Annotated in this window: 58 protein-coding genes and 5 tRNA genes (1 of these 63 cut by a window edge); 11 read left to right on the top strand and 52 right to left on the bottom strand. The window is 67.8% G+C overall.

Annotated features, from left to right (window positions below; all coding sequences use genetic code 11):
* Positions 1–110 precede the first annotated feature (110 nt).
* The 11 genes from lexA to rlmE all read right to left on the bottom strand — a co-directional run bounded on the left by lexA (position 111) and on the right by rlmE (position 10,627).
* On the bottom strand, positions 111–761 hold the full coding sequence (gene lexA / locus AC06E7_RS14750) for a transcriptional repressor LexA (RefSeq protein WP_093534120.1): 651 nt from the start codon (positions 759–761) through the stop codon (positions 111–113).
* A 291-nt stretch (positions 762–1,052) separates the two neighbouring features.
* Positions 1,053–2,732, bottom strand: a complete 1,680-nt coding sequence (gene ubiB, locus AC06E7_RS14745; RefSeq protein ID WP_307107153.1) for a 2-polyprenylphenol 6-hydroxylase — start codon at positions 2,730–2,732, stop codon at positions 1,053–1,055.
* Between the two features lie 35 nt (positions 2,733–2,767).
* Complete coding sequence (locus AC06E7_RS14740) at positions 2,768–3,262, bottom strand: CinA family protein (protein ID WP_217535972.1); 495 nt, start codon at positions 3,260–3,262, stop codon at positions 2,768–2,770.
* A gap of 208 nt (positions 3,263–3,470) precedes the next feature.
* Positions 3,471–4,781, bottom strand: coding sequence for a ribosome rescue GTPase HflX (gene hflX, locus AC06E7_RS14735; protein WP_426805440.1), 1,311 nt, complete (start codon positions 4,779–4,781; stop codon positions 3,471–3,473).
* Positions 4,782–4,804: 23 nt separating this feature from the next.
* A complete protein-coding gene (gene hfq / locus AC06E7_RS14730) occupies positions 4,805–5,089 on the bottom strand; it encodes an RNA chaperone Hfq (RefSeq protein ID WP_068850887.1) in 285 nt (94 codons plus the stop codon).
* A 102-nt stretch (positions 5,090–5,191) separates the two neighbouring features.
* Positions 5,192–6,145, bottom strand: coding sequence for a tRNA (adenosine(37)-N6)-dimethylallyltransferase MiaA (gene miaA, locus AC06E7_RS14725; protein WP_478065159.1), 954 nt, complete (start codon positions 6,143–6,145; stop codon positions 5,192–5,194).
* Entirely contained in the window at positions 6,145–7,044 is a 900-nt protein-coding gene (gene folP, locus AC06E7_RS14720; protein WP_068850881.1) for a dihydropteroate synthase, read from the bottom strand. The genes miaA and folP overlap by 1 nt, the downstream gene beginning before the upstream one ends.
* Positions 7,045–7,122: 78 nt before the next feature.
* Complete coding sequence (locus AC06E7_RS14715) at positions 7,123–7,563, bottom strand: hypothetical protein (RefSeq protein ID WP_478065158.1); 441 nt, start codon at positions 7,561–7,563, stop codon at positions 7,123–7,125.
* A 143-nt stretch (positions 7,564–7,706) separates the two neighbouring features.
* Positions 7,707–7,889, bottom strand: coding sequence for a hypothetical protein (locus AC06E7_RS14710; RefSeq protein ID WP_068850876.1), 183 nt, complete (start codon positions 7,887–7,889; stop codon positions 7,707–7,709).
* 108 nt (positions 7,890–7,997) lie between these two features.
* Positions 7,998–9,941, bottom strand: coding sequence for an ATP-dependent zinc metalloprotease FtsH (gene ftsH / locus AC06E7_RS14705; RefSeq protein ID WP_068850873.1), 1,944 nt, complete (start codon positions 9,939–9,941; stop codon positions 7,998–8,000).
* A gap of 53 nt (positions 9,942–9,994) precedes the next feature.
* The gene (gene rlmE / locus AC06E7_RS14700) at positions 9,995–10,627 is read right to left on the bottom strand and encodes a 23S rRNA (uridine(2552)-2'-O)-methyltransferase RlmE (protein WP_068850870.1); all 633 of its coding nucleotides are present in this window, start codon (positions 10,625–10,627) and stop codon (positions 9,995–9,997) included.
* Positions 10,628–10,692: 65 nt separating this feature from the next.
* Between rlmE and yhbY the strand changes: the two genes are divergently transcribed.
* Together yhbY and AC06E7_RS14690 are read left to right on the top strand one after the other, a co-directional pair.
* Complete coding sequence (gene yhbY / locus AC06E7_RS14695; protein WP_068850867.1) at positions 10,693–10,998, top strand: ribosome assembly RNA-binding protein YhbY; 306 nt, start codon at positions 10,693–10,695, stop codon at positions 10,996–10,998.
* A gap of 5 nt (positions 10,999–11,003) precedes the next feature.
* Positions 11,004–11,399, top strand: a complete 396-nt coding sequence (locus AC06E7_RS14690; protein WP_068850864.1) for an Mth938-like domain-containing protein — start codon at positions 11,004–11,006, stop codon at positions 11,397–11,399.
* A gap of 91 nt (positions 11,400–11,490) precedes the next feature.
* Here AC06E7_RS14690 and AC06E7_RS14685 read toward each other — a convergent pair whose 3' ends face one another.
* The 4 genes from AC06E7_RS14685 to surE are packed head-to-tail and all read right to left on the bottom strand — an operon-like array spanning position 11,491 to position 14,351.
* Positions 11,491–12,267, bottom strand: coding sequence for a peptidoglycan DD-metalloendopeptidase family protein (locus AC06E7_RS14685; protein ID WP_068850861.1), 777 nt, complete (start codon positions 12,265–12,267; stop codon positions 11,491–11,493).
* A complete protein-coding gene (locus AC06E7_RS14680; protein WP_068850859.1) occupies positions 12,264–12,878 on the bottom strand; it encodes a YqaA family protein in 615 nt (204 codons plus the stop codon). The genes AC06E7_RS14685 and AC06E7_RS14680 overlap by 4 nt, the downstream gene beginning before the upstream one ends.
* 19 nt (positions 12,879–12,897) lie before the next feature.
* The gene (locus tag AC06E7_RS14675; RefSeq protein ID WP_068850856.1) at positions 12,898–13,575 is read right to left on the bottom strand and encodes a protein-L-isoaspartate(D-aspartate) O-methyltransferase; all 678 of its coding nucleotides are present in this window, start codon (positions 13,573–13,575) and stop codon (positions 12,898–12,900) included.
* A complete protein-coding gene (gene surE / locus AC06E7_RS14670) occupies positions 13,572–14,351 on the bottom strand; it encodes a 5'/3'-nucleotidase SurE (RefSeq protein WP_184124344.1) in 780 nt (259 codons plus the stop codon). The genes AC06E7_RS14675 and surE overlap by 4 nt, the downstream gene beginning before the upstream one ends.
* Before the next feature lie 187 nt (positions 14,352–14,538).
* On the opposite strand from surE, the gene AC06E7_RS14665 reads away from it, so the two are divergent.
* Complete coding sequence (locus AC06E7_RS14665) at positions 14,539–15,078, top strand: Smr/MutS family protein (RefSeq protein WP_478065157.1); 540 nt, start codon at positions 14,539–14,541, stop codon at positions 15,076–15,078.
* A 162-nt stretch (positions 15,079–15,240) separates the two neighbouring features.
* Here AC06E7_RS14665 and truD read toward each other — a convergent pair whose 3' ends face one another.
* From truD to AC06E7_RS14625, 8 genes are all read right to left on the bottom strand, one after another.
* Entirely contained in the window at positions 15,241–16,284 is a 1,044-nt protein-coding gene (gene truD / locus AC06E7_RS14660) for a tRNA pseudouridine(13) synthase TruD (protein WP_478065156.1), read from the bottom strand.
* A complete protein-coding gene (gene ispF, locus AC06E7_RS14655; RefSeq protein WP_095364046.1) occupies positions 16,281–16,775 on the bottom strand; it encodes a 2-C-methyl-D-erythritol 2,4-cyclodiphosphate synthase in 495 nt (164 codons plus the stop codon). Before ispF ends, truD begins: the two co-directional genes overlap by 4 nt.
* 37 nt (positions 16,776–16,812) lie before the next feature.
* Positions 16,813–17,508 (bottom strand): 2-C-methyl-D-erythritol 4-phosphate cytidylyltransferase, encoded by a 696-nt coding sequence (gene ispD, locus AC06E7_RS14650; RefSeq protein ID WP_419403729.1) that lies wholly within the window; start codon positions 17,506–17,508, stop codon positions 16,813–16,815.
* Positions 17,508–17,858 carry a cell division protein FtsB gene (gene ftsB, locus AC06E7_RS14645; protein WP_068850838.1) on the bottom strand — a complete coding sequence of 117 codons (351 nt, stop codon included), beginning with the start codon at positions 17,856–17,858 and terminating at the stop codon, positions 17,508–17,510. The genes ispD and ftsB overlap by 1 nt, the downstream gene beginning before the upstream one ends.
* Before the next feature lie 5 nt (positions 17,859–17,863).
* The gene (eno, locus tag AC06E7_RS14640; protein ID WP_478065155.1) at positions 17,864–19,153 is read right to left on the bottom strand and encodes a phosphopyruvate hydratase; all 1,290 of its coding nucleotides are present in this window, start codon (positions 19,151–19,153) and stop codon (positions 17,864–17,866) included.
* Between the two features lie 119 nt (positions 19,154–19,272).
* Positions 19,273–19,545 carry a hypothetical protein gene (locus tag AC06E7_RS14635; protein WP_426805433.1) on the bottom strand — a complete coding sequence of 91 codons (273 nt, stop codon included), beginning with the start codon at positions 19,543–19,545 and terminating at the stop codon, positions 19,273–19,275.
* Positions 19,546–19,622: 77 nt separating this feature from the next.
* Positions 19,623–21,287, bottom strand: coding sequence for a CTP synthase (locus AC06E7_RS14630; RefSeq protein ID WP_426805432.1), 1,665 nt, complete (start codon positions 21,285–21,287; stop codon positions 19,623–19,625).
* A gap of 368 nt (positions 21,288–21,655) precedes the next feature.
* A complete protein-coding gene (locus tag AC06E7_RS14625) occupies positions 21,656–21,898 on the bottom strand; it encodes a hypothetical protein (protein WP_068850822.1) in 243 nt (80 codons plus the stop codon).
* Positions 21,899–22,060: 162 nt separating this feature from the next.
* Between AC06E7_RS14625 and parE the strand changes: the two genes are divergently transcribed.
* Entirely contained in the window at positions 22,061–23,950 is a 1,890-nt protein-coding gene (gene parE / locus AC06E7_RS14620) for a DNA topoisomerase IV subunit B (RefSeq protein ID WP_068850819.1), read from the top strand.
* 558 nt (positions 23,951–24,508) lie between these two features.
* On the opposite strand, the gene AC06E7_RS14615 is transcribed toward parE, so the two are convergent.
* Both AC06E7_RS14615 and AC06E7_RS14610 read right to left on the bottom strand, forming a co-directional pair.
* Positions 24,509–25,630, bottom strand: a complete 1,122-nt coding sequence (locus AC06E7_RS14615; protein WP_068850816.1) for an inorganic phosphate transporter — start codon at positions 25,628–25,630, stop codon at positions 24,509–24,511.
* A 13-nt stretch (positions 25,631–25,643) separates the two neighbouring features.
* Positions 25,644–26,270 (bottom strand): DUF47 domain-containing protein, encoded by a 627-nt coding sequence (locus tag AC06E7_RS14610; protein WP_068850813.1) that lies wholly within the window; start codon positions 26,268–26,270, stop codon positions 25,644–25,646.
* 281 nt (positions 26,271–26,551) lie between these two features.
* On the opposite strand from AC06E7_RS14610, the gene AC06E7_RS14605 reads away from it, so the two are divergent.
* The gene (locus tag AC06E7_RS14605; RefSeq protein WP_093534092.1) at positions 26,552–27,895 is read left to right on the top strand and encodes a hemolysin family protein; all 1,344 of its coding nucleotides are present in this window, start codon (positions 26,552–26,554) and stop codon (positions 27,893–27,895) included.
* A complete protein-coding gene (locus AC06E7_RS14600; protein ID WP_093534090.1) occupies positions 27,879–28,538 on the top strand; it encodes an exopolysaccharide biosynthesis protein in 660 nt (219 codons plus the stop codon). Before AC06E7_RS14605 ends, AC06E7_RS14600 begins: the two co-directional genes overlap by 17 nt.
* Here the strand turns inward: AC06E7_RS14600 and AC06E7_RS14595 are convergent.
* From AC06E7_RS14595 to AC06E7_RS14580, 4 genes are all read right to left on the bottom strand, one after another.
* Positions 28,535–29,035, bottom strand: a complete 501-nt coding sequence (locus tag AC06E7_RS14595) for a pyridoxamine 5'-phosphate oxidase family protein (protein ID WP_068850805.1) — start codon at positions 29,033–29,035, stop codon at positions 28,535–28,537. The two genes, AC06E7_RS14600 and AC06E7_RS14595, sit on opposite strands and share 4 nt — an antisense overlap.
* 150 nt (positions 29,036–29,185) lie before the next feature.
* The gene (locus tag AC06E7_RS14590; protein WP_095364041.1) at positions 29,186–30,181 is read right to left on the bottom strand and encodes an LLM class flavin-dependent oxidoreductase; all 996 of its coding nucleotides are present in this window, start codon (positions 30,179–30,181) and stop codon (positions 29,186–29,188) included.
* 91 nt (positions 30,182–30,272) lie between these two features.
* Positions 30,273–31,019, bottom strand: a complete 747-nt coding sequence (locus AC06E7_RS14585) for a sulfurtransferase (RefSeq protein WP_478065154.1) — start codon at positions 31,017–31,019, stop codon at positions 30,273–30,275.
* A gap of 45 nt (positions 31,020–31,064) precedes the next feature.
* Positions 31,065–31,430 carry a DUF6164 family protein gene (locus AC06E7_RS14580; RefSeq protein ID WP_068850799.1) on the bottom strand — a complete coding sequence of 122 codons (366 nt, stop codon included), beginning with the start codon at positions 31,428–31,430 and terminating at the stop codon, positions 31,065–31,067.
* A gap of 63 nt (positions 31,431–31,493) precedes the next feature.
* Here AC06E7_RS14580 and AC06E7_RS14575 point away from each other — a divergent pair, with 63 nt between their 5' ends.
* Both AC06E7_RS14575 and AC06E7_RS14570 read left to right on the top strand, forming a co-directional pair.
* Entirely contained in the window at positions 31,494–31,934 is a 441-nt protein-coding gene (locus AC06E7_RS14575; protein WP_068850796.1) for an FKBP-type peptidyl-prolyl cis-trans isomerase, read from the top strand.
* A 5-nt stretch (positions 31,935–31,939) separates the two neighbouring features.
* The gene (locus tag AC06E7_RS14570; RefSeq protein ID WP_478065153.1) at positions 31,940–33,184 is read left to right on the top strand and encodes a TIGR03862 family flavoprotein; all 1,245 of its coding nucleotides are present in this window, start codon (positions 31,940–31,942) and stop codon (positions 33,182–33,184) included.
* Positions 33,185–33,293: 109 nt separating this feature from the next.
* On the opposite strand, the gene AC06E7_RS14565 is transcribed toward AC06E7_RS14570, so the two are convergent.
* The 5 genes from AC06E7_RS14565 to AC06E7_RS14545 all read right to left on the bottom strand — a co-directional run bounded on the left by AC06E7_RS14565 (position 33,294) and on the right by AC06E7_RS14545 (position 38,826).
* The gene (locus AC06E7_RS14565) at positions 33,294–34,916 is read right to left on the bottom strand and encodes an FMN-binding glutamate synthase family protein (RefSeq protein ID WP_478065152.1); all 1,623 of its coding nucleotides are present in this window, start codon (positions 34,914–34,916) and stop codon (positions 33,294–33,296) included.
* Between the two features lie 31 nt (positions 34,917–34,947).
* Complete coding sequence (locus AC06E7_RS14560; RefSeq protein ID WP_068850786.1) at positions 34,948–36,231, bottom strand: nucleotide sugar dehydrogenase; 1,284 nt, start codon at positions 36,229–36,231, stop codon at positions 34,948–34,950.
* A 286-nt stretch (positions 36,232–36,517) separates the two neighbouring features.
* Positions 36,518–36,973, bottom strand: coding sequence for a BLUF domain-containing protein (locus tag AC06E7_RS14555; RefSeq protein ID WP_249834047.1), 456 nt, complete (start codon positions 36,971–36,973; stop codon positions 36,518–36,520).
* Positions 36,974–37,043: 70 nt separating this feature from the next.
* On the bottom strand, positions 37,044–38,048 hold the full coding sequence (locus AC06E7_RS14550; protein ID WP_093534076.1) for a TraB/GumN family protein: 1,005 nt from the start codon (positions 38,046–38,048) through the stop codon (positions 37,044–37,046).
* Positions 38,049–38,133: 85 nt separating this feature from the next.
* Positions 38,134–38,826 (bottom strand): glutathione S-transferase family protein, encoded by a 693-nt coding sequence (locus AC06E7_RS14545; protein ID WP_478065151.1) that lies wholly within the window; start codon positions 38,824–38,826, stop codon positions 38,134–38,136.
* A 75-nt stretch (positions 38,827–38,901) separates the two neighbouring features.
* Here AC06E7_RS14545 and AC06E7_RS14540 point away from each other — a divergent pair.
* Positions 38,902–38,988: transfer RNA gene (locus AC06E7_RS14540), tRNA-Leu, on the top strand.
* 2 nt (positions 38,989–38,990) lie between these two features.
* Here the strand turns inward: AC06E7_RS14540 and hemN are convergent.
* Positions 38,991–40,400 carry an oxygen-independent coproporphyrinogen III oxidase gene (gene hemN, locus AC06E7_RS14535; protein WP_478065150.1) on the bottom strand — a complete coding sequence of 470 codons (1,410 nt, stop codon included), beginning with the start codon at positions 40,398–40,400 and terminating at the stop codon, positions 38,991–38,993.
* A 44-nt stretch (positions 40,401–40,444) separates the two neighbouring features.
* A complete protein-coding gene (locus AC06E7_RS14530; RefSeq protein ID WP_184124137.1) occupies positions 40,445–40,882 on the bottom strand; it encodes a group III truncated hemoglobin in 438 nt (145 codons plus the stop codon).
* 71 nt (positions 40,883–40,953) lie between these two features.
* Between AC06E7_RS14530 and AC06E7_RS14525 the strand changes: the two genes are divergently transcribed.
* Both AC06E7_RS14525 and AC06E7_RS14520 read left to right on the top strand, forming a co-directional pair.
* Entirely contained in the window at positions 40,954–41,247 is a 294-nt protein-coding gene (locus AC06E7_RS14525; protein WP_414715901.1) for a hypothetical protein, read from the top strand.
* Entirely contained in the window at positions 41,244–42,284 is a 1,041-nt protein-coding gene (locus tag AC06E7_RS14520; protein ID WP_478065149.1) for a 4Fe-4S dicluster domain-containing protein, read from the top strand. Before AC06E7_RS14525 ends, AC06E7_RS14520 begins: the two co-directional genes overlap by 4 nt.
* 23 nt (positions 42,285–42,307) lie before the next feature.
* Here the strand turns inward: AC06E7_RS14520 and AC06E7_RS14515 are convergent, their stop codons facing one another.
* The 16 genes from AC06E7_RS14515 to AC06E7_RS14440 all read right to left on the bottom strand — a co-directional run.
* The gene (locus AC06E7_RS14515; RefSeq protein WP_068850770.1) at positions 42,308–42,544 is read right to left on the bottom strand and encodes a hypothetical protein; all 237 of its coding nucleotides are present in this window, start codon (positions 42,542–42,544) and stop codon (positions 42,308–42,310) included.
* A 261-nt stretch (positions 42,545–42,805) separates the two neighbouring features.
* Entirely contained in the window at positions 42,806–43,027 is a 222-nt protein-coding gene (locus AC06E7_RS14510) for a hypothetical protein (protein ID WP_093534068.1), read from the bottom strand.
* 107 nt (positions 43,028–43,134) lie between these two features.
* Positions 43,135–43,208 (bottom strand) — tRNA-Cys (locus tag AC06E7_RS14505).
* Positions 43,209–43,255: 47 nt separating this feature from the next.
* A tRNA-Gly gene (locus AC06E7_RS14500) sits at positions 43,256–43,331 on the bottom strand.
* A 114-nt stretch (positions 43,332–43,445) separates the two neighbouring features.
* A tRNA-Gly gene (locus AC06E7_RS14495) sits at positions 43,446–43,521 on the bottom strand.
* Between the two features lie 93 nt (positions 43,522–43,614).
* Positions 43,615–44,727: an NAD(P)/FAD-dependent oxidoreductase gene (locus AC06E7_RS14490; RefSeq protein ID WP_478065148.1), complete on the bottom strand. Its 1,113-nt coding sequence runs from the start codon at positions 44,725–44,727 to the stop codon at positions 43,615–43,617.
* A 135-nt stretch (positions 44,728–44,862) separates the two neighbouring features.
* Positions 44,863–44,938 (bottom strand) — tRNA-Gly (locus AC06E7_RS14485).
* A 46-nt stretch (positions 44,939–44,984) separates the two neighbouring features.
* The gene (pgsA, locus tag AC06E7_RS14480) at positions 44,985–45,608 is read right to left on the bottom strand and encodes a CDP-diacylglycerol--glycerol-3-phosphate 3-phosphatidyltransferase (RefSeq protein WP_068850761.1); all 624 of its coding nucleotides are present in this window, start codon (positions 45,606–45,608) and stop codon (positions 44,985–44,987) included.
* A 9-nt stretch (positions 45,609–45,617) separates the two neighbouring features.
* Complete coding sequence (gene uvrC / locus AC06E7_RS14475) at positions 45,618–47,465, bottom strand: excinuclease ABC subunit UvrC (RefSeq protein ID WP_478065147.1); 1,848 nt, start codon at positions 47,463–47,465, stop codon at positions 45,618–45,620.
* A complete protein-coding gene (locus AC06E7_RS14470) occupies positions 47,462–48,877 on the bottom strand; it encodes a hypothetical protein (protein ID WP_478065146.1) in 1,416 nt (471 codons plus the stop codon). Before AC06E7_RS14470 ends, uvrC begins: the two co-directional genes overlap by 4 nt.
* Before the next feature lie 24 nt (positions 48,878–48,901).
* Positions 48,902–49,699 (bottom strand): 3-deoxy-manno-octulosonate cytidylyltransferase, encoded by a 798-nt coding sequence (gene kdsB, locus AC06E7_RS14465; protein ID WP_478065145.1) that lies wholly within the window; start codon positions 49,697–49,699, stop codon positions 48,902–48,904.
* Positions 49,700–49,757: 58 nt separating this feature from the next.
* Positions 49,758–50,780, bottom strand: a complete 1,023-nt coding sequence (lpxK, locus tag AC06E7_RS14460) for a tetraacyldisaccharide 4'-kinase (protein WP_478065144.1) — start codon at positions 50,778–50,780, stop codon at positions 49,758–49,760.
* The gene (msbA, locus tag AC06E7_RS14455; RefSeq protein ID WP_095364024.1) at positions 50,780–52,528 is read right to left on the bottom strand and encodes a lipid A export permease/ATP-binding protein MsbA; all 1,749 of its coding nucleotides are present in this window, start codon (positions 52,526–52,528) and stop codon (positions 50,780–50,782) included. The genes lpxK and msbA overlap by 1 nt, the downstream gene beginning before the upstream one ends.
* Entirely contained in the window at positions 52,525–52,947 is a 423-nt protein-coding gene (locus tag AC06E7_RS14450) for an ExbD/TolR family protein (protein ID WP_068850743.1), read from the bottom strand. The genes msbA and AC06E7_RS14450 overlap by 4 nt, the downstream gene beginning before the upstream one ends.
* Positions 52,948–52,950: 3 nt before the next feature.
* Positions 52,951–53,628 carry a MotA/TolQ/ExbB proton channel family protein gene (locus AC06E7_RS14445; protein WP_095364023.1) on the bottom strand — a complete coding sequence of 226 codons (678 nt, stop codon included), beginning with the start codon at positions 53,626–53,628 and terminating at the stop codon, positions 52,951–52,953.
* Between the two features lie 3 nt (positions 53,629–53,631).
* Positions 53,632–54,539, bottom strand: the 3' end of a protein-coding gene (locus AC06E7_RS14440) for a DNA internalization-related competence protein ComEC/Rec2 (protein ID WP_478065143.1). 1,510 nt of this gene lie beyond the right edge of the window; only the last 908 of its 2,418 coding nucleotides appear in the window; its start codon lies off the right edge, out of view; the stop codon is at positions 53,632–53,634.

Below are 54,539 nucleotides of genomic sequence, written 5' to 3'. Positions count from 1 at the left end.
AGGCTGAGATTCTGCCCGGCGTTCGGAAAAAAATTATCGGACATCCGTACCAACCTCAGCCAAACCAGAGAATCGCCACAAAAGACCGTGCATGTCGTGCGTTGAAGGGATCAGCGGTTCGGGCGCAGCAGCCCGCAATAGAGGCCTTCAATGGCGAAGTCCTGGTCGGGCAGGACTTCGATCGGCTTGTAATCGGGATTGCGCGGCAGCAGCCGGATCCGGTCCTTGCCCATCTTCAGCAGCTTGACGGTGATCTCGTCATCGATGCGCGCCACCACGATCTGGCCCGAGCGGGCGTCACGGGTACGGTGCACGCCTATCAGGTCGCCGTCGAAGATGCCTTCGTCGATCATCGAGTCGCCCTGCACTTTCAGCAGGTAGTCCGGCGCGGGCGAGAAGAACACCCGGTCGAGCACCACGAAATCGTCCGAACCGATGTCCGCCCCGATCGGCAGGCCGGCCGCGACCCGGCCCAGCACCGGCAGCCGCAGCACGTGGTCGGGCAGCGCGGGCACTGCCAGCGAGGCCGGCAGGCCGTCCTGCAGCGGCGGCGCCTGCACCAGCCGGATACCGCGCGCCTGGCCGGGAATGCGACGGATCGCCCCGGCCTGCTCCAGCGCTTCCAGGTGGTACTGCGCGGCCCGCACGCCCTTGAAGCCGAACGCACGGGCGATTTCCGTCTGCGACGGCGGCGCGCCGTCGGTCTCGATGCGCTCGGCGATCAACTGCAGGATCGCCTGCTGGGTATCGGTAAGGTCCATGGTTAGTAGTAATACTACTAACACCCGAAAGTTTCAAGGCTCCGGACGAAAAAGCGAAGCAGAACCCGTATCCAGATCCCAACGAAGGCCCGTAGCAATTCGTAGTGCCGACTGTCAGTCGGCAACCGCGCGCAGCGCGGCACAAGCATCCGAAGACGGCCCACCATCATCCGGCACGCCCCAACCGGCGTTTACACGACCCGGAGCCGCCCCTCAGGCGTCAATGACCCCGAAACGGAGAGCGGACACGCATGGCGAGTCCCTACGCGCCTGGCAGGCGGTCGCCGGCCATCACGGATTCCGCCCCGACCGCCAGATCGACACCAGTATCCACACCCCGCAGAACCCCGCCCCCACGAACCCGGCCACGCCCAGCGCCAGCAGCCAGCGGCTCGACAGCCCACCCACGCTGTGCATCACGATCGACGACCCAATGATCAACGCAGCGGTGACAATCCCCACCACCAGCCGGTTCGCCGCCCGGTTGACCTGCTCGCCGAAGCCCTGCAGCGCAGTCGTCTCCACCTTCAACTGCAGACGCCCCCGCCGCGCCATCTGCACCAGCTGGCGGACATCGCGCGGCAGGTCACCGGCCAGGTCCAGCAGCCCGGCCACGCTGCGCTTGCCGCGCTTGAGCAGGGCCGACGGTGCAAACCGTTGCCACATCACCCGCTCCAGGAACGGGCGCGCGGCGGTGGCCATGTCGAACTGCGGGTCGAGCTGGCGGCCCATCCCTTCCAGCGTCAGGAACGTCTTGATCATCAGCGCCAGGTCGGCCGGCAGGGTCAGCGCGTACTGGCGCAGCAGCTGGGTGATGTTGCCCAGCATCAGGCCCATGTGCAGGTCCTTCAGCGGCACGCCCCGGTACTGGTCGACAAAGGTACTGATGTCCTGCTGCAGCCGCGATTCGTCCACGTCCACGCCCCCCGACCAGTCCAGCAGCACGTCGGTGACCGACTCCGGCTCCTGGCTGACCAGTCCGTGCAGCAGCTGCGCGACCTGGAAGCGGCGCTGCTCGGAGATCGCCCCGACCATGCCGAAGTCGATCACGCCGATCCGGCCATCCCGCAGGTAAATGATGTTGCCCGGGTGCGGGTCGGCGTGGAAGCAGCCGTCCTCGAGCACCATCTTGAGCACGATGCGGCCGCCGGTGCGGGCCAGCCGGACCCGGTCGAGCCCGGCCGCATCCACGCCGGCGAGGTCGCGGCCGGGGATGCCGTCCACGAAGTCCTGCACGTTGAGGCTCTCGCAGGTCCACTGCCAGTGCACCTTGGGAATCAGGATGTCGTTGCGCCCGGCGAAGTTGCGCGCGATGCGCTCGGCATTGCGGCACTCGGCGGCGAAATCCAGCTCGCGCCGGAGCGACACCTGGAACTGCTGGACCACTTCGGCCGGCCGGTAGCGGCGCATGTCCGGCAGCCGCGCTTCGACGATTTCGGCCAGCCGCGCGAGCAGGCGCAGGTCGGCTTCGATCACCTCGCGGATGCCGGGGCGGCGGATCTTCAGCACCACCTCGCTGCCATCGTGCAGCGTGGCCCGGTGCGCCTGGGCCAGCGAGGCCGCCGCCAGCGGGGTTTCATCGAGCCAGGCGAATACCTCGGTAGCCGGCGCGCCCAGGTCGGCTTCCAGCTGCTCGCGGACCTGCGCATACGGCAACGCCGGCACCGCGTTCTGCAATTCGGAGAATTCGGCGATCCAGTCCGGCGGGAACAGGTCCACGCGGGTGGCCAGCACCTGGCCGAGTTTGACGAAGGTAGGGCCGAGTTCTTCCATCGCCCGCCGCACCCGCACCGGGGCGGTCATGCGCAGGATCTGCTGGGTATCGTTCCAGTGCAGCAGGCGGCCGGCACGCTCCAGCACGTCGGCCAGGCCGATGCGGCGCACCAGGTCGCCGAAGCCATAGCGGATCAGGACCGAGGCGATTTCCTGCAGACGCCCCAGGTCACGGACGGTTCCCAGCGTTTCCCACATCGGTGCACCCTCGTTCGACAGCAGGGCTCAGGATGTCACAGCGCCGGGAAAATTCCCGTCAGCGCCTGCTGCACGGTCTGCCGGCGGATGGCTTCGCGGTCGCCCTCGAACTGGAACAGCTGCGCGCGGGCATAGCCACCGCGCTGCTTCCAGCCGATCCAGACGCTGCCCACCGGCTTGTCCGGGCTGCCGCCGCCGGGGCCGGCGATGCCGGTCACGGCCACGGCCATGCCGGCACCGGAATTGACCAGCGCGCCGGACACCATTTCGAGCACGGTTTCGCGGCTGACCGCGCCGAACTGCTCCAGGGTCTGCGCGCGCACGCCCAGCAGGCGCTGCTTGGCCTCGTAGCTGTACACCACCATGCCGCAGTCGAAGAACGCCGACGAGCCGGCGATGTCGGTCATCGCCTTGGCGATCCAGCCGCCGCTGCAGCTTTCGGCGGTGACCAGCTGCAGCGCGGCCTGCTGCAGCCGCTGTCCGACCTCGCGGGCGAGATCGGACAGTTCGGTGTCGGTGGGTACGGTCATGCCAGCGTTTTAACCCGGTTGCCTACCTGGTGTCACGTGCGCAGGGGCATGGCGTTGACACGCATGGCGGTGTGCGTGCGCAGGGGCATGGCGTTGACACGCATGGCGGTGTGCGTGCGCAGGGGCATGGCGTTGACACGCATGGCGTGTCACTACGATCCATGGTCGCTTGGCGTAGGGACACGCCATGCGTGTCCTTGGGACGCCTTCACCATTCGGGCAGTTTTTCCGGAAGCAGTGCGCGGATCGGCGCGCCGTCGTCGGCGGCAGCCAGTTTCTCGGCTTCGGCGATCGGGATCTCGACCTGCAGCAGCCAGCCGTCCTCGTCGCTGCGTTCGCCACGCACCACTTCCAGCTGGTGCAGGCGCGAACGCAGGCGGCCGGCGGTCGGCGGCAGGCGCAGGTCGCCACTGACGTGCTGCAGGCCCAGGCGCTTGCCCAGCACCGATTGCAGCAGGTCCAGGCCCACCCCATCGCGCGCCGAGATCCAGACGCGCTCGCGGCGTGCGGTATCGGGAATGCCGTCCTGGGCGTCGTGGCGGACTTCGCTGCCTTCGATGCGGTCGATCTTGTTGAACACCAGCAGCTGCGGCAGTTCGCCCGCACCCACTTCGTTGAGCACTTCGTCGACCTGCGCGATGCGCTCCTCACGGTGCGGATCGGCCGCATCGACCACGTGCAGCAGGAAGTCGGCCTCGCGCGCTTCGCTCAGGGTCGCGCGGAACGCGGCCACCAGTTCGTGCGGCAGGTCGCGGACGAAGCCCACGGTATCGGCCAACACCACGTTGCCGCCCGGCACCGCGATGCGGCGCACGGTCGGGTCCAGGGTGGCGAACAGCTTGTCGGCGGCGTACGCCTCCGCACCGGTCAGCGCATTGAACAGCGTCGACTTGCCGGCATTGGTATAGCCCACCAGCGCCACGCGCGGCAGTTCGCTGCGCACGCGGGCACGGCGCATCTGGGTACGCTGCACTTCGACCTTTTCCAGCCGCTTCTGCAGCTGTTCCACCCGCTTCTGCAGCAGGCGGCGGTCGGTTTCGAGCTGGGTTTCACCCGGACCGCGCAGGCCGATGGCACCGCCGCGCTGGCGCTCCAGGTGGGTCCAGCCACGGACCAGCCGGGTGGACATATGACGCAGCTGCGCCAGTTCCACCTGCAGCTTGCCTTCGTGGCTGTGCGCACGCTGGGCGAAGATGTCCAGGATCAGGCCGGTGCGGTCGATCACCCGGCGCTCCAGGAAGCGCTCCAGGTTGCGCTCCTGCGAGGGCGAGAGCGCATGGTTGACCAGCACCAGGTCGGCGCCGGTGGCCTCGGCGGCCGCCTTGATCTCGTCCAGCTTGCCCGAGCCGATCAGGATCGACGGGTTGGGCCGGTCGATGCGCGCGGTCAGGGTGGCGGCGATGCTGGCCCCGGCAGAGCGGGCCAGATCGGTGAACTCTTCCAGCACATCGTCTTCCAGCCGGCCGGAATGCGGCTGGATCAGGAGCGCGTGTTCGCCTCGCTTGGAACGGTCAAACACGCGCGTCTCCGCAGTTGCTTACTTCATTCAACGTCGTCTTCTTCCTGGGCGCCGTCGGCGCCACCTTCATTGGACTGCACATAGCCACCACCGGGGCCCACCCGGACGTTGCGTGCCGGCACCACGGTCGAAATGGCGTGCTTGTACACCATCTGGCTGACCGTATTGCGCAGCAGGACAACGAACTGGTCGAACGATTCGATCGTTCCCTGCAATTTGATGCCATTGACCAGATACACCGACACCGGCACGCGTTCGCGCCGAAGTGCATTCAGAAACGGATCCTGCAGCGATTGCCCCTTGGACATTGCACACTCCTCATTATTGTTTTTATGGTCTTCCGGCAACTGCCACGGCCCCCGCCACCGGAACCCCCGATGGTACACGGGCCAAGGGCAAGGCGCTGTGGCTCAGCGGGCAACAAAGGCCGCTACGGCATCTGCCAGGGAATCCCCGTCTATATGGGGATCGAACCAGCGTGCATCAAGCTCGCCGCGCAGCCAGGTCAACTGGCGCTTGGCCAGCTGCCGGGTGGCCTGGATGGCCTTGTCGCGGAAGTCGCGGGCACTGCCCTGCCCGTCCAGGAATTCCCAGGCCTGGCGATAGCCGACCGCCCGGACCGCCGGCAGGTCCAGCGGGGCCGCCACTGCCGCCATCTCCGGCCGCGCACGCAGCGCCCGCACCTCGTCCAGGAAACCCTGGGCAAGCATCTTGTCGAAGCGGGTTTCGATGCGCTGGTGCAGCACGCTGCGCTCGCGCGGGGCCAGCACCAGCTTCAGGCAGCGCACTGGCAGCCGGTCCACGCCGGGCAGCTTCTGCCATTCGCTGATCGGGGTGCCGGTCAGGCGATACACCTCCAGCGCGCGCTGGATGCGCTGCGGGTCGGTCGCATGGATGCGCGCTGCGGCGGCGGGGTCGATCCCGGCCAGCTCAGCATGCAGGGCGCGCCATCCGCGTTCGGCGGCCTCGACACCAATCGCCACGCGGGTAGCCGGGTCGGCCGGCGGCATCGGCGACAGCCCCTGCAACAGCGCGCGGAAGTACAACCCGGTGCCGCCTGCCAGGATCGGCACGCGTCCACGCGCGATGATATCGGCCACCACGCGGGCGGCATCAACGGCGAATTCCGCCGCTGAATAGGTCTGCCACGGATCGCGCAGGTCGAGCAGGTGGTGCGGCGCCTGCGCGCGCTCGGCGGCATCGGGCTTGGCCGAGCCGATATCCAGCCCGCGATACACCAGCGCCGAATCGACGCTGACGATCTCTCCGTCCAGCTGCCGCGCCAGTGCGATGGCGGTGGCGGTCTTGCCCGACGCGGTCGGGCCCATCACCGCGATCGCCAGCGGGCGCCGGTCGGCGCCCATCAGCCCTCGTCCGGCCAGCGCGGCATCGCCGGCGCGGCATCCACCCGCGGCATCGGCACCGCATCGACCGCTGCCCACACTTTCAGCGCGTCCACGGTGGCGGCGACGTCGTGCACGCGCAGGATCGTGGCGCCGCGTTGGGCGGCGATCAGGTGCGCGGCGACCGAGCCGGCCACGCGCTCGCGCGGCGCCTCGCGCCCGGTCAGTTCGCCAATGCTGCGCTTGCGCGACAGGCCGGCCAGCATCGGCACGCCCAGTTCCAGGAAGCGCGCCGAGCGCGCCAGCAGGATCATGTTGTGGTCGGTGGTCTTGCCGAAGCCGAAGCCCAGGTCGATCACCAGGTTCTTCTTTGCAATGCCGGCCATCTCGGCCGAGAACATCCGATCGACCAGGAAGCGGTGCACCTCGGCCACGACGTCGTCGTAGTGCGGGGTGTCCTGCATGCTGCCGGGCTCGCCCTGCATGTGCATCAGCACCACCGGCACGCCCAGTTCGGCGGCGGCGGCCAAGGCCCCGTCCTGCCGCAGTGCATGGATGTCGTTGATCATGCCGGCACCGGCGGCCACGGCCGCGCGCATCACCTCCGGCTTGAAGGTGTCAATGCTGATCGGCACCTGCGTCTGGCGCGCAAGCTGTTCAATCACCGGGACCACCCGGCGCAGCTCTTCTTCCAGTGGCACCGGTGCGGCACCGGGCCGGGTCGATTCACCGCCGATGTCGAGCAGGTCGGCGCCTTCGGCCACCAGTTGCAGTCCATGGGCGACTGCGGCTTCGGTATTGTCGTGCGCGCCACCATCCGAGAACGAATCCGGGGTGACGTTGACGATGCCCATGACGCGCGGGCGGTCCAGCCGCAACACACGGCCGCCGCAGTCCAGCTGGGGAGAAGTATCGAACATGGGCCTTCCACGAAGTACGCCAGCGCCTAGTTTACGCCGGCGTACTCCGATAACCCGCGGCCTGCGGGGTTTGGCCGGCTAGAAATCGCCCAGTTTGGCCTCGTCGGCCGGCTTGGCCAGCCATTCGGCAAGGTCGTTGCCGATGGCGGTGACAACCCGTTCCAGCACGTCGCAGGAGCCTTTGAACCCGCCGAATGCGCCGCCGCGGGAAACACGTCGCGCGGTCACGGTGGCAACCTTCTGGCCGTCCTGCGTCAACACGCCGCGCACGGTTGCCGACTTGAAGTGACCGCTGAAGGCGTTGCCGGCACTCTGTGCCTCCACCAGCTCCAGCTTCAGCGCCCGGCCCGTGGAGACGGCCTCCGCATCGAACGCGATCGTATTGCCGAATTTCGGGGCGTTGCTGCCCAGCGAGGTTGCAAGCTGCGCCCCCATGCGGCATTCGGCCTTGATGTTATCGGCGATGTAAGCGGACTCCGAGAACGGAATCGGATCCTGCACGTGGATGGTGTCCGCCATGGCAGGCGTGGCAAGGCAGAGCAGCACGGCTGTCGCCGCGTACCGTGAGTGACGCATGGTATTCCCCCTGGAATGTTGGCCGCGGCTGCCTCATGCAACCGCGCCCGCGCATCGTGCCGATTGCCACGCAGCGGCGCAAGGGCTCAGCGGCGGCGGCGCTTGCGGTCGAGGTACAAGGTCTTGGCCACGCTCAGGCCGATGCCGATCACGATCCCTACGATGCCTCCGAGCAGGTAGTTTCCACTGAGCAGGCCTGCGGCGGCACCGACCACCGTGGCGATCACCATTTCCGTGGTGTGCGAGACCGGGGGTGGCGGCGTGGACATGGAGACTCCGGGACAGGTGTGGGGCAAGCCACATTGTCGCCCGGATCGCCCGCGCCAGAAACGATGAAGGCCGGGTTTCCCCGGCCTCCATGCGTTACCTGTTCATCGTCAGAGCTGTTCGGCAGGCCCGGCGATCGGCGTCACCGGACGGGCGTCGCCGCCCTTGTCGTTGTTGTTGCTGCCACCGTCCTTGTTGGACTTGCCCCAGCCCATCGGCGGCGGCGGATCGCGGCCTTCCATGATGGCGTCGATCTGCGGCGCATCGATGGTCTCGTACTGCAGCAGCAGCTGGGACATCGTGTGCAGCTTGTCGAGGTTGGCCGTGACCAGCTCGGTGGTGCGGGCGTAGGCCTTGTCCAGGATGCTGCGCACCACTTCATCGATGCGGCGCGCGGTATCGTCGGACACGCTCTTGTGCTGGGTCACCGAACGGCCCAGGAACACTTCATCGTCCTCTTCGCCATAGGCGATCGGGCCGAGCTCGTCGGACAGGCCCCACTTGGTGACCATGTTGCGGGCCATCTTGGTGGCGCGTTCGATGTCGTTGGAGGCGCCGGTGGTGACCTTGTCGGCGCCGAAGATCAGCTCTTCGGCGACGCGGCCGCCGTACAGCGAGCACAGCTGCGATTCGATCGCCACGCGGTTCATCGAGTACTTGTCGCCTTCCGGCAGGTACATGGTCACGCCCAGCGCGCGACCGCGCGGGATGATGGTGACCTTGTAGACCGGATCGTGCTCGGGCACCAGGCGGCCGACGATGGCGTGGCCGGCTTCGTGGTAGGCGGTGAGCGTCTTTTCTTCCTCGCTCATGGCCATCGAACGACGCTCGGCACCCATCAGGATCTTGTCGCGGGCACGGTCGAAGTGCTCCATGCGCACTTCCTTCTCGTTGCCGCGCGCGGCAAACAGCGCCGCCTCGTTGCACAGGTTGGCCAGGTCGGCGCCGGAGAAGCCCGGGGTACCGCGCGCGATCACCATCGGCTCGACATCGTCGGCCAGCGGCAGCTTGCGCATGTGCACCTTGAGGATCTGCTCACGGCCCTTGACGTCGGCCAGCCCGACTACGACCTGGCGGTCGAAGCGGCCCGGGCGCAGCAGCGCCGGGTCCAGCACGTCGGGACGGTTGGTGGCGGCAATGACGATCACGCCCTCGCCCCCCTCGAAGCCGTCCATTTCCACCAGCAGCTGGTTCAGGGTCTGCTCGCGCTCGTCATGACCGCCGCCCAGGCCGGCACCGCGGTGGCGGCCAACGGCGTCGATTTCGTCGATGAAGATGATGCACGGGGCCTGCTTCTTGGCCTGCTCGAACATGTCGCGCACGCGGCTGGCGCCGACGCCGACGAACATTTCCACGAAGTCCGAGCCGGAGATCGAGAAGAACGGGACCTTGGCTTCGCCGGCGATGGCACGGGCCAGCAGGGTCTTGCCGGTACCGGGCGGGCCGACCATCAGCACGCCGCGCGGGATCTTGCCGCCCAGCTTGGTGAACTTGGTCGGATCGCGCAGGAAGTCGACCAGTTCGCCGACCTCTTCCTTGGCTTCGTCGCAGCCGGCGACGTCGGCGAAGGTGACCTTGATCTGGTCTTCGCCCTGCAGCTTGGCGCGCGACTTGCCGAAGGACATCGCGCCCTTGGCACCGCCGCCACCGCCCTGCATCTGGCGCATGATGAACAACCAGAAGCCGATGATCAGGATCACCGGGAGGAAGTTCATCAGGATCGCGCCCAGCGAGATGCCGCTGGACGGCTCTTCCTGGACGATTTCCACGTTCTTGGCGCGCAGGATGTTGATCAGGTCGCGGTCCATCGGCGCGGTGATCGTGGCCGACTGGCCGCTGCGCGTGGTGTACGAGATCTGGTTGGTGCCGCTGCGCATGTCGCCGCTGAAGGTGACCTTCTGGACGTTGCCGCCATCCACCTGGTCCAGGAACTGCGAATACGTGGCGCCCTGGGCACCGGCGCCGCTGCTCTTTGGCGAGAAGCTCTGGAACACCACCATGAGCACCACGGCGACGACCACCCATAGCAGGAGGTTCTTGGTCAAGTCGTTCATCCTCATTGGCTCCGGTGTTCCTCTAATGCCTGACGCAATTGGTATGGTTGAGCTTACTTGATCTGGGTGCGTTTGCCCTGCCCCAAGGCATACACCTCGGGCGAGCGCTTCCGGGACGCTTCAGGCTTGCGGATCACGACCTTGTCGTACCGGCGGCGCATCTCGCGCACGTAGTCGTCAAAGCCCACGCCCTGGAACAGCTTGATCAGGAACGCGCCACCCGGCTTGAGATGGTTGTCGGCAAAATCCAGCGCCAACTCGGCCAGGTGCATCATCCGCGGCTGGTCTACCGCGTCCATACCACTTTTATTGGGGGCCATATCCGAGAGCACAAGGTCTACCGGCTGGTCCCCGAGCATGGCTTCAAACTGCGATAGGACGGCCTGCTCCCTGAAGTCCCCGTGAAGGAACTCCACCCCGGCCAGCGGCGGCATCTCCAGGATGTCCAGGGCCAGCACCCTTCCGGTGTCGCCGATCTGGCGCCGGACCTGCTGGGACCAGCCCCCCGGGGCGGCGCCCAGGTCGACCACGACCATATGCGGCTTCAGCAGCCGGTCACGCGCGAGCAGCTCCTCCAGCTTGTAAGCCGCGCGCGAGCGCATGCCCTCGGCCTGGGCCTTCTTCACGAAGGGGTCGGCGAAGTGTTCTTTCAACCAGCGTTGGCTGCTCTTGCTGCGGGAAACCATTGGAGATAGGGCCGGACGGGGTGGTCATGATACCCTGATCGCCCCAGTTAACCGCTTGTTCCTGAATGTCTATTGTCCTGACCTCCTCCCAGACCCGCTTCCTCCGCGGCCAAGCCCATGGTCTGAACGCCCTGCTGCAGATCGGCGGCAAGGGGGTCACGCCGGCCTTCCTGGCCGAGCTGAACGAGGTGCTGGAGCGCCACGAACTGATCAAGGTGAAGGTGGCCGCGGAAGACCGCGATGCACGCGACGCCATGATCGCCGAGCTGGTGCAGGCCTCCGACAGTGCGCTGGTGCAGCGCATCGGCCACGTGGCCGTGCTCTACCGCCCCAGCAAGGAACAGCGCCAGATCGTGCTTCCGCGCGGCTGATCGCCATGCAGCTGAACCACGAAATCCCGGATTTCGCCTATGCGTTCCGCATCGTCGGCGCCGACTCGGTGGTGTTCGAAGATCGCGTGAACGCCGGCACCCGGCGGGTGGTGAAGAGCTTCATCGTCACCCCGCAGGCATTGCTGGAAGATTGGCCGGCACCCGCCAGCGTCAAGGAGCTGACCCCGGACCATCTGGCCACGGTGCTGGCCCAGCAGCCGGAACTGGTCATCCTTGGAACGGGAGAAAAGCAGCAATTCCCATCCGCGGCGGTCATGGGGGCCTGTCTGACCCGCAACATCGGCATTGAGGTGATGGACAACGGAGCGGCCGCCAGGACATTCAACCTGCTTGCGGGTGAAGGCCGCAACGTAGCGGCGGCGATCCTCCTGCCGGGCTGAAATGGGTTGATTCCGTTCAGAAAAGGCTGCCGTTGGCAGCCTTTTTTGTGGGTTCCGCCGCGGTAGCGCCACGCCCTGCGTGGCTGCGCGATCACTTGGGGGGCAGGTACAACAGCGGGTCGACCGGCTTGCCGTTGTAGCGGATCTCGAAGTGCAGCATGTCGCGGGTGGTACCGGTGCGGCCCATCTCGGCGATCTGCTCGCCGGCCTTCACGCTCTGGCCTTCGTTGACCAGCCGCTTGCGGTTGTGGCCGTAGGCCGACAACCACTGATCGTTGTGCTTGATGATGATCAGCTCACCGAAGCCGACCAGGCCGGCACCGGAATAGACCACCACGCCCGACGCGGTGGCGCGCACCGGCTGGCCGCTGCTGCCGGCGATATCCACGCCCTGCTTGGTGACATCGGCGCCGACGAAGCGGCCCACGAGCGCACCATCGGCCGGCCAGCGCCAGTCGATGTTGCTCTTGATCGCGGTGGTCGGCGACGGCGTCGGCGCAGGCGCAGGCGTCGAACCGGTGCCCGGACGCGGCGCGGTCACCACGGTGGTCGGCGCGCGGCCCGGGCTGCTGCCGGGGTACAGGCGGATGACCTGCCCGGGATAGATGGTGTACGGCTCGGCCAGCCCGTTCCAGGCGGCCAGGTCGCGCGGGGTGATGTTGTGGATGCGTGCCAGCGCGTAGAGGGTGTCGCCACGGCGCACCACGGCGGTCTGCCCCGGCTTGGCCACCGACGTCTGCGGCGTGGTGTGCGTGGTGCGCCCGCCGGACGGCTTGACCACCGTGGCGGTGCCGCAGGCACTCAGGGTGGACACCACCAGCAGCAGGGCGGTCAGCCGTGTGGCCCCGCGCATACGATCAGCACTCATGCGAACTTCGCTCTCCAGACAAGCCAGGCCACCAGACCCACCACCAGTACGGTGGCGATCCAGCCCAGCGGTTCAATCCAACGCCGCAGCGCGGCTTCGGCGCGCGCGCCGCCAATGCGGATGACGGCCGCCAGCACGTACACGCGCTTGCCCCGCCCGATCAACATGCTCAGGAAGTACTGCGGCAGCGGCACCCCGACGATACCCGATGCCCACGTGAAGACCTTCATCGGGATGGGCATGAAGCCGCCCAGCACCAGGAAGGTGAACACCGCCCACGGGGATTCGGCCATCTTGGCCTGCACGATGGCGATGCCGCCTTCGATGCTGGTCAGCATGCCCATCGCCGCAAACAGCGGCTTGACCGCTTCAAACGCGTAGTGGCCCAGCGCATAGCCGACCAGCGCACCGGCCATCGAGCCGGCCAGGCTGAGCGTGGCGAACCACCAGCCGCGCTTGGGTTGGGCCACGCACATCGGTGCCAGCATCACTTCGGGCATCACCGGGAAGATGATCGCCTCGATGAAGCTGAGCACCGTCAGGTAGGTCGGGGCGCGCTCATGCGCGGCCCACTTCATCGCCCGCTCGTACAGCGGACCAAAAATCTTCATGACGCAACGCTCCTTGGAATCAGTCCAGCATGCCAGACAGCAGCGGCACGAACGTGACCGGTGCCAGTACCTGCTGTTCAACGCTGCCGTCGTCGCGGCGGGTCAGCTGGATCAGCGACTGCGCCCCTGCCCCACCGACCGGCGCGACCAGGCGCCCGCCCACGGCCAGCTGCTCGACCAGCGCATCGACCAGCGCCGGCGCGGCCGCGGTCACCACGATGGCGTCGAACGGCCCGTGTTCGGCCCAGCCGATGCGGCCATCGTCGTGCTTGCTGCGGATGTTCATGCCCAGCGCGCGGAAGCGCTTGCGCGCCTGGCGCAGCAGGTCGCCGATGCGCTCGACGGTGTAGACCTCCAGCCCCAGCGCACCGAGTACGGCGGCCTGGTAGCCCGAGCCGGTGCCCACTTCCAGCACCTTCTTCGGCGCCGACTGCAGCACTGCTTCGGTCATCCGCGCCACCACCCACGGCTGGGAGATGGTCTGGCCGTGGCCGATCGGCAGTGCGGTGTCTTCGTAGGCGCGCGAGGCCAGGGCCTCGTCGATGAACAGATGCCGCGGCACCACCCGGATCGCATTGAGGGTGGCTTCGTCGGCAATGCCGCTCTCGCGCAGGCGTTCGACCAGGCGGTCGCGCACGCGCTGGGAGGTCATGCCAATCCCGACCGCTTCGGGCTGCAGGCGCAGGCGCTGGCTCATGCCGGCCGGTCCAGCGCGGCGGTCAGCCCGCCTACCCAGCTGGCGACCTTCTCCAGTGCCTGGTAGCGGGTCAGGTCGACCTGGATCGGCGTGATCGAGATGAATCCGTTGCGCACGGCATGGAAGTCCGTGCCCGGGCCCGAATCCTGTTCGCGGCCGGCCGGGCCGATCCAGAACACTTCATTGCCGCGCGGGTCGCGCTGGGCAATGCAGCCTTCGGCACGGTGGCGGTTGCCCAGCCGGGTCACTTCGAAGCCACGCACCTCCGCCCACGGCAGGTCGGGCACGTTGACGTTGAGGATGGTGTCGGCCGGCAGCGGGTCGGCCTTGAGCCGCGTGACGATCTCCACCGCGGCACGCGCGGCGGTTTCAAAATTGCGCGGGTCGTGGTTGTGGGTGACCAGCGACATCGCCACCGCCGGCAGGCCGAGGAAACGCCCTTCCATCGCCGCCGACACGGTCCCGGAGTAGATGACGTCATCGCCCAGGTTGGCTGCGTTGTTGATGCCCGACACTACGATATCCGGGTCGTATTCGAGCAGGCCGGTCAGCGCCAGGTGCACGCAGTCGGTCGGGGTGCCGGCTACCGAACAGGTGTAGTGGTCGATGCGCTTGACCCGCACCGGCAGGTCCAGGGTCAGCGAGTTGCTGGCGCCGGAGCGGTCGCGGTCGGGGGCGACCACCATCACTTCGTGGCCGGCCTCGCGCAGTACGGAGGCGAGCATCCTGATGCCGGGGGCATCGACGCCGTCGTCGTTGCTGACCAGGATCCGCATCTGGGTTTTAACCGCTTGATTGTTCAAGACTTCATTTCCATCACTTTCCAGCGTTGGCGGGGCCGGCCTTCACCCGTTTCGGGATCACCGACCGCGCAAGTGCGTCATCTATTGTGCCGCAAGCGGGCAGATCGGCCTACCCCGGCGGGAGGTAGGCACGGCCGATTCAGGGCATTAGGCTGTACGCATGTCACATCCTGAAGACGAAGATCCGGCCGCACTGTTCCGCGCTGCCATCGGCGAGGTCACGCCGCTGCGCAAACCGGTGGCTGCGCCACCGGCGACACCCCGACCGAAGCCGCGTGCGCGCATGGCCGAACAGGACGAGGACGCCGCGCGCGGGGAATTCGCCCGGCTGCTTCGCGACAGCAGCCCGCTGGAGGCCGGCGACACCGCCAGCTACCGGCGCGGGAATCTGCCGGCACGGATGTTCCAGCGACTCAAGCGCGGCCAGTATTCGGTGCAGGACGAGCTGGACCTGCACGGTGCCACGGTGGCCCAGGCGGAGACGCTGCTGCGCCAGTTCCTGCTGGAAGCGCATGCGCACGAGCACGGCTGCGTGCGCATCATCCACGGCAAGGGGTTGCAGTCCGACGGCGGTGCGCCGGTGCTGAAGAACCTGGTGGACCGGCTGCTGCGCCAGCGCAATGACGTGCTGGCGTTTCATTCGGCGCCCGCCGGGCAAGGCGGGACCGGGGCGGTGTTGGTGCTGTTGGCGCGACGGTGATCGCCCGCACCACGTAGCCACGCATGGCGATTCGCGGACGCGCCGGGGATGGCGTTGACACGCATGGCGTGTCACTACGATCCTGGGTCGGGCGACCTGGTGGTCGAACGACCTTTTTTGGTCGAGGGGTTGCGTAGGGACACGCCATGCGTGTCTGCGCGGTCATTCCGTAACCGGGGCGCCTCCGATGTCATTGACCGGACCCAGCTCATGCAGCACCGCGGTGGCATAACACCCCGGCGGCAGCGCGAAGGTCAGCTCGAGCACATCGGCTTCCAGCCAGCGATGCTGCAGGTTGGCCGGGCGCAACCGCAACGCGCGGCGCTCCTGCTTCAGGCGCGCGCCTTCCAGACCGGTGCGCAGCTGCAGCGACTGCTCGTCGCTGATCGCGCCCAGCTCCAGCGCGGCGGCGGCCCCGCTGCTGCGCAGCTCACCCTCGCCCCACAGCGGACCGCTTGGATGGATGTCGAAGCGGCCCAGGCGATCCGCCAGCAGATCGGTCCACGGTTCGGGACCGAACACGCTGCGGCTGCCATCGAGCATCCACACTTCACCCTCCAGCGGGCTGTCCCAGTTGCCCTGCGCCACGCGCTCGGCCAGCACCTGGTTGAACAGCGCCGAGCGCGCGGCCGAAAGCAGCAGCGAGCGCTGGTCGGGGCGCACGCGGCGGCCGCCAAACATGGCCAGTGCGGCCGGCACGTTGCCGCCATCGCGGCCGAAGCGCTGCTCGCCGAACCAGTTCGGCAGGCCACGGGCGGCGATCAGCGACAGCCGCTCGTCGATCGCCTTCGCCTCGCCCTGCACGCTGCGCAGCACCAGCCGGAACCGGTTGCCGGCCAGCGCGCCGCGCTGCAGCTTGCGGTTGTGCCAGGTGGACTCGACCACCTCCACTTCATCCGAGGCCAGCAGCGCGATGTCAGGCGCGATGCGCTTGGGCAGGTGCACGCTGAACCGCTGCGTGGTGACCGCATGCCGGTCCTTCATGCCGGCATAGCTGACCGCCATGTCCGGCAGCCCCGCCCACTTCGCCAGCAGCTTGGCCACATGCACGGTGTTGGCACCACGCTTGCGGATCGTCAGCAGCAGGTGCTCGCCTTCCCCGGTGGGCTCGAACGCCGGCAGTTCGTCCACCTGGAAATCTTCCGGGACGGTGCGGATGTCGGCGCGCAGCAGCGGCTCGCCGAAGGCCAGCGGCAAGGGGATCACAGCGCCACCAACAGTACGACGGCCTGTGCAGCGATTCCCTCGCCGCGCCCGGTGAAACCGAGCTTCTCGGAGGTGGTGGCCTTGACGCTCACCGCATCCAGCGCGATGCCAAGCAGTCCGGCAATGCGCTCGCGCATGGCCAAGGCATGCGGGCCGACCTTGGGCCGCTCGCAGATCACGGTGATGTCGGTGTTGCCGACCTGCCAGCCGCGTTCGCGCAGCAGGCTGTTGCAGTGGTCAAGGAAGCGGCTGCTGTCGGCATCCTTCCAGCGCATGTCCGACGGCGGGAAGTGCTGGCCGATGTCGCCGAGCGACAGCGCGCCCAGCATGGCATCGCACAGGGCGTGCAGGATCACATCGCCATCGCTGTGCGCCAGCACGCCACAGCTGTGCGCGACGCGCACGCCGCCGAGCATGATGTGGTCGCCCTCGCCGAAGGCGTGGACGTCATAACCCTGCCCGATGCGGACCGGAGGAAACGGGGTGTTCATGGCAAAAAACCTGCGGTGATGGCCGGCGCGGACGGGCTCAGGAGCCGCGGCGCGACAGCTCGAATTCGAATCGGGACAGATCGGCCGGGGTGGTGACCTTGAAGTTGTCCTCGTTGCCCTCGACCAGCAACGGGCGCAGGCCCTGGCGCTCCATCGCCATGGCGTCGTCGGTGACGTCCACGCCGGCGGCGGCCGCGTCCTGCAGCGCGCGGGCCAGCTGGTGGCGGCGGAACAGCTGCGGGGTCAGCGCGCGCCACAGGCGCGCACGCGGCTCGGTGCCATCAATGCCGCCGTCGTCGCCGGCCCGCTTGAGGGTATCGCGCACCGGCGCGGCCAGGATCGCGCCGACCGGATCGGCACGCCCCACTTCCAGCAGGCGACCGAGGTCGGCTGCGGCCAGGTTCGGCCGCGCGGCATCGTGGACCAGCACGAAATCGTCGGCCCGCACGCTGTCAGGCAGCGCCTGCAGGCCGGCCAGCACCGAGGCGGCGCGGGTCGCCCCGCCGGTGCAGGTCAGGATCGGTTTGTCGGCCAACGACTGCCAGCCCGGCCAGTCGACATCGTTCTCGGCGATGACCACCATCACCCCGGCCACGACCGGGTGTGACAGCAGGGCTTCCAGGGTGTGCGCCAACAGCACCCGGTCGCCTGCGACCAGGTACTGCTTGGGCGTGTCGCTGCCGAAGCGGGTACCTCGGCCGGCGGCCGGAACCACGGCCCAGACACTGCCCATCAGGGCACGTCCGGGTGTGGCGCGTTCGGGTCGGCGGCCAGCGCCGGCGCACGCGGCGCCGCCACCGGTGCGTTCTCGACCACGCGGTAGAACTTCTCACCGGGCTTGATCATGCCCAGCTCGCTGCGCGCGCGCTCTTCGATGGCGGCCTCGCCTTCCTTGAGGTCCTTGACCTCGGCCGCCAGCGCATCATTGCGCTGTTGCAGGCCGGCGTTGTCGCGCTTCTGGGATTCGACCTGGGCTTCGAGCGACATCACTTCTCCCGAATTGCCCGGGCCGAACCAGAAGCGGTACTGCAGCCATGCCAGCAGTACCGCGAGCACCAGCAGCAGCCAGCGCCAGTTGCGCATGCGGATCAGCGCTTCAGCGACACGAACGCGTCACGCCCGGCGTAACGCGCGCCGGCACCAAGGGCTTCCTCGATGCGCAGCAGCTGGTTGTACTTGGCCACGCGGTCGCTGCGGCACAGCGAGCCGGTCTTGATCTGGGTGGCGGTGGTGGCCACGGCGATGTCGGCGATGGTGGTGTCTTCGGTTTCGCCCGAACGGTGCGAGACCACCGCAGCGTAGTTGGCGTGGTGCGCCATGGCGATCGCTTCCAGGGTCTCGGTCAGGGTGCCGATCTGGTTGACCTTGATCAGGATCGCGTTGGCGGTGCCGGACTCGATGCCTTCCTTGAAGATCTTCGGGTTGGTCACGAACAGGTCGTCGCCGACCAGCTGCACCTTCTTGCCGATGCGGTCGGTAAGCAGCTTCCAGCCGGCCCAGTCGTTCTCGGCCAGGCCGTCTTCGATGGTGATGATCGGGTACTGTGCGGCCCAGTCGGCCAGGAAATCGACGAACTGCTCGGAGGTCAGGCGCTTGTTCTCGCCCACCAGGTTGTACTTGCCGTTCTCGTAGAACTCGCTGGAGGCCACGTCCAGGCCCAGCAGCACGTCTTCGCCGGCGGTGTAGCCGGCCTTGCCGATCGCCTCGAGGATGGTGTCGAGCGCTTCGACGTTGCTGCGGAAGTCCGGCGCGAAGCCGCCTTCGTCGCCCACCGCCGTGCTCAGGCCGTGGCCCTTGAGCACCGACTTGAGCGAATGGAAGATTTCGGTACCGGCGCGCAGCGCTTCGGAGAACGAGGTGAAGCCGACCGGCAGCACCATGAATTCCTGGAAGTCGACGTTGTTGTCGGCATGCGCGCCGCCGTTGATGATGTTCATCATCGGCACCGGCAGGCTCACATCGGTGCTGCCCTTGGACAGGTACTGCCACAGCGCCTGCTTGTTGGCGGCAGCGGCGGCATGGGCATTGGCCATGGACACGGCCAGCAGTGCGTTCGCGCCCAGGCGGCCCTTGTTCTCGGTGCCATCCAGGTCGATCAGGCGCCGGTCGAGGTCTTCCTGGTCGGCCGCGTCGAACCCCTTCAGCGCGGAGGCGATGGTGGTGTTGACGTTGTTGACGGCGTTGCGCACGCCCTTGCCCAGGTAACGGGTCTTGTCGCCATCGCGCAGTTCGACCGCTTCCTTGGTGCCGGTGGAGGCACCCGACGGCACGGCGGCACGGCCGAACGAGCCGTCCTCCAGGGTGACTTCGGCTTCCAGCGTGGGGTTGCCACGGCTGTCGAGGATTTCACGGGCGTGGATGCTGCGGATCGTGGTCATAGCGGGCCGGTTACCAGTCAGAAAGGGGGAATGCCAAAAATCAATGCGTTGAAACGTGCCGCGTGATTATCCCCACCTGCCCCCCGCTTGCCAAATCCGCGCGCGGAAAGCGTTCGGGGCTACAGCAGGGAGGGCAGCAGCAGCACCAGCAACAGCAGGCCCAGCAGGCCAAGCGCGGCGCCGCCACCGGCCGGCTGGCAGCGCAGGCGCAACGCCAGCACGCCGGCCAGCACGGTGCCCAGCGCGCAGGTTGCGCCCAGCGCCAGGGTCAGGTTGATGGGCGTGGCGACGGCCTGGATGGCATGGCTGCCGTCACCGGGCGAACCCACTGCGGAAAACACCAGCACCATGAGCACGAACGCGCAGCCCCAGCTGGCTGTCGACAGGACCAACGCTGCCCAGCCCCAGGGCCACGCCCGCCAGTGGCGGCGCTGGCGACGGGCCAGCTGCGCCGCCCACGGGTCCTGGCTCAGGCGCTTGCTTCCTGCAGCAGCGCGCCGCCGGCCTTGCGCTCACGCGCGGCACGGATGAAGCCGATGAACAGCGGGTGGCCATCGCGCGGGGTGGACAGGAATTCCGGGTGCGCCTGGCAGGCCAGGAACCACGGATGCTTGTCGCGCGAGAGCTCCACCACTTCCACCAGGGTGTCGTCCATCGATTTGCCGGCAATCACCAGGCCGGCATCTTCCAGCTGGGTGCGGTAGCGGTTGTTGAACTCGTAGCGGTGACGATGGCGCTCGGACACCACGTCCTTGCCGTACAGCTCGCGGGCCAGCGTGCCCGGCTTCAGGCGCTGCTCCTGCAGGCCCAGGCGCATGGTGCCGCCGAGATCGCTCTTGTCATCGCGCTTTTCCACATCGCCGGTGGCGGTGCGCCATTCGGTGATGAGGCCGATCACCGGGTTGGGCGACTGGCGGTCGTTCTCGGTGCTGTTGGCACCCTCCAGGCCGACCACGTTGCGGGCGAAATCGACCACGGCGGCCTGCATGCCGTAGCAGATGCCGAAATACGGCAGCTGCTGTTCACGGGCGAACTGCGAGGTGAGCACCTTGCCCTCGAAGCCACGGTCGCCGAAGCCACCCGGCACCAGGATGCCATCGACATCCTTCAGCGCGGCCATGTCGGTGCCTTCCAGGTCCTGCGCTTCCAGCCACTTCAGGTTGACCCTGGTGCGCTGGCGCAGGCCGCCGTGCTTGAGCGCTTCGCCGACCGACTTGTAGGCGTCCTGGTGGTCGACGTACTTGCCGACCACGGCGATGGTGACTTCATCCACCGGGTGCAGGGTGGCATCCAGCGCGGCTTCCCATTCGTGCAGGTCGGCGGGACCGGCCTTGTCGCCGAGCTTGAGCTGGTTGATGACGATCTCGTCCAGGCCCTGTGCGTGCAGGCCCATCGGAATGCGGTACAGCACGTCGACGTCGGGCACGCTGATCACGGCGCGCTCGGAGACGTTGGTGAACTGGGCGATCTTGCGGCGCTCGGAGTCGGGCACCGGCTGCTCGGAACGGCACAGCAGCACGTCGGGCTGGATGCCGATCGAGCGCAGTTCCTTGACCGAGTGCTGGGTCGGCTTGGTCTTCAGCTCACCGGCGGCGGCGATGTACGGCACCAGGGTGAGGTGCATGAACAGGGCCTTCTCCGGGCCGCGCTCGGTGCGCACCTGGCGGATGGCTTCCAGGAACGGCAGCGATTCGATGTCGCCCACGGTGCCGCCGATTTCCACCAGCGCCACGTCGAAGCCTTCGGTGGCTTCGTCCATGCAGCGGCGGATCTCGTCTGTGATGTGCGGGATGACCTGCACGGTGGCGCCCAGGTAGTCACCACGGCGCTCCTTGCGGATCACGTTCTCGTAGATGCGGCCGGTGGTGACCGAGTTCTTGCGGCTCAATCGGGTGCGCACGAAGCGCTCGTAGTGGCCCAGGTCCAGGTCGGTCTCGGCGCCGTCGTCGGTGACATACACCTCGCCGTGCTGGAACGGGCTCATGGTGCCCGGGTCGACGTTGATGTACGGGTCAAGCTTCATCATCGTGACCTTCAGGCCACGGGCTTCGAGGATGGAGGCGAGCGAGGCGGCGGCAATGCCTTTGCCGAGCGAGGAAACCACGCCGCCGGTTACGAAGATCAAGGGAGTCATGGCTGGGGGTGTCCTGTCAGGAAGGGGGAAACGGCGCCGGCGCGCGGGGCGGCGGACGACGTGAAGGGGGAATCGGGGAGAATCCGGGCGGCGGCGGCGGGATGTTCACGCGCCGGGGCCGGGATCAGGGGAGCGATGACGTGGCGGCCGGTCGGCGAGGTCGGGTCGGCCGTGCCGGTCGCCGTTGGGACCGTCACCTCCTGCCTACCCTGCTGGCGGCCGCGCACGACCAGACCAGTCCATTCGCTGATGGATGACACGCACTGCTCCCGGAAAGCCATAGTTTACAGATTGAGGGCGCCCAGCCCAAGGGGCACGAACGAAGACGCCCCGGCAAGCCGGGGCGTCGGGGAAGCCGAAACGCTGGTTCAGCGCTTCTTCTTGGCCTCTTCTTCCTCTTCCTGCTGGGGCGCCTGCTGGCCCTTGGCCTTCATTTCGGCGTTGGCGGCCGCGCGGCGCTTGGCCTTGGCGTCGGCTTCGGACTGCGCCTTGGCCTCGGCCTGCTCGCCCTGCTGCGCGGTGGACTGGCCCTGTCCGGCGTTCTGCGCCATTGCCAGCGGCACGGCCACGACGGCGGCGGCAATGGCAACGATGGTCAGCAACTTCTTCATGGGGGTCTCCTCGCGTATGGCTGGGGATGGGGTGCCGGGGTTCCGGTTTTCCCATCCCCTACAGTCTATCGCGCGCTCTTCGGCCGGCCCCTGAACGTGCGGCGTGCAAAAAAACCGGCCAGACCGCAAACTTCGCCGTCGCTATGCGCTTTATGAAGACAGATGAACACCCGCTATAACGCCGCCGATATTGAAGTCCTGTCCGGCCTGGACCCGGTCAAGCGCCGCCCGGGCATGTATACCGACACCGCGCGCCCGAACCACCTGGCGCAGGAAGTGATCGACAACGCCGTGGACGAAGCGCTGGCCGGGCACGCCCGGACGGTCGAGGTCACCCTGTACAAGGACGGCAGCTGCGAGGTCACCGATGACGGCCGCGGCATGCCGGTGGACATCCACCCGGAGGAGAAGGTGCCCGGCGTGGAGCTGATCCTGACCCGGCTGCATGCGGGCGGTAAGTTCAACAACAAGAACTACACCTTCTCCGGCGGCCTGCACGGCGTGGGCGTGAGCGTGGTCAATGCGCTGTCGACGCTGGTGGAAGTGCATATCCGGCGCGATGGCAGCGAGCACCGCATCACCTTCCGCAATGGCGACCGCGCCACGCCGCTGGAAGTGGTCGGCAGCGTGGGCAAGAAGAACACCGGTACGCGGGTGCGCTTCTGGGCCGACCCGAAGTACTTCGACACGCCCAAGTACAACCTGCGGGCGCTGCGCCACCTGTTGCGCGCCAAGGCGGTACTGTGCCCGGGCCTGACAGTGAAGCTGCGCGACGAGGCCACCGACGAGCAGGACACCTGGTACTACGAAGATGGCCTGAGCGATTACCTGAAGGCTGAGCTGGGCGAGCGCGAAATGCTGCCGGCCGAGCTGTTCGTGGGCCAGCTGAAGAAAGATACCGAGGTGGTGGACTGGGCGGTGGCGTGGCTGCCGGAAGGCGAGCTGGTCCAGGAAAGCTATGTCAACCTGATTCCAACCGCGCAGCACGGCACCCACGCCAACGGGCTGCGCACGGGCCTGACCGAGGCGCTGCGCGAGTTCTGCGATTTCCGCAACCTGCTGCCGCGCGGGGTGAAGCTGGCCCCGGAAGACGTGTGGGACCGGGTCTCGTTCGTGCTGTCGCTGAAGATGACCGACCCGCAGTTCAGCGGGCAGACCAAGGAGCGGCTGTCGTCGCGCCAGGCCGCCGGCTTCGTCGAAGGGGCGGCACATGACGCCTTCAGCCTGCTGCTGAACCAGAATGTGGCGCTGGGCGAGCAGATCGCGCAGCTGGCGATCGAGCGTGCCAGTGCGCGCCTGAAGACCGAAAAGCTGGTGGTGCGCAAGAAGGTCACCCAGGGCCCTGCCCTGCCGGGCAAGCTGGCGGACTGCATCAGCCAGGACCTGTCGCGCACGGAGCTGTTCCTGGTGGAAGGTGATTCGGCCGGCGGCAGTGCCAAGCAGGCGCGTGACAAGGACTTCCAGGCGATCATGCCGCTGCGCGGCAAGATCCTGAACACCTGGGAAGTGTCGTCGGGCAGCGTGCTGGCGTCGGAAGAAGTGCACAACCTGGCCATTGCGATCGGCTGCGATCCGGGCAAGCAGGACATCAGCGGGCTGCGTTACGGCAAGGTGGTGATCCTGGCCGACGCGGACTCGGACGGCCTGCATATTGCGACGTTGCTGACGGCGCTGTTCCTGAAGCACTTCCCGTCGCTGGTGGATGCGGGCCACGTGTTCGTGGCGATGCCGCCGCTGTTCCGCGTGGACGTGGGCAAGCAGGTGTTCTACGCGCTGGACGAGGAAGAAAAGCGTTCGCTGCTGGACAAGATCGAGCGCGAGAAGATCAAGGGCCAGGTCAACGTGACCCGCTTCAAGGGCCTTGGCGAGATGAACCCGCACCAGTTGCGCGAGTCGACCATCCACCCCGACACCCGCCGCCTGGTGCAGCTGACGGTGGACGATGGCGAGCAGACCAGCGCGCTGATGGACATGCTGCTGGCCAAGAAGCGCGCGGGCGACCGCAAGCAGTGGCTGGAGAACAAGGGCGACCTGGCTTCGCTTGAGGTCTGATTGCTGATGAAAAATCCCGCTTCGGCGGGATTTTTTTTTGGGTGCCCGCCTGCGTGGCCTGCAAACGTCGGCGTTGCAGACACTCCTGTAGTGCCGGGCCCTGCCCGGCAGCTTCATGCTTCTGGGCGAACAGCCGATGGCCGTCGCTTGGCCTGAGCTGGGCCGGCGGGTGCGGGTTTGCGGGACACGCCGTAAACCCATCCATGGGGGCTTGGCAAAAACATCCATGTTTTTGACAGTCCCGCAAACCCGCCCCCGCCGACCCTCGACGGTTTCTTGGTGGCCATGGGAGATCAACGGCGGTGCCGATCATTTTCATGCGTTAGCGGCCGCGGTGGCGTTCCGTGCCGTCGTTTGGGAACCGACGCTACCGACGTACCTGCCGCGTAGGGACACGCCATGCGTGTCTGCCGTGCCCATCCGCACGCGACCATCTGTCGGGGGCTGCCCGTCGGCCGCCCCAGCCGGAAAAATGAAAACGCTGCTTTTCGCGACCAACCAGCAGACACAAAAAACCCGGCCGAAGCCGGGTTTTTCGCGTTTCCAAACCAACCCCGATCAGGTCCAGCCGAACAGCTCGAACAGCTTCAGGATCAGGTAGGCGCAGCCGCCGGCGGCCGGGATGGTGAGGATCCAGGCCCAGACGATGCGTTCGATCACGCCAAAGCGCAGCGAACGCGGGTTCTTGGCGTAACCCACGCCCATGATGGCGGTGGAGATGCTGTGGGTGGTCGAAACCGGCATGCCGAAGTGCGCGGCCAGGGTCAGGATCGTGGCCGAGCTGGTCTCGGCTGCGAAGCCGTGGATCGGGTGCAGCTTGACCATCTTGTGGCCCAGCGTCTTGATGATCTTCCAGCCACCCGAGGCGGTACCGGCGGCCATCACCACCGCGCAGGTCAGCACGATCCACATCGCGATGCCGTCACCGGCGTGCGCGTCCGGGTGCATGAAGGCCAGCCAGGACGGCAGGTCGTTCAGTGCGCCGGTCGCCTCGGCGCCGATCAGGGTCATGGCGATGATGCCCATGGTCTTCTGCGCGTCGTTGTGGCCGTGGGCGAAGCCCATGTAGGCCGCCGAGACGATCTGCGCCTTGCCGAAGAACGCGTTGACGATGCGCGGGCGGGCCAGGCGGCCCAGCCAGCCACCGGCCTTGGCCATGCCCGCGATGATCGCCCACAGCAGCAGCATCACCACGATGCCGAGCAGGAAGCCGGCGATCGGCGAGGTGATCATCGGCAGGAACACCTTCCACAGCAGGCCCTTGTTCTGCGCCCAGGTGCCGATGCGTTCGGACCAGATCAGCGCGTCCCAGTTGTTGTGGGCGGCGGCGAGGCCGGCGCCGCACAGGCCACCGATCAGCGCGTGCGAGGACGACGACGGCAGGCCCTTCCACCAGGTGATCAGGTTCCAGATGATGCCGCCCAGCAGCGCGCACAGGATCACCTGCGGGGTGACGTCAACCACGCCGGTGTTGAGCAGGCCCGAGGCGATGGTCAGCGCCACGGCGGTGCCGGTCAGGGCGCCGATGAGGTTCATGAAGGCGGCGAGCATCACCGCCCAGCCGGGCGAGAGCACCTTGGTCGCCACCACGGTGGCGATGGAGTTGGCGGTGTCGTGGAAGCCGTTGATGAACTCGAAGACGAGCGCGGCCAGGATCACCACCAGAACGAGGGTCAGCATGCTGTGGCGTCCGTCAGCTGTTCTTCAGCACGATCTGGTAGGCCACCACACCGGCCTCGCGGCAACGGTCGATGGCCTTTTCCAGGATCTCGAAGAATTCCTTGAGCAGGAACATCTGCAGGTTGTCCAGGCGACCGGAATAGATGTCGCGGTACAGCTCGAGCATCAGGCGGTCGGCTTCGTTCTCCAGTGCACGCAGCTTCTCGTTGAGCGCGGTCATCCGGTCCAGGTTCATGTTGCGCAGGTCGTGGACCATCTCCACCACCACGCTGGCGGCCTGTTCGAGCATCGCCGCGCGCGGCGCGAAATCGATGTGTTCCAGATGCTTGGTGGCCAGCGAGTAGCGGTCGGCGAACTTCTCGACCTGCTTGGGAATCTTGTACAGCGCCGAGCCCAGCGCTTCGATGTCTTCGCGCTCGATCGGGGTCATGAAGCTGTCCACCAGCGCCTGGCTGATCTTGTCCGAGGCGGCGCGTTCGCGCAGGCGGGCCAGCTTGAACGCGTCGAGCGCAGGCTGCCGGTCGGCGTCGCGCAGCATCGAATGCAGCGCCTTGGCGCTGTCGTAGGCCGCCTGGGCAGCCTCGTCCAGCAGGGTATAGAACTGTTTGCCGGAGCCGAAAATGGTCTGCAGAGAGAACATTGAGAAACCTATTCGCCGTCGAGGAAGGACGGCACCGGGCGGAATTATGACGGTTTGATGTCCAATCCGGGTACTCCCGTCGTCTTCACACTGCCACCGGGCCACCTGAACGACCCTGTTTGCACCCCTCCCCCCGGCTTTTGTTAAGATGCGCGGGCACCTTCGGGTGCACTCTATGGACGACGACCCTTATCCCCCGCCGCGCCCGCCAGGCCTGACCTGGCCCGGTAGCCGCCCGCGCTTGAACACGCCCTCCCTGCCACCAACCGGGGAAGACGCCCGTGTTTGAACTCATCATCGTACTGGCCCTGATTCTGCTCAACGGCTTCTTCGCCATGTCCGAAATGTCGGTCATGACCTCGCGCAAGAGCCGGCTCAAGCAGATGGCCGCCACCAGCAAGCGGGCACAGCGCGCGCTGGAACTGTCGGAAAAGCCGGAAAGCTTCCTGTCCACCGTCCAGATCGGCATCACCCTGATCGGCATCCTGACGGGTGTTTACGGCGGCGATGCCATCGGCAGCGCCATCGCCCTGAACCTGCAGAGCCTGTTCCCGGCGCTGTCGGCCAATTTCCCGCTGTTCAATGAACCACAGCCCTGGTCGGCGGTGATCGGCAAGACCCTCGCCGTGGCCCTGATCACGTTCCTGACGCTGATCTTCGGCGAACTGGTACCCAAACGTCTCGCCATCACCCGTTCGGAGGACATCGCCGGACTGGTCGCGCTACCCATGAGCGGCCTGGCCCGGATTGCCTTCCCGTTCGTGTGGCTGCTTTCTCACACCACACGGCTGGTTCTGCGCCTGCTGGGACTGGGCAAGGACGAAGCGGCCAGCGTGACCGAAGAGGAGATCCGCATGCTGGTGGCTGAGAGCCACGAGGCCGGCGTCATCGACGCGCATGAGCGCGACATGATGAACCGGGTGATGCGCCTGGGCGACCGCACTGCCGACAGCCTGATGACCCCGCGCAACCGGATCGCCTGGCTCGATACCCAGGCCGACGCGGAGAAGAACCTGGCCACCATGCGCGAGCACGAGTTCTCGCGCTACCCGGTGTTCCGCGGCAACGACCAGGACATCGTCGGCGTGCTCGAGGTCAAGAGCCTGGTCACCCGCCTGGTGCGCGATGAGCACTCGCTGTTCCAGCAACTGCGCGAGCCGTTGTATGTCTCCGAATCCACCCATGCGATGAAGCTGCTGGAGATCTTCCGCGAGGAGCAGCAGTCGGTGGCGCTGGTGGTGGATGAGTACGGCGAGATCCAGGGGCTGGTGACCATCAGCGACCTGATGGGCGCGGTGGTCGGCCGCATGCAGTCGGTGGAGAACGTCGACGAGGACGCGCTGGTGGTGACCCGCGAGGACGGCTCGCTGCTGGTGGACGGGTCATTGTCGATCGAAGACCTGCGCGAACTGATGGGCAACGCTGAACTGCCCGATGCCGATGACGGCGACTACTACACGCTGGCCGGCATGTGCATCCACTACTTCGGCCGCATTCCGCATGCCGGGGAGTACTTCGACTGGGCCGGCTGGCGCATCGAGATCGTCGACCTGGACGGCGCGCGCGTGGACAAGCTGCTGCTGCGCACGCTGGCCGAAGAGGAGACTGATGAACTCACCGGCTGATCCGCCCCCGGCGCCGGACCAGGGCCGGCCGGAATACCAGAACGAAGGCATCCGTACGCTGCTGGCGATGTTCGACCACGGCGATCCCGATGAACGCCTGCGCCTGGGGCAGATCCTGCAGGGCCTGCAGCAGAGCGCGTTCGGCGTGTTCCTGTTCATTGCGATCCTGCCGTCGTTCATTCCGGTTCCCGGGCTGGGCGGCGCCGTGAGCGGTCCGCTGGTAGTCCTGATCGGCGTGCAGATGCTGTGCGGCATGCGGCGCCCGTGGCTGCCGGGGTTCATCGCCAACCGCGGGCCGCGACGCGGCACGATGCATAAATTCCTGGGGAAGATCGACGGCGCGCTGCGCCGTCTGGATCGCATGCTCAAGCCGCGTCGTCCGGCCCTTCTCGTGCCCTTGCCGGCGCATGCGTTCACCGGCCTGCTGCTGGTGCTGACCGGCGTGCTGCTGTCGCTGCCGATCCCGTTCACCAACTACCTGTTCGGGTTCCAGCTGCTGCTGTTCTCGCTGGCGCTGCTGGAACGCGACGGCACCCTGATGCTGGTCAACTGGATCGGCGCGATTGCCGCGGTGCTGTTCTTCAGCTTCAGCTCCGGCCAGTTGGTGCACTACCTGACCGAGCTGTTCCAGCGCTGGTTCTAACGCAGGTCCACGACGCCGTTGTCGGACAAGGTGCTGGGGTCATCGCTGACGGCGGAGAGCACGAAGCTCAGCGCCTTGCCCAGCAGCGTGCCGGGGCCGTCCCAGTACTCGGCCGATTCGGCACGCACGTGGATCAGGCGCAGGTTCGGATCATCCTTGCCGCCGGGGAAGAACAGCTTCATCGGCGGCGACCACAGTTCCTCCACCTTGGCGCGGTCGTCGACGATGCGCGCGATGCCCGCCACCGACACGTAGGTGTTCTTCGACTGTGAGGCATAGGCCACGTTGACGCGCGGGTTGAGCGCGATCTCGGCCACCTTGGGGCTGTCGGCGGCGGTGGCGAACCACAGGTCGCCGTCGAATTCGACTTCCTGGGTGCCCAGCGGGCGGCTGTACAGGCGCCCGTCCACGCCGGTGGTGGTGAACATGGCGATGTCCACGTCGCGGATCAGTTCGGCCAGCTGTTCGATGTGCTGCTGGCGATCTTGGTCGGCCATGCGGTGACTCCTGGAATAAGGAGCTCCATCACACCGGAAGGGTGGGAATGGCGACGTGAACCGGATGGTCACGTCGCCTTCGCGTGGCATGACGTCGAGAGCCGCACAGCCGGTACATCATTTACCGGGCGCGTGGCGACGCGTTCAACGTCAGAACCGGTCAGCAAGGTCGCGGCGCGCCTGCATCGCCAACCCGAACGAGCGCTTGCGCGCGCCATGGTCGTAGATGTTGGCGGTCAGCAGCAGTTCGTCGGGCTTGTGGCGTGCGGCGAACGCGGCCATGCCTTCGCTGACCTGGCGCTGGTCGCCGACCACCGCGCAGGCCAGCGCGTTCTGCACGCCGATCTTCTCGTGCGGCTGCCAGAAGGCTTCGATGTCGTCGATCGGCGGTGGAATCAGGCCCGGCAGGCCGCGACGCAGGTTGACGAAGCTCTGCTGCTGGGTGGTGAACAGGCGCTTGGCCTCGGCTTCGGATTCGGCCGCCACCACGTTCAGGCCCAGCACCGCGTACGGCGCGGTAAGGTACTGCGAGGCGCGGAACTCGCGGCGATACACCGCCAGCGCTTCGTCCATCGCATCCGGGGCGAAATGCGAAGCGAAGGCGAACGGCAGGCCCATTGCCGCCGCCAAGCGTGCACTGAACAGGCTGGAGCCCAGCAGCCACACCGGCACCGGGATGCCCGCGCCGGGGACCGCGCGCACGGCCTGCCCGGGCTGCGCCGGCTCGAAATAGTGAAGCAGCTCGCGCACGTCCTGCGGGAACTGGTCGGCGCTGTCGAAGTAGCGTCGCAGGGCGCGTGCGGTGGGCTGGTCGGTGCCCGGCGCGCGGCCCAGGCCGAGATCGATGCGGTCCGGGTACAGCGAGGCGAGCGTGCCGAACTGTTCGGCCACCTGCAGCGGGGAGTGGTTCGGCAGCATGATCCCGCCAGCCCCGACGCGGATGCGCTGGGTGCCGCCGGCCACGTGGCCGATCAGCACCGCAGTGGCGGCGCTGGCGATGCCTGGCATGTTGTGGTGCTCGGCCAGCCAGTAGCGGTGGAAGCCCCAGCCTTCTGCGTGCTGGGCCAGGTCGAGCATGTTGGCAAAGGCCTGGGTGGTATCGCTGCCCTCGCAGACCGGGGCCAGATCAAGAATCGACAGTTGCATGGGGCGTTCCATCAAAGGTTATCCCCTGTTGATGGGGGCGCCGGTCGAAGGACACCATGGCCGCTGGCGGAATGCTGATTCCCGCGCCATATCAATCCGCGGCCTGGTCAACCAGCGGCTTCAATTCCGCGTCGAGGGCCACGCGTTCATCGAACACGAAACAGCGGCCGTCGTAGCCTTCGCCACCCACGGCCTCGAAGTAGCCGAGGATGCCGCCGTCCAGCTGCAGCACGTTGTCCATGCCATCGTTGCGCATCCACAGCGCGGCCTTCTCGCAGCGGATGCCACCGGTGCAGAAGCTGACCACGGTGCTGTCACGCAACGCGTCGCGGTGCGGGGCCAGTGCCTCGGGCAGGTCGGTGAACTTTGTTATCGGCAGCACCAGCGCATCCTGGAAGGTGCCGTACTCGATTTCCTGGGTATTGCGGGTATCGAGCATGACCACCGGCTTGCCGTCATCGTCATGGCCCTGGCGCAGCCAGCGCTGCACCGTGGCCGGGTCCACCGAGGGGGCGCGTGGATAGGCCAGCGGCTGGCCGTCGTCGATGCGGAAGCTGATGATCTCCGGCTTGACCTTGGCCTTGAGCCGGGCGAACGGCTGCATCCGGCTGTAGCTGGTCTTCACCCGCAGCCCCTCGAAGCGCGGATCGGCGCGCAGCGCGGCGTAGAAGCCGTCGATGCCGGCTTCAGGGCCGGCCAGGAACAGGTTGATGCCCTCGCCCGCCACCAGCACGGTGCCACGCAGTGCGGCCGCCTCGGCGCGCGCCAGCAGCGTGGAACACAGCGCGTCCGGGACGGCGATCGGGGTGAAGTGATAGGCGGCGGTATTGGCGATCATCCGCCCATTTTACCCGGGCCCCGCCCCACCCGCCCAACCGGGCATTCAGCCGCGCAGCAGCACGAACGGCAGCAGTACCAGCGCGGCGGCCACCAGCATGCCGGCCAGCACCGCCACCACGAACAGCGGGCGGCGCCGCAGCAGCGTGCCGAAGGTTTCGGCGCTGCCGTCGGCCAGCGCGGCCTGGCGCTCGGCGCGGACCCGCTCGCCGCGCGCCTGCTGGTACTCGGCCATCAGGGCCTTGGCCCGGGGCTGGTCGGCGTCGTCGCGGATCCAGATCCCGCCAAAGGAGATTCCCCACGGGCTGGGTTCGGTGCGGTAATGGGCGATGCCCGCCCGGTCCAGCAGGGTGATCACATCCTGGATTTCATCGTCCGCGACATTGCGCAGGTTGAGCAGCAGTTTCGACATGCGCCCATGATAGCGCCCGGCGATGCGCTACCCTTGCGTCCCATTTTCCATCCGGTGCCGCCCATGCGTGCTCTGCCGAAGTTCCTGCTCGTTCCCGCGCTGCTGTCGCTGCTGGCCGCCTGCACCCCGCCCGGCCCGCCGCCGGGTGGCAGCATCGCCGCCTTCGAGAAGATCGACACCCAGCCCGGCACCGGTGCCGAGGCCACCCCGGGCAGCACCATCGTGGTCCATTACACCGGCTGGGTGTACGACGAGAAAGCCGCCGACAAGCACGGCGAAAAGTTCGACAGCTCGGTCGATCGCGGCGAGCCGTTCAGCTTCGGGCTGGGCCAGGGCCGGGTGATCAGAGGCTGGGACGAAGGCTTTGCCGGCATGAAGGTCGGCGGCAAGCGCACCCTGATGATTCCGGCTGACTACGGCTATGGCGCCTCCGGCGCCGGCCCGATCCCGCCGAACGCCTCGCTTGTGTTCGATGTCGAGCTGCTCGACGTCAAGCCGCGCTGAACCGCATGAGCACTCCTGTCCACCCTGCGCGACGCGTGGCGATCATCGGCGGCGGCCCGGCCGGGCTGATGGCGGCCGAGACCGTGCGCGCCGCCGGCCACGCCGTGGACCTGTACGAGGCCAAGGGCTCGCCCGGGCGCAAGTTCCTGATCGCCGGCAAGGGCGGCTTGAACCTCACCCATTCCGATCCGCAGGACGTGTTCGTGTCCCGCTACCGTGAGCGTGCGACCGAGGTCGGCACGTGGCTGGCCGATTTCGACGGCCCCGCACTGCGCGAATGGGCGGCAGGCTTTGGCGTGGAAACCTATGTTGGCACCTCCGGGCGGGTGTTCCCGGTCGACCGCAAGGCCGCCCCGCTGCTGCGTGGCTGGGTGCGGCGGCTCAAGGAACAGGGCGTGCGCTTCCATGTGCAGCACCGCTGGACCGGCTGGCAGAACGACGGTGCGCTGCGCTTCGAGACGCCGGACGGGGCTGCCACGGTGCAGGCCGATGCGGTGGTGCTGGCGATGGGCGGTGGCAGCTGGCCCGAGCTGGGCTCGGATGGTGCGTGGGTGGCGCCGCTGGCCGCACGCGGCATCGACATCGCACCACTGAAACCGGCCAACTGCGGTTTCGACATCGACTGGACGCCCTACTTCCGCGACCGCCAGGCCGGCGCCCCGTTGAAGCCGGTGGTCGCGCACTGGCTCGGGCTGGACGGCCAGGAACACGCGCAGCAGGGTGAGTGCGTGATCACGGCCAATGGCATTGAAGGCAGCCTCATCTACGCGCTTGCCGCGGACCTGCGCGACCGCCTGGCGCGCGATGGCCAGGTGCAGCTGCAGCTGGACCTGTTGCCCGGGCAGACCGAAGCGCAGCTGCTGGACAAGCTGCACAAGCCACGCCAGGGCCGCAGCTTCGGCGAACACCTGCGCCGCCAGCTGGGTCTAAGTGGAGTGAAATCGGCGTTGCTGTTTGAAGTGCTGGGCAAGGACGCCGGCCAGCTGCCGGCCGAAACCATCGCCGCCGCGCTGAAGCGGCTGACGCTGTCGCCGCTGCGGCCGCGACCGATCGACGAGGTGATCAGCACCGCCGGCGGCGTGCGGCTGGAAGCGCTGGATGACACATTGATGCTGCGCGACCTGCCCGGCACGTTCTGCGCCGGGGAGATGCTGGATTGGGAAGCGCCTACCGGCGGGTATCTGTTGACCGCGTGTTTCGCCAGCGGATTGCGGGCCGGGCGTGGTGTGGTGGAGTACCTCGCGCGATGATGCCGCGTACCGACCAACGGTCGGTACCTACCGGTAGCGTACAGGCAGCGGTCGGCACACGCCGGTAGCGCCCGGCGGTTGGTCGGGCGGCGCGACAGCACATCGCGCGTCAGCGCGATTTGCTGTTGCGTAGCGCCTGGATGCGCGCTGGTGGCTGGAACGAGTCGCTGCGTGCATCCGCCCAGAAGTCGTGGAATACCGCGTGGTCGGGCACCCGGCGCAGCAGTTCGCCCGGGGTGAGGTAGCGGTACAGCGAGGCCAGCGAGCGGATCTCCACCGGCGACACGCGGCGCACGATGTGTTCCGGGCCCAGTTCGGCCGGATGTTGCAGGCCGGCCGCGCATAGCAGGTCGCGCAGCGCACGCAGGGTGTTCTCGTGGTAGTTGTGCACGCGGGTGGCCTTGTCGGCCGGGTCCAGGTGCCGCCAGCGGTTCGGGTTCTGGGTGGCGATGCCGGTCGGGCAGCGGTCGCTGTGGCAGCTCAGCGACTGGATGCAGCCCAGCGCGAACATGAACCCCCGCCCGGCATTGCACCAGTCCGCGCCCAGCGCGATGGTGCGCGCGATCTCGAAGGCACTGCTGACCTTGCCCGCCGCCCCGACCCGGATACGGTCGCGCAGGTCCAGCCCGACCAGCGTGTTGTGGACCAGCAACAGCGCTTCATGCATCGGCACGCCGACATGGTCGATGAACTCGGCCGGCGCCGCGCCGGTGCCGCCTTCGGCACCGTCGACCACGATGAAATCCGGCAGCAGCCCGGTTTCCTGCATTGCCTTGGCGATGCCGAACCATTCCCACGGGTGGCCGATGGCCAGCTTGAAACCGACCGGCTTGCCACCGGACAGCGCGCGCAGGCGCACCACGAACTGCAGCAGTTCCACCGGCGTGTTGAACGCCGAGTGCTTCGACGGCGACACGCAGTCCACGCCCATCGGTACGCCGCGGGTGGCGGAGATCTCGGCGCTGACCTTGGCGGCCGGCAACACCCCGCCGTGGCCGGGCTTGGCGCCCTGCGACAGCTTGATCTCGATCATCTTCACCTGGTCGGTGTTGGCGTTGGCGACGAAACGCTCTTCGCTGAAACCGCCGTGCTCATCGCGGCAGCCGAAATAGCCGGAGCCGATTTCCCAGACCAGGTCGCCGCCCATCTCGCGGTGGTAGGGCGAAATCGAGCCTTCGCCGGTGTCATGGTAGAAACCGCCACGGCGCGCGCCTTCGTTGAGCGCACGGATCGCATTGGCCGACAGCGAGCCGAAGCTCATGGCCGAGATGTTGAACACGCTGGCCGAATATGGCTTGGCGCAGTTGGGCCCGATCAGCACGCGGAAGTCGTGGTCGGCCACCTCGGTCGGCGCCAGCGAATGGTTGATCCATTCGTAGTCCACCGCGTAGGTGCTGCGCAGCGTGCCGAACGGCACCACGTCCATTTCGTTCTTGGAGCGCTGGTAGATCAGCGCGCGTTGCTGGCGCGAGAACGGCACGTCCTCGAGATCGCTCTGCACGAAGTACTGGCGGATTTCCGGGCCGATCGATTCCAGGCCGTAACGGAAATGCGCCATCACCGGGTAGTTGCGGCGCAGCGTGCTGCGCTTCTGCAGCAGGTCCCAGGTGCCCACGATGACCATCGCCGCGCTGATGCCCACGCCCCAGTACCAGGCGGCCCAGTACCCGGCCAGATACAGCGAAACCGGGAGCAACAGGATGGCGAGCACGTAGACCAGGTAACGATGCATGGCTTTCCTCGATCAACAACCGGGTTCGAGTCTACAGCCGGTCGTCGACCACGTCCCGTGGCCAGACCGACTTCACGTCGTAGACGATCCCATCCGGCGCCAGCAGCGCGCGGATCCGTGCGGTGTCCATCGCGCGGAAGCGGTCATGCGCCACCGCCAGCACCACCGCGTCGTAGCCCTGCGGGTCAGGCTGTTCCACCCACTGCACACCGCTGCCTTCCAGCGTGGCCGGACCGACCCACGGGTCCTGCACCTGCACCTGCGCGCCGCTGGACTGCAGGGCCTGGGCCAGTTCCAGCGCGCGGCTGTTGCGCAGGTCCGGGCAGTTCTCCTTGAAGGTCACTCCCAGCACCAGCACGCGTGCGCCCTGCGGTGCCTTGCCGCGGCTGGCCAGCAGCGCCAGCACGCGTTGCGCCACGTGCGCGCCGACGCGGTTGTTGACCTGCCGCGCGGTGTGGATCAGGTCCGGGTGGTAGCCCACGCTTTCGGATTTGTGCAGAAGGTAGTACGGATCCACGCCGATGCAGTGGCCACCGACCAGGCCGGGGCGGAACGGCAGGAAGTTCCATTTGCTGCCGGCGGCATCCAGTACATCCTGGGTATCGATGCCGAGCCGGTCGAAGATCAGTGCCAGCTCGTTGACCAGCGCGATGTTGACGTCGCGCTGGATGTTCTCGATCACCTTGGCCGCTTCGGCCACGCGGATCGACGGTGCCGGCCAGGTGCCCGCAGTGATGATGCGCGCGTACAACGCATCGACAAGCGCGGCGATCTCCGGGGTGGACCCGGAGGTGATCTTGCGGATGTCGGGCAGGCGCCGCTGGCGGTCGCCCGGGTTGATCCGTTCCGGGCTGTAGCCGCAGTGGAAGTCCTGGTTGAAGCGCAGCCCGGAGCCGGCTTCCAGCAGCGGCACGCAGACCTCTTCGGTGGTGCCGGGGTAGACGGTGGATTCGTAGATCACCAGGTCGCCGGGCTTGAGCACGCTGCCGATCAGGATGCTCGCGTCGCGCAGCGGGCCAAGATCCGGCTGTTCGTGTGCGTCGATCGGGGTGGGCACGGTCACGATGTAAACGGTGCACGCGGCAAGGTCGGCCGGGTCGACGCTGTAGCGCGCCTGCACCGCAGCGGCGAGTTCGTCCGCCGACATTTCCAGGGTGTGGTCGCGGCCCTGCTGCAGTTCGGCCACGCGCGCATGGTCGATGTCGTAGCCGAGCGTGGGCAGCTGCGCGCCGAACGCCACCGTCAACGGCAGGCCGACATAGCCCAGCCCGATCACGCCGATGCGTGCCTGTGCGGCGCGGTCGGCCGCCGTCATCCGGCCAGCCCCGCAGGCGCACGCAGGCGCGGCAGCAGGTACGCGGGGGAATGATCGATCATGCGGGGGCACCACCAGGAAACAGTTGCGACAAGCCTAACGCGGCAGGCGCTGCGCCACAAAGAACAAAGCCGCCGCCCGCGGAGAGTACGGACGACGGCCAACAAGTGGTCCAGCTGCGGTTACTTCCCTTTCAGACAACCCCGGGGCATACCCCGGACCGGTCACAGCTGGTAGACACATGGTACGAAGCGGACTGTGATCTTTGTGTTACGAGCGACGCCACTCACGAGCCCAGCGTCACGGCTGCGGGTTCGAGTTCGCCGGAGACGCCGGTCCATACCTCGAGCAGACGCGCGAAGCCGACCCGGCGCTGGCCATCCACGGGCGCGGAAGCGGCGAACCCCGTCCAGTCGGCATCGATGATCGCGCTCATCACGTCCGGGTCGATGCGGGCAGAGGCCATCGTCCAGCGCGGGAAATGACGCGTGCCGACCTCGCCGCGTGCCAGTTCGCGCATCTGCTGGTGGCTGCGCGCGTTGATCACGCGCTGCTCGACCGGGGCTACGCCATCATCCGGGCCCTCGATGTACTGCAGGAAGCGCCGGCCATCGAACATCAGTACGCTGGTCACACCGGCCACGCGGTTGAAGTTGGAGGCCTCGGCGAGGATGCGGTCGATGCCCGGACCGTCGATGCCGTCGACTGCCTCGCTTACATAGGCGAACGCCTGCAACGCCATATGCACCCCCCGGTGAAGTCCACATGACTATGCCATGAAGATCGCGGGGGTGAAAAGATGGTTTTCCGGCTCAGGGCGACTCGACGTGGTAGCCGGCCTGGCGCAGCCGCTCGAGATAGCCACCCGGTTCCACCAGGGTGTGCACGGGCACGGTCGCAAAGGTGACCGCGTTGCCGGCCAGCGCTGTGCGTGCCGCGCCCATCCACTTCTCCGCCGCGCGTGCATCCAGGTTGGTCATGCCACGCCGGCGCCCCAGCTCGCTGTCGGCAATTGCGCCGACACAGGCGTCGTACTGGCTCTTCAAGGCCAACTGCTGGAGCGCGTCGATATCCCCTGCCGCCCAGGCGTTGGCGCGCTCGACCAGCAGCGGCATCTGGTGTTCAACCACGTCCAGCGTCCGCTGCAGGCAGGCCACGTCCTGCAGCGGGCTGGCGCGCACTTCCTTCAGTGCGGCGCGCGGATCGTCCACCTTGACCTCCACCCGGGTCACCACGGGCGTCAGGCCGCGGGCCTTGTACGCCTTTTCAAGCAGCTTGCCCACGCCGGATCGGGGACTGAGCCCGACCTCGTCGAGGGCAGCCACGTACAGCCGCGTGGCGGCCACCAGCGGGCGGTCCTTCTCCACCCCATTGCCGCGCCCAAGGTAACGGGCCTTCAACGGCTGCCAGCGCGCATACAGCTCCGGCGGCAGAATCTCCTGCAGTCGCCTGCCCTGCGGGTCGTGCTGCGCCTTCATGGCCGAGGGCAGCAGGGTGAGCCGGCTGAAAAAGCCGACATCGGCATCCAGCGTCCAGCCCGGCGGCCCCAACACGGCATCGGCGCTGGCGATGACCGCCTTGACCTCGTCGGCGCGCCAGTCCAGCCTGGCCGGCAGCGGCGATACCGTGCCCAGGATCCACAACGTGTGGCCCTGCGCATTGGTGACCCGCCACATGCCCGGCCCGGGCTGCACGCCGGAGACCACCACCGGCGCCAGGTCGACCACCTCGGGCGGTGCCTGCTGCGCCCTGCCTTCGGGCACACCCGCACAGGCCAGCCACACCAGCAACGCGCCTGCTGCTGCCCTCTTCGCCATGCCTGTCCACCTTCCTGTGCGCCTGCCGTGCAGCGTACGGCGCGCATCGCAGCGGCGTAAACCGTGCCTCAAGTACCGGTGCCGATCAGCCCGGGTCCGGTGCCTGCCGATAGGGCTCTTCAAACGGGCGGAAATCGTGCTCGTCCAGCGCCGCCGCGATCCATGCCTGCACGCCCGGCAGCGCCCGCACCTGCTGCATGTAGGCGGCAACGCGTGGCGACACCGGCACGGCGTAGGTGTGCAGGCGCATCACCACCGGCGCGAAGAACGCATCGGCGATGCTGAAACGATCGAACAGCAGCGGGCCCTCGTGACGCGCCAGCAACCGCTCCCAGAGCGCCTGCAGACGCTGCAGGTCGGCCACCACATCCGGCTGCTCGCGCAGTACCCGCGCCCCGACCTCGGGAAGCAGTGCCTCGATGTTCATCGGGAAATGCGAGCGCAACGCGCCGAACCCGCTGTGCATGGCGGCGGTCGCGCTGCGGGCCAGCGCACGTTCGCTGGTCTGCTGCGGCCACAACGCCGATTCCGGAAACCGTTCGGCCAGGTACTCGGCGATGGCCAGTGAATCCCAGACGACCAGTGCGCCATCGACCAGCACCGGCACGGTGCCCGAGGGCGACAACGCCTCGGCGCTGCGCTTGAACTGCGAGTCCGGGTCGAAGCTGTCAAAGCGCAGCACGACCTCGTCGAAGGGAATGCCGGCCTGGGTCATCAGCACCCACGGCCGCATCGACCACGAGGAGTAGTTCTTGTTGCCGATGTGCAGTTTCAGCATATGCAGAATGGCCCGGAGCAGGAAAGCCTGATGCTAGCGCCCCCTAGGATTCCGCTACAATCCCTCCGCAGCGCCGCCCGGATGGCGAAACTGGTAGACGCATCGGACTTAAAATCCGCCGGGGGCAACCCCATGCCGGTTCGATTCCGGCTCCGGGCACCACCTCAGATCGCCCGCGAATAGCGCACCGGCTGTTCGGGCTGGGCCAGGTAACGGTCAAAGCACATCGCCAGCAGGCGCAGCAATGGACGCCCGCGCGCGGTGGCGCGCACCACGCCGTCGCGGAACTCGGCCAGGCCGTCGGCCTCCAGCGCCGTCAATGCGGTGAGCGCATCGGCGAAGTACTGGTCGAAATCGACACCATGGCGTGCCCCCAGCGCGCGGCCATCCACCTCGCCCTGGCACATCAGCTGGTTGATCAGCGCGGCGCGCAGCGCATCGTCCGCATCCAGGGTCAGCCCCCGCCACACCGGCAGGCGCCCGGCATCCACCGCCGTTTCCCAGCCCGGCAGGTCGCGCGGGTTCTGGCTGTAGCAGTTGCCGATGCGGCTGATCGCGCTGGCGCCCAGCCCGACCAGGTCGGTCTGCGCGTGGGTGGTGTACCCCATGAAGTTGCGGTGCAGCTGGCCGGCGCGCTGGGCGCGGGACAGGTTCTCTTCCGGCAGTGCGAAGTGATCCATGCCGATGTACTGGTACCCGGCCAGCGACAGCCGACGCACCGCCAGGCCGAGCAGCGCCAGCTTCTGTTCCGGGCTGGGCAGCGCGGCATCGGGGATCTGCCGCTGCGCCTTGAACAGGTTCGGCAGGTGCGCATAGCCGTAGATCGCCAACCGGTCGGGGCGTTCGCGCAGCACCGTTTCCAGGGTGCGCGCGAAGCCCTCCAGGGTCTGGTGCGGCAGGCCATAGATCAGGTCCACGTTGACCGAGCGCAGGCCATGCTCGCGGCACGCACGCAACACCTCCAGCGTGGCCTCCACGCCCTGCTCGCGGTTGATCGCGCGCTGTACCACCGGGTCGAAATCCTGGATGCCCAGGCTCGCCCGGTTGAAGCCCAACGCGCCCAACCGGGCGATGTCCTCGCGGGTGACGAAGCGCGGATCGAGCTCGATCGAGAAGTCGCGATCGGCCGAGGTGCTGAACGAAAAGCGCTGACCCAGGCCCTCGATCAGCTCGCGCATCTGGGTCGCGGCGAGGAAGTTCGGGGTGCCACCGCCGAGGTGCAGCTGCACCACTTCGCGCGAGGCGTCGAACAGCGGTGCGATCAGGTCGGCTTCGCTGAGCACGCGCGCGACATACGCCACGCCCTTGCCATGGTCGCGGGTGATCACCCGGTTGCAGCCACAGTAGAAGCAAGGGCTGCTGCAGTACGGCACATGCACGTACAGCGACAGCGGCAGCGCTTCGGCATTGCTGGCCGCGATCGCGGCACGCAGCCCATGCTCATCGAAGCCGTCGTGGAAATGCGGCGCGGTGGGATAGGAGGTGTAGCGCGGGCCGGGCCGGTCGTGACGACGCAGCAGGTCCGGGTCGAAGTGCCAGGCAAGCCCGGCGGCGGCAGGCGAAAGGGTATCCATGGCCCAAGCGTGCGCGCCCGCGCGCGGCGCCGCATTGAGCCAGATCAATCCAGGCGCGGTCTTCCGGCGAGCGGCAGTTCGGGCCAGCGCTGCATCTGGATGCGCCGCCAGAAGGTGTCGGCGATGCGCGTGGCCACGTCGTCGGCCAGCTGCTGCATGGGCGGGTTGCCCAGTTCGGCGGTGGTGCGCCGGAACAGCAGCAGCCAGCGGTCGAACAGCGCGCGCTCCAGCTCGGGCATGGCCATGTGCTTGGACATCGGGTTGCCGTTGAAGCGGCGGGTGCCGCGCAGCATGGCCGACCAGAAATCCACCAGCTGGGCCAGATGCACGTCCCACGCGTGGATGCGCGCCTCGAACACCGGGCCCAGCTGCTCGTCCTGGCGCACGCGGGCGTAGAAGTCGTGCACCAGGCGGGTGACTTCCTGCTCGCTGCACAGCGCCAGGGAGGCGGCAGGCAGCACGGGGGCGACGGACGAGGACATGCGGTCATGATGCTACGCCGCCTTGATCAGGATCAATGTGGCGTGCTGTCGCAGGGCCTACCGTGCAGGCCATGGACACGCTGAACGCCCCGCCTGGCAACCGCCGCCGCTTGCTGATCCAGCAGTGGGGTGCGGTGCTGTGGCCGAGCTTTGTCGCCGCCGGGCTGGCCTGCGCGGTGTTTTTCGCCTTCGTGGATCCGTTGCGCCTGCGCGACATCACCTTTCCGGACCAGGCGCTGAGTCGCGAACTGGGCTACACGCTGGGCTTCTTCATGTTCTGGTCGGTCACCGCTGCCGCCAGCGCGGTCACCGGCTACCTGCTGCGGCCGCGGCCGCGCGATGACGACGAGCTGCCGCTGGGATGACGCCGGCTGCGCCCCCTGCCCTGCGCTGGCGCGCCCTGGTATGGGCAGCGCTGCTCATGCTGTTCTACGCCCTGCCCTGGCTGCGCTGGAACGGGCGGCAGGCGCTGCTGTTCGACCTGCCGGCGCGTCGCTTCGACCTGTTCGGGCTGACCCTGTGGCCGCAGGATGTCGGCGTGCTGTTCGGGCTGGTCGCGGTGCTGGCCTGCACGCTGGTGCTGCTGACCACGATGGCCGGGCGGGTCTGGTGCGGGCATGCCTGCCCGCAGACGTTGTGGAGCGGCCTGTTCCGCTGGATTGAACGCAGCGCCACGCGACGACTGCGGCCGCCGGCCCTGGCCCGCGTGGTCAAACACCTGGCGTGGGCCGCGGTCGCACTATGGACCGGTATCACCTTCGTCGGCCTGTTCAGTCCGATCCAACCGCTGGTGGCCGGCTTCTGGCCGGCCCGCTGGAGCGGCTGGGAAACGTTCTGGGTGCTGTTCTACGCCACGGCCGCGTGGGCCAACGCCGGCTTTCTGCGCGAACAGGTCTGCATCGACCTGTGCCCGTATGCGCGGGTGGCCCCGATGCTGTGCGATGCCGACACCCCGAAGGTCTGCTACGACGCCCGACGCGCCGAACCGCGCGGCGCCCGCCAGCGTGGACAAGGTTCGGTGCAGCAACGCGGTCGTGGCATGCTCGATCCGACCAGTGCCAGCGACTACGCCTTCCGTGCGGCGCATCCGGCCTTGGCCGGCCCGCCGCCGCGCTTCGCCGATGACCGGCTCGGCGATTGCCTGGACTGCGGTGCCTGCGTCCAGGTGTGCCCCATGCAGCTGGACGTGCGCGCCGGGCCGCAGCCGGACTGCATCGCCTGTGGCGCGTGCGTGGATGCCTGCGATGCGCAGATGCGCGCGTGGCGGTTTCCGAGCGGGTTGGTCCAGCTGGCCAGCGAAAACGAGATGCAGGGCAGGCCGCGACGGTGGCTTCGTCCGCGCACGCTGGCGGCACTGCTCAGCCTGGCCGCGCTGCTCGGTATCGGGCTGCATTACCTGTAACCGCCATCCCCGGGCGGTTGACCTCAGCGCGTGCGGTTGTCGGGCGGCGGCACCATCTGCGCGCGCCGGACAATGCCGAGCTGTTCAATGATCAGGGCCAGTTCGTTGGTCACCTGGGTGCGGCCGCGGCCCTGCGGCACCAGGCGTTCAAGCACCTGCTGGTAGGTGGTCCAGAACTCCGGCCCACACCCATGCTTGCTGTAGCTGGCCTCCAGCTCGGTGCGGACGCCGTCAGCCAAGTCATTCGCGCCGTATCGCATACGACCTCCCTTGGACCTGCCCTGCATCGAAGACGAGCAATTCCCCCTGCCAGGCTTGCGCCTGTCGCCCCGCCGCTGGGAGGCGGCAGGACTTCACCCACGTTTCACTCCACCCTTTCATGCCCTTCGCGCCAAGTCAACCAATGGTGAACAGGCGATCAACCAGGCCCTGAATGGTTCAGGCACGCCCCTGCCCACGCAGGCAGGATGCCGCGCGGTTGTTGACACCGTGATGTCAGCCCGAGAAGGCCCGGCGGGTGGTCAGCCCCCCATCCGCCAGATGCCATAGGCGCTGATGGCCACGCCGGCGCCCAGTACCATCCAGGACACGCCGTTGAAGCGCTTGAACACCTTGGCCAGGCCGAACGAGAGCACGATCGCCGCCAGCCCAAACCCCAGCACGACCACGCCGCTGACGTTGCTGGGCGAATCCCAGAACGAACCGGGCGCGCCGACGGCTGCAAACCACAAGGCGATATCCATCGAACATCCTCAGCACGAAACGTAACTGCACAGTAGGTGCGCGCTCGTCCGGGCGAGGTGAAGGACAGAAACGAAAAACCCCGCCGAAGCAGGGTTTGTCGAACTACTGGAGGCCTGGGTCGGAATTGAACCGGCGTACGCGGATTTGCAGTCCGCTGCATGACCACTCTGCCACCAGGCCGGTGACCTTATAAAACAAGACCCCGAGAACGGGGCCTGGTCAGGATTTGGAGCGGGAAACGAGACTCGAACTCGCGACCTCAACCTTGGCAAGGTTGCGCTCTACCAACTGAGCTATTCCCGCAAAATCAGGCGCATATGTTACCGGAACCGCGGGTAACACACCAGCCTTTTTACACTTCATCGCCGCGTGCCACCGCGGAGAAAAACAAGGCCCCTGGGGGGCCCTGTCGAAATCTGGAGCGGGAAACGAGACTCGAACTCGCGACCTCAACCTTGGCAAGGTTGCGCTCTACCAACTGAGCTATTCCCGCAGTGTTGCTGCGTCCTGCGACCGGCACCTGCGTCGAAGGAGCGCTATTGTGTCGGGATTCCTTCACGTCGTCAACAGGTTTATGCAGCGGTATTCAGCCGTACAGGCGCATGCCGCGACGATGAAAATAGACCTGTTCGGCCACCCGCCGCAGCAGGCGGGACTGCAGCAGAAGATCCAGCGGCCAATCCGCCTGCAGGTGGTCCATGGCCCAGCGCAACACCCGTTTGCGCCGGAACGTGGGCGCGGCGCGGACGGCGACGCTTTCGGCCGCAGGCCCCCTGCCGCGCAGGTGGCGGGCCACCGCATCGCCAACCGTCCAGCCATGCCGCCAGGCCGAATGGATGCCACCGGCCGACAGCGGCGAGACGATACCGGCCGCATCGCCAGTGAGGATCACGCCCGGCGCCGCGATTGGCCCGCGTGCGAGCCCGCAGGGGACCAGCCCGGCGCGGGTCGCGCTGGGGCGAGCCGCTTCGGGCAGTCCGATCACGCTGCGGATGTGCGCCAGGAAACCCGCCAGGTCCGGCTGGCGCGCATGCGCGGGGTCGTGGCGCAGCGCAAGCCCGATCTGCACACCGGTCGGGTTCTGTGCTGCCCAGCCGATGTAGCCGGGCGCGAAGCGACGGCTGGCGAAGCAGTGCAGCGCGCCACCTTCTGGCAGCTGCAGGCCGGCAAATTCCTGCTCGATCCCGAACAGGGTGTCGTGCACCCGCCCCAGCCCGGTGCGCTGGGCCACGCGCGAACGGGCGCCGTCAGCGCCCACCAGGTAGCGCGTGCGCCCTGCCCCGGCCACCTGCCAGCCCTCGCCATCGCGCACGGCCTCGGTGAAAGACTGCTGCAGGCGAAGCTCGACACCATGCGCAGGCAGTTCGGCTGCCAGCCAGCGCATCAGGTTCGGCGTGTCGGTGGTCATGAAGTAGTAGCCCGGTGCGGCCAGCTGCACGCTGCGCAGGTTCGGCGCATACAGGCGCACGCGTTCCACGCGTTGCAGCAGTGCGGGCGGAATGCGCTGCAGCCAGGTCTGTTCAACGACCTCTTTGACCAGGATGCCGGTGGTATGCAGGCGCGCGCCTGGATCTTCCTTGCGTTCCAGCACGAATACGCGCAGGCCGAATTCGGCAGCGGCCAGTGCGCAGGCGGCGCCGGCGAAACTGGCGCCGACCACGACCAGGTCCCAGTCGTATGCGGCGTTGGGGGTGTTCATTGCGATGCATTCCTGCGGATGCGGGCGCACAGGATCGCGGCGGCAGGCGGGGCGGCCATGAAGTGCCGGTGAAGCGGGAATGAAGCGCGGCCACCAACGAAAAAAGCGACCCGAGGGTCGCTTTTTTCTTGAATCTGGAGCGGGAAACGAGACTCGAACTCGCGACCTCAACCTTGGCAAGGTTGCGCTCTACCAACTGAGCTATTCCCGCTTGGGAGGCGAAATTCTACAGCCAAACGCGGTGCTGTCAACAGCCCTCAGCCCTTCTTTTTCAGGCGCGCGGTTTCACGTGCGGCGCGTTCGTCCTCACGCAGGCTCGGCCACGCCGCATGCAGGTACTGCAGGCCGGAGAACAGGGTGAGTACCGCAGCGATCGCCAGGGTCCAGTCGCCGACATGGAATACCGGTTCGCCCATCCAGATATCGGACACCGGCGTGTTCGGCGCCACCGAATACAACAGGCACAGCAGCGCGACCATCTGCGCGGTGGTCTTGATCTTGCCGATCAGGGCCACCCGCACCTTCGCGCGCTGGCCGATTTCAGCCATCCATTCGCGCAGTGCCGACACCGCGATTTCGCGGCCGACGATGACGGCGGCCCAGAATGCCATCCACGGCGTGGGGTGGCCCTGCACGATCAGGAACAGCGCCACGGCCACCATCAGCTTGTCAGCAACCGGGTCCAGGAAGGCGCCGAACGCCGAGGCCAGGTCGTAGCGGCGGGCGATCCAGCCATCCAGCCAATCGGTCAGCGCGGCGATGCCGAAGATCGCCGCCGAGGCGAAATTGGTCCAGGTGTAGGGAAGGTAGAACACCAGCACCAGCACCGGGATCATCACGATCCGCAGCAACGTCAGCCAGGTGGGGAGGGTCAACTTCATTGCGTCTCTCTACTCGCCGGCCGCAGGGGGCGTGGGCAGTCCATGAAGGTTAGCGTAGATGCGTGCGGCAAGGGCGTCATTGATACCCTCCACCTTGGCGATTTCCGCCTCGCCGGCCGCCTTCAGGCCGACCAGCCCGCCGAAATGCTTGAGCAGGCTGGCGCGCCGACGCGGCCCGATGCCGGGAATGTCCTCCAGCTTGCTGGTCATGCGCGCCTTCTGCCGGCGGCCCCGATGGCCGGTGATCGCAAACCGGTGCGCTTCGTCGCGGACCTGCTGGATGAACTGCAGGGCCGGTGATGCGGCGCCGGGGCGCAGCTCGCGGCCATCGGGCATCACCAGCGCTTCGTGTCCGGCGCGGCGCTCCACGCCCTTGGCCACGCCCACCAGCATCACCCCTTCCACGCCGAGGTCGGCCAGTGCGGCCTGCGCCTGGGCCAACTGGCCGGCGCCGCCGTCGATCAGCAGCAGGTCTGGCAGCACGCCCTCCTCTTCCACCGCGCGACGGAAGCGACGGTCGATGGCCTGGCGCATGGCCGCGTAGTCATCGCCGGGTTCGATCCCGCTGATGTTGAAACGCCGGTACTGGCTGCGCACCGGGCCGCTGGCATCGAACACCACGCATGAAGCGACGGTGGCTTCGCCCATGGTGTGGCTGATGTCGAAGCACTCCACGCGTTTGACCTGCTCAGCCAGGCCGAGCATCTGCCGCAGGTCCTCGCTGCGCGCATGCTGGGCGCTGCGGCTCGTGAGCTCGCTGACCAGCGTGATCTGCGCGTTGCGGCTGGCCAGCTCGACATAACCGGCCCGTTCGCCGCGCACGTTCCACTTCAGCTGCACCTTGGCCTCGGCCGAGGCGCTGAGCGCCGATTCGATCAGGCTGGCATCGGGAATCTCGCGGTCCAGCAGGATCTCGCGCGGCGGGGAATGTTCGGCGTAGTACTGCGACACGAAAGCGCCGAGCACTTCGTCCGCGCTTTCCTCGCCATTGGTGCGCGGGAAGAACGGCCGCGTGCCCATGTTGCGGCCATCGCGGAACGCCAGCAGCATCACGCAGGCGCTTGCGCCCTGCGTGGCGCAGGCCAGCACGTCGAGGTCGGCGGCGCGGCCATCCACGTACTGGCGGGTCTGCATGCTGCGCAGGGAAGTAACCAGGTCGCGCAGGCGCGCGGCCTGCTCGAATTCCAGCGCTTCGCTGGCCGACTGCATCTGCGTACCCAGTTCGCGCGCCAGCTGGTCGCTCTTGCCTTCCAGGAACATTGAGGCACGCCGCACCGATTCGGCGTAGTCGTCGGCGGCCACCAGGTCCACGCAGGGCGCGCTGCAGCGGCCGATCTGGTACTGCAGGCACGGTCGCGAGCGGTTGCGGAACACGCTGTCCTCGCAGCTGCGCAGCTTGAACAGCTTGTGCATGAGGTTGAGCGTTTCGCGCACCGCGGTCACTCCCGGGTACGGACCGAAGTACCGGCCCGGCACCGCGCGCGGCCCGCGGTGCAGCGCGATGCGCGGCCAGTCTTCGCGGGTCAGCAGCACGTGGGGATAGGTCTTGTCGTCGCGCAGCGAGACGTTGTAACGCGGCGACAGCGACTTGATCAGCTGGTTTTCCAGCAGCAGCGCTTCAGCCTCGGAACGCGTCACGGTCACATCCATGCGCGCGACCTGCGACAGCATGGACATGATCCGCGCGGTCTTGGGCGCGCCATTGAAGTAACTGCCCACGCGGTTGCGCAGCGCGCGGGCCTTGCCGACATACAGCAGGGTGTCGTCGGCGGCGTACATGCGGTACACGCCGGGCGCGGTGCTCAGGTGGGCCGCGAATGCCTTTCCATCGAAGGCCGGAGCGGTAGTGAGGGTCATTCGCTGATCGGCACGTCGCTCAGTACGCCGCTCACCGGGTCGAAACGCAGTACGGCATGGGCATCGGTCTCGGCGATCCACACCGCACCGCCGCCCAAGGCCAGCCCGGCCGGACCATGCAGCCGCCGCGGCAGCGCCACGGTACTCAGTTCGCCGCCGCCCAGGCGCAGGGTGCGCAGTCGGCCGTTGCCGGCGTCGGCGATCCACAACACGGGCGCGTCCGGGCTCATCGCAATGGCCTGCGGGTACTGCAGCTGGGCAGCGGTGCGCGGGCCATCCTGGTCGCCGAACGACCACATTCCCTGCCCCACCAGCGTCTGCACCAGGTCGCCACGCAGCTGCATCGACCGGATCGACGAACCCAGCGCGTCGCATACGTACAGCACCTGCTGCACCGCCGCCAGCGCGGCCGGCTGCGCGAACGCGGCCAGGTGGCCGCTGCCGTCACGCTCGTCGATCGCGCCGGAGCCGGCGCGCCAGGACAACGTGCGCTGGCCCAGGTGATAGCTCCAGATGCGGTTGTCGCCGGCCATCGCGATATGGATCTGGTTGTAGGCGACCACCAGACCCTGCGGATGGTTCAGGGGGGTCTGGCGCGGGTCGCCCACCGCGCCTTCGCGCGGCTCGCCCGGACGGCCATTGCCGCACAGGGTGTCGACCTGCCCGGTCAGCAGGTGGATCCGGCGCAACGCATGGTTGCCGGTGTCGGCGACGTACAGCCACTCGCGTTCCAGGGCCAGGCCCTGCGGCCGGTTGAACGCGGCCTCGCCCGGGCCGCCATCCATCATGTCGGCGGTGCCCATCCCGAACTGGCGAAGCACCCGTCCGGCATGGCTGCACTCGAGGATGCGATGGTGGCCGCTGTCGGCGATGTACAGCCGCTCGGTGCTCACCGCCAGCGCGGTCGGGAACAGCAACGGCAGGCGCGGCTCGGGATGCAGCTCGCGCTGGCGCGATGCGTCCGCATCGAGCGGGCTGGACGTCCCCTGGCAGAGTGCATTGAGCGCACGATCCAGCTCGTCGCCGAAGCCTACCAGGCGGTCGACCTCACGCCCCTGTGCATCCAGCAGCACCAGGGTCGGCCAAGCCGCCACGTTGAACCGGCGCCAGCCGTCCCAATCGGCATCCAGCAGCGCCGGCACGGTCACGCCCTGTCGGCGGAGCAGTTTCAGCGCCTGCTCCGGTTCGCGCTCGAAGTCGAAGCGCGGCACCTGCAGGACCAGTACCTGCAGCTTGCCGGGGTTGCGCGACTGCCATTGGCCAAGCTCGGCCAGCCGGTGCGCGCACCACACCGAGGCGGCGTTGACAAAGGCCAGTACCACCGGGCGACCACGCAGTTCGGTCAGGGTGGCCGGGGCGGCATTGAGCCACGTGGCGAATTCGGGAAGATCCTGGACGGGCTGTACGTTCATGCGCTGATTATGCCGGACTGGGCGTCATGCAACCGTCGTGCCACCGTCAATTTCGCGGCGGGCCAGCCAGCCTTCGGCGCGCGCCAGGTCCTCGGGCGTATCGATCCCCGGCGGGAAGGCGGCCGGCGACAGCGCCACGCTCAGCCGGTGGCCGGCCTCCAGCACCCGCAGCTGCTCCAGCGATTCCAGCTGTTCCAGCGTGCCCGGCGGCAACGCGGCGAACTGCTGCAGGAAACCGGCCCGGTAGGCATAGATGCCGATGTGGCGCAGCCAGTGGGGCCCGGACAGGCGCTCGCGCGACTGCGCGAAGGCGTCGCGGTGCCAGGGAATGGGAGCGCGGCTGAAGTACAGCGCGTCCAGGCTGTGCTGGCGCACCACCTTGACCACGTTCGGGTCGAACAGGGTCTCGGCATCCTCCACCGGGGTGGCCAGGGTCGCCATGGCGGCACCGCTGTAGACCAGCGCTTCGGCCACCGCGCGGATGCCCTCGGCCGGGGCGAACGGCTCGTCGCCCTGCAGGTTCACCACCACGGTGTCATCGGACCAGCCGGCCTGGCGGGCGCATTCGGCCAGCCGGTCGGTGCCGGACGCATGGCTGGCGGCGGTCATCGCCACCTGCACGCCGTCCAGGCCCCGCAGGGCGTCGGCGATGCGCACATCATCGGTGGCCACCCAGACCTCGCGCGCACCGGCCAGCAGCGCGCGTTCGGCCACGCGCAGCACCAGCGGTCTGCCGCCGAGCAGCCGCAGCGGCTTGCCGGGCAGCCGGGAGGCGGCGTAGCGCGCCGGAATGGCGACGACGAAATCGACGGGCTGGCTCATGCGGACCTCTCGGCAATACACGGGAACAATGGCCGCCAGTGTGCCGCAAACGCGGTGCTCAGCGCTTGCCGAGTTTGTCCACGCGGTCCAGCAGGTTGACCCAGAACGCAGCGGGAAGATCGGCCGACAACGGCACCGAAAAATGCCATTCGTTGGCGAACGCCTTGCACTTCACCGCGTCCTTTTCAGTCATCAGCACCGGCAGTTCGCTGCCAAAGCGAAGGTCCGCCGCCTGATACGCATGGTGGTCGGCGAAGGCATGCGGGACCACCCCGATACCGTGCGCACGCAGCATGTCGAAGAAGCGCTGCGGGTGCGCGATCCCGGCCACGGCATGCACGCGCTGGCCACGGAAGTGCGACAACGCGCGGGCACGGCCGCCGCTGAGCGGCTGCGCGCTGTCGATATGCAGCTGCATCGCCCATTCGCCGAATCCGCAGGAGGCGAGCGCGGACGGATCGGCGCTGGCCTGGCCCAGGTTGACCACGCGGAAGTCGCAGTCGCGCGCGCGTTCGGCGGGTTCGCGCAGCGGCCCGGCCGGGATCAACCGGCCGTTGCCGTAGCGGCGTTGTGCGTCCACCACCTCGATTTCGATGTCGCGCGCCAGCCGGTAGTGCTGCAGACCGTCGTCGCAGACGATGATGTTGCAGCCCGCCTCGACCAACGCGTTGCCGGCGGCCACGCGGTCGGCATCGACCCGGACCGGCACGCCGGTTTTCCACGCGATCAGCACCGGTTCGTCGCCGCCCAACGCGGTCGGCGTGCTTGCCTCGACCCAGCGCGGGACCTTGGCCTCTTCGCGCCCGTAACCGCGACTGGCCACGCCCGGCTTCCAGCCCGCCTCACGCAGGCGGTCCACCAGCGCGATGGTCAGCGGGGTCTTGCCGGTACCGCCGGCGGTCACGTTGCCGACCACGATCACCGGCACCGGCAGCGCGTGGCGCCTGCGCCAACCGCGCCGGTACAGCCCGCGGCGCAGCGCCACCACGGCGCCGTACACCGGCGCCAGCAGCCGTGCGGCAAACGGAATCGGACTGCCGTCGTACCAGTACGACGGCGTCTGGGAACCCTTGGACGCCATCAGGGCTGCCTTTCGCGGAACTGCATCTTGTGCAGGTGCTCGTACAGCCCGCCCAGCGCCAGCAGCTCGCGGTGGGTGCCGCGCTCGACGATGCGGCCGTGGTCCATCACCAGCACCTGGTCGGCATGTTCGATGGTGGACAGGCGATGTGCGATCACCAGCGTGGTGCGCTCGGGCATCAGCCGTTGCAGGGCGTCCTGCACCAGCCGCTCGGACTCGTTGTCCAGCGCGGCGGTGGCTTCGTCGAGGATCAATACCGGCGCGTCGCGCAGGATCGCGCGGGCGATCGCCAGGCGCTGGCGCTGGCCGCCGGACAGCAGCGCGCCGTTCTCACCCACAGGGGTCTGCAGCTGCTGCGGCATGCGCTCGATGAACTCCCACGCATTGGCGGCTTCGGCGGCAGCGCGGATCTGCTCCTCGCTGGCGTCCATGCCGTAGGCGATGTTGGCGCCCACGGTATCGTCGAACAGCATGACCTTCTGCCCGACCATCGCCACCTGGCGGCGCAGGTCGGCCAGCGGGTAGTCGTCCAGCGGCACGCCATCGAGCAGGATGCGGCCGCCGCTGGGCTCATAGAAACGCGGCACCAGCCGGATCAGGCTGGTCTTGCCGCTGCCGGAGCGGCCGACGATGGCTGTTACCGTGCCCGGCTTGGCATCGAAGGTGATGTCGTCCAGCGCGATGCCGGTATCTTCGCGGTAACGCAGCATCACGTGCTGGAAAGACAGCTCGCCACGCACGCGCTGGGCGCGGGTGCTGCCTTCGTCGCGCTCGACCGGCAGGTCGAGGATGCCGAACAGGCGCTCGGCAGCGGCCACGCCGCGCGAGATGGAGGTCTGCACGCTGGTCAGGCGGCGCAGCGACGGGATGATGGCCATCATCGAGGTCATCAGGCCCATGAACTGGCCGGCATTCAAGCGCCCGGCCAGCGCTTCGCGGGTGGACACCCACACGATCACGGCCAGCGCCAGCGCGGCCAGGAACTGCACGGTGCTGGACGCCAGTGCGCGGGTGGTTTCGACCTTCATGTTCAGGCCGAGCATGCGGTTGGCCAGCCGCGAGTAACGCGAGATCTCGTGCGCCTGGGTGCCATGCACCTTCACTTCCTGCTGCGCGGCCAGCGACTGTTCGGCGGTCTGCGCCATGCTGCCCATGCCGTCCTGGATGCCGCGGCTGATGCGCCGGTAGCGCTTGCCCACGAACGACACGATCACGCCGATCAGCGGCACCACCACCAGCATCGCCACGGTTACCTTGACGCTCATCTGCAGCATCACCACCAGCATGGCGATGATGGTCAGGGTGTCGGCGACCAGGGTCTTGAGCGCATCGGCGCTGGCCTGGGTGACCTGCTCGGTGTCGTAGTTCAGGCGGCTGACCATCACCGGCGTGGCTTCGCTGTCGAAGTGCGACGACGGCAGGTGCAGGTACTTGGACAGCACCTGTTCGCGCAGGTCGCGCACCACGCTGCGGCCGGTGCGGGCCAGCGCGTAATCGCTGACCAGCGTGGCCAGGCTGCGCATCATGAACAGCCCGAGGATGGTCAGCGGCAGGATCACCGCCATGCGCGGCTCGGGGTTGACGAAGCCGCGGTTGACCAGCGGTTCCATCAGCTTGGTGAAGTGGTAACCGGCCAGGGCTTCGACCACCATCGCGATGACGGCGGCCACCATGAACACCCAGTAGGCGCGGGTGTAGCCCAGCAGGCGTTTGTAGATCGGCCATACCGGCGCGTGTTGTTTACTCATGGACGCACCTCCGGCGCGGTAGCGATGGCGATGCGACGGAAACCGAGCTGGCCCAGGGCATCCTGGGCGGTCACTACGGCCTGGTACGGGGTGCGGGCATCGGCGCGCAGCAGTACGGTCTGCTCACGGTCGGTGCCGGCGACGGCGGCAATGGTCTGCTTGACCGATTCCACGTCCGTGCGCAGTACTTCCTGATCGTTGATGAAGTAACGCCCTTCGGCGTTGACCAGCACGCTGAGCGAGCGCGGCGGCTCGGTGGTGTCCTGCTGGCTGGCGGTCGGCAGCTGCAGCTGCAGCGTCGAGCGCGCGTCGAAGGTCGTTGTGACCACGAAGAAGATGATCAGCACGAGGATGACGTCGATCAGGGGCACCAGATCGATGTGCACCTCGTCCTGGACCCGGTCGTTGCGGATACGCATCCGTCAGCCCTTGGCCGTGACGGGCGCGGCGCCGGCCGCCGGCGCGGTGCCGGCGCGCGGTGCCGCGTTCATGACGCCGGGGCGACCGTCCAGTGCGTCCAGCAGGGCCGAGGCCTCCATTTCCATCTCGATCACGTAACCGCCGATGCGGCCCTTGAAGTAGCGATGGAACATCAATGCCGGGATGGCCACGATCATGCCGGTGGCGGTGCACACCAGCGCCTTGCCGATGCCGCCGGCCAGCTGGTTAACATCGCCCACGCCGTGGTCGAGGATGCCCAGGAACATCTGGATCATGCCCACCACGGTGCCGAGCAGGCCCAGCAGCGGGCCAGCCGATGCGATGGTGCCCAGCGCGTTCAGGAACCGCTCCATGCGGTGCACCAGATGCCGGCCGGCATCTTCGATGCGCTCGCGGATCTGGTCGCGCGGGCGGTTGCGCGCTTCCAGCGCCACGGCCAGCAACGCGCCCAGCGGCGAGTTGGCCCGCAGCGATTGGATGTGATTCGGATCGAGCTTGCCGCGCGCGGCCCAGTTGCGCACTTCCTGGCCCAGCCCCGGGGGCAGGACCTCGTTACGCCGCAAGGTCCAGAAACGCTCCAGGACGATTGCCAAAGCCAGTACGCCCAACAGCAGCAGCGGCACCATCGGCCAGCCACCGGCCTTGACCAGTTCCCACACGTTTCAACCCTCCGGCCCATTGGCCGCCTGTATGACCGCCGATAGGATAGCAGCCGACCGCGTCCGCTCCGCGGCATCCCACCAACGGCGTTCGAAAAGACGCTGTTCGCGCACCTGCAACCCCTCCTGGCCCAGCCACAGGCGCAGCGCGCCGCTGTCGGCGGTGTTCAGCACTTCGGCAGGGACCGCCTGCCAGCGCTGCACGACGTCGCGGCGCGGGTGCCCGAACCGGTTGCCATGCCCGGCCGAGACGATGGCCAGGCGGGGCGACACCGCCTGCACCCAGTCGGCGCCGGACGAGCTGGCGCTGCCGTGGTGCGCCACCAGCACCGCGTCGGCGCGCAGCGCGGCCGGTACCGTGGCAACCAGCATGGCCTCCTCGCGCTGGCCGATGTCGCCCGTCAACAGCACCACGCCATGCGCGGTCTGGATGCGCAGCACGCAGCTGCTGGCGTTGCCTGCGTAGTCCATGCCCGGCGGCGGATGCAGGACGGTGAAGTCCACCCCGTCCCAGCGCCAGGCGTCGCCGCTGCTGCAGGGCAGCTGGATGGCGGGCACCGCACCCGACGGCGCCTGCAGCGGTGGCTCGCGAAAGGCGCGGCGCACCGCCGGCATGCCACCGGCGTGGTCGAGGTCGCCATGGCTGAGCAGCAGCCGGTCCAGCCCAGCCTCGCCCAGCGCGTGCAGGGTCGGCACCACCACCCGTTCGCCGGCGTCGAATCCCCCTTCCGCAGCGGGGCCGGCGTCGTACAGCAGGCGGTGGTGGCGGGTGCGCACCCACACAGCCAGGCCCTGCCCCACGTCCATCACCAGCAGCTCGACCTCGCCGGGGCCGGGACGATCGCGGGCCGGCCACAGCAGGGGCAGGCACAGCAGCAGCGCCGGCAGGCGCATCCCGGCGGCGCGCGGCA

Source organism: Stenotrophomonas sp. Steno-Z4 (assembly GCF_056393145.1).
Note: the sequence above shows the minus strand (reverse complement) of the source record. Positions and strands in the feature narration are given on the sequence as shown.

Bases quoted from the DNA above. Each gene is read 5' to 3' on its own strand.
- lexA (WP_093534120.1), bottom strand. From the start codon at position 761: ATGGACCTTACCGATACCCAGCAGGCGATCCTGCAGTTGATCGCCGAG.
- ubiB (WP_307107153.1), bottom strand. From the start codon at position 2,732: ATGTGGGAAACGCTGGGAACCGTCCGTGACCTGGGGCGTCTGCAGGAA.
- AC06E7_RS14740 (WP_217535972.1), bottom strand. From the start codon at position 3,262: ATGACCGTACCCACCGACACCGAACTGTCCGATCTCGCCCGCGAGGTC.
- hfq (WP_068850887.1), bottom strand. From the start codon at position 5,089: ATGTCCAAGGGGCAATCGCTGCAGGATCCGTTTCTGAATGCACTTCGG.
- miaA (WP_478065159.1), bottom strand. From the start codon at position 6,145: ATGGGCGCCGACCGGCGCCCGCTGGCGATCGCGGTGATGGGCCCGACC.
- folP (WP_068850881.1), bottom strand. From the start codon at position 7,044: ATGTTCGATACTTCTCCCCAGCTGGACTGCGGCGGCCGTGTGTTGCGG.
- AC06E7_RS14715 (WP_478065158.1), bottom strand. From the start codon at position 7,563: ATGGCGGACACCATCCACGTGCAGGATCCGATTCCGTTCTCGGAGTCC.
- AC06E7_RS14710 (WP_068850876.1), bottom strand. From the start codon at position 7,889: ATGTCCACGCCGCCACCCCCGGTCTCGCACACCACGGAAATGGTGATC.
- ftsH (WP_068850873.1), bottom strand. From the start codon at position 9,941: ATGAACGACTTGACCAAGAACCTCCTGCTATGGGTGGTCGTCGCCGTG.
- rlmE (WP_068850870.1), bottom strand. From the start codon at position 10,627: ATGGTTTCCCGCAGCAAGAGCAGCCAACGCTGGTTGAAAGAACACTTC.
- yhbY (WP_068850867.1), top strand. From the start codon at position 10,693: ATGTCTATTGTCCTGACCTCCTCCCAGACCCGCTTCCTCCGCGGCCAA.
- AC06E7_RS14690 (WP_068850864.1), top strand. From the start codon at position 11,004: ATGCAGCTGAACCACGAAATCCCGGATTTCGCCTATGCGTTCCGCATC.
- AC06E7_RS14685 (WP_068850861.1), bottom strand. From the start codon at position 12,267: ATGAGTGCTGATCGTATGCGCGGGGCCACACGGCTGACCGCCCTGCTG.
- AC06E7_RS14680 (WP_068850859.1), bottom strand. From the start codon at position 12,878: ATGAAGATTTTTGGTCCGCTGTACGAGCGGGCGATGAAGTGGGCCGCG.
- AC06E7_RS14675 (WP_068850856.1), bottom strand. From the start codon at position 13,575: ATGAGCCAGCGCCTGCGCCTGCAGCCCGAAGCGGTCGGGATTGGCATG.
- surE (WP_184124344.1), bottom strand. From the start codon at position 14,351: ATGCGGATCCTGGTCAGCAACGACGACGGCGTCGATGCCCCCGGCATC.
- AC06E7_RS14665 (WP_478065157.1), top strand. From the start codon at position 14,539: ATGTCACATCCTGAAGACGAAGATCCGGCCGCACTGTTCCGCGCTGCC.
- ispF (WP_095364046.1), bottom strand. From the start codon at position 16,775: ATGAACACCCCGTTTCCTCCGGTCCGCATCGGGCAGGGTTATGACGTC.
- ispD (WP_419403729.1), bottom strand. From the start codon at position 17,508: ATGGGCAGTGTCTGGGCCGTGGTTCCGGCCGCCGGCCGAGGTACCCGC.
- ftsB (WP_068850838.1), bottom strand. From the start codon at position 17,858: ATGCGCAACTGGCGCTGGCTGCTGCTGGTGCTCGCGGTACTGCTGGCA.
- eno (WP_478065155.1), bottom strand. From the start codon at position 19,153: ATGACCACGATCCGCAGCATCCACGCCCGTGAAATCCTCGACAGCCGT.
- AC06E7_RS14630 (WP_426805432.1), bottom strand. From the start codon at position 21,287: ATGACTCCCTTGATCTTCGTAACCGGCGGCGTGGTTTCCTCGCTCGGC.
- AC06E7_RS14625 (WP_068850822.1), bottom strand. From the start codon at position 21,898: ATGAAGAAGTTGCTGACCATCGTTGCCATTGCCGCCGCCGTCGTGGCC.
- parE (WP_068850819.1), top strand. From the start codon at position 22,061: ATGAACACCCGCTATAACGCCGCCGATATTGAAGTCCTGTCCGGCCTG.
- AC06E7_RS14615 (WP_068850816.1), bottom strand. From the start codon at position 25,630: ATGCTGACCCTCGTTCTGGTGGTGATCCTGGCCGCGCTCGTCTTCGAG.
- AC06E7_RS14610 (WP_068850813.1), bottom strand. From the start codon at position 26,270: ATGTTCTCTCTGCAGACCATTTTCGGCTCCGGCAAACAGTTCTATACC.
- AC06E7_RS14600 (WP_093534090.1), top strand. From the start codon at position 27,879: ATGAACTCACCGGCTGATCCGCCCCCGGCGCCGGACCAGGGCCGGCCG.
- AC06E7_RS14595 (WP_068850805.1), bottom strand. From the start codon at position 29,035: ATGGCCGACCAAGATCGCCAGCAGCACATCGAACAGCTGGCCGAACTG.
- AC06E7_RS14590 (WP_095364041.1), bottom strand. From the start codon at position 30,181: ATGCAACTGTCGATTCTTGATCTGGCCCCGGTCTGCGAGGGCAGCGAT.
- AC06E7_RS14585 (WP_478065154.1), bottom strand. From the start codon at position 31,019: ATGATCGCCAATACCGCCGCCTATCACTTCACCCCGATCGCCGTCCCG.
- AC06E7_RS14580 (WP_068850799.1), bottom strand. From the start codon at position 31,430: ATGTCGAAACTGCTGCTCAACCTGCGCAATGTCGCGGACGATGAAATC.
- AC06E7_RS14575 (WP_068850796.1), top strand. From the start codon at position 31,494: ATGCGTGCTCTGCCGAAGTTCCTGCTCGTTCCCGCGCTGCTGTCGCTG.
- AC06E7_RS14570 (WP_478065153.1), top strand. From the start codon at position 31,940: ATGAGCACTCCTGTCCACCCTGCGCGACGCGTGGCGATCATCGGCGGC.
- AC06E7_RS14565 (WP_478065152.1), bottom strand. From the start codon at position 34,916: ATGCATCGTTACCTGGTCTACGTGCTCGCCATCCTGTTGCTCCCGGTT.
- AC06E7_RS14560 (WP_068850786.1), bottom strand. From the start codon at position 36,231: ATGACGGCGGCCGACCGCGCCGCACAGGCACGCATCGGCGTGATCGGG.
- AC06E7_RS14555 (WP_249834047.1), bottom strand. From the start codon at position 36,973: ATGGCGTTGCAGGCGTTCGCCTATGTAAGCGAGGCAGTCGACGGCATC.
- AC06E7_RS14550 (WP_093534076.1), bottom strand. From the start codon at position 38,048: ATGGCGAAGAGGGCAGCAGCAGGCGCGTTGCTGGTGTGGCTGGCCTGT.
- AC06E7_RS14545 (WP_478065151.1), bottom strand. From the start codon at position 38,826: ATGCTGAAACTGCACATCGGCAACAAGAACTACTCCTCGTGGTCGATG.
- hemN (WP_478065150.1), bottom strand. From the start codon at position 40,400: ATGGATACCCTTTCGCCTGCCGCCGCCGGGCTTGCCTGGCACTTCGAC.
- AC06E7_RS14530 (WP_184124137.1), bottom strand. From the start codon at position 40,882: ATGTCCTCGTCCGTCGCCCCCGTGCTGCCTGCCGCCTCCCTGGCGCTG.
- AC06E7_RS14525 (WP_414715901.1), top strand. From the start codon at position 40,954: ATGGACACGCTGAACGCCCCGCCTGGCAACCGCCGCCGCTTGCTGATC.
- AC06E7_RS14520 (WP_478065149.1), top strand. From the start codon at position 41,244: ATGACGCCGGCTGCGCCCCCTGCCCTGCGCTGGCGCGCCCTGGTATGG.
- AC06E7_RS14515 (WP_068850770.1), bottom strand. From the start codon at position 42,544: ATGCGATACGGCGCGAATGACTTGGCTGACGGCGTCCGCACCGAGCTG.
- AC06E7_RS14510 (WP_093534068.1), bottom strand. From the start codon at position 43,027: ATGGATATCGCCTTGTGGTTTGCAGCCGTCGGCGCGCCCGGTTCGTTC.
- AC06E7_RS14490 (WP_478065148.1), bottom strand. From the start codon at position 44,727: ATGAACACCCCCAACGCCGCATACGACTGGGACCTGGTCGTGGTCGGC.
- pgsA (WP_068850761.1), bottom strand. From the start codon at position 45,608: ATGAAGTTGACCCTCCCCACCTGGCTGACGTTGCTGCGGATCGTGATG.
- uvrC (WP_478065147.1), bottom strand. From the start codon at position 47,465: ATGACCCTCACTACCGCTCCGGCCTTCGATGGAAAGGCATTCGCGGCC.
- AC06E7_RS14470 (WP_478065146.1), bottom strand. From the start codon at position 48,877: ATGAACGTACAGCCCGTCCAGGATCTTCCCGAATTCGCCACGTGGCTC.
- kdsB (WP_478065145.1), bottom strand. From the start codon at position 49,699: ATGAGCCAGCCCGTCGATTTCGTCGTCGCCATTCCGGCGCGCTACGCC.
- lpxK (WP_478065144.1), bottom strand. From the start codon at position 50,780: ATGGCGTCCAAGGGTTCCCAGACGCCGTCGTACTGGTACGACGGCAGT.
- msbA (WP_095364024.1), bottom strand. From the start codon at position 52,528: ATGAGTAAACAACACGCGCCGGTATGGCCGATCTACAAACGCCTGCTG.
- AC06E7_RS14450 (WP_068850743.1), bottom strand. From the start codon at position 52,947: ATGCGTATCCGCAACGACCGGGTCCAGGACGAGGTGCACATCGATCTG.